84 protein-coding genes and 1 pseudogene (1 of these 85 running past the window's edge) are annotated in these 49,853 nt (G+C 68.6%); 26 read left to right on the forward strand and 59 right to left on the reverse strand.

The annotated features are described in order from the left end of the window. Positions 1-54 precede the first annotated feature (54 nt). Genes ACFVV1_RS34900 through ACFVV1_RS34920 form a run of 5 tightly spaced genes read right to left on the reverse strand, consistent with a single transcriptional unit; the run spans position 55 to position 1,405 of the window. Positions 55-360 carry a hypothetical protein gene (locus ACFVV1_RS34900; protein WP_389997890.1) on the reverse strand — a complete coding sequence of 102 codons (306 nt, stop codon included), beginning with the start codon at positions 358-360 and terminating at the stop codon, positions 55-57. A 17-nt stretch (positions 361-377) separates the two neighbouring features. Next, positions 378-773 (reverse strand): hypothetical protein, encoded by a 396-nt coding sequence (locus ACFVV1_RS34905; RefSeq protein ID WP_389997893.1) that lies wholly within the window; start codon positions 771-773, stop codon positions 378-380. Continuing rightward, entirely contained in the window at positions 770-907 is a 138-nt protein-coding gene (locus ACFVV1_RS34910; protein ID WP_389997895.1) for a hypothetical protein, read from the reverse strand. The genes ACFVV1_RS34905 and ACFVV1_RS34910 overlap by 4 nt, the downstream gene beginning before the upstream one ends. After that, positions 904-1,101, reverse strand: a complete 198-nt coding sequence (locus ACFVV1_RS34915; RefSeq protein WP_389997897.1) for a hypothetical protein — start codon at positions 1,099-1,101, stop codon at positions 904-906. Before ACFVV1_RS34915 ends, ACFVV1_RS34910 begins: the two co-directional genes overlap by 4 nt. Before the next feature lies 1 nt (position 1,102). Next, positions 1,103-1,405, reverse strand: coding sequence for a hypothetical protein (locus ACFVV1_RS34920; RefSeq protein WP_389997900.1), 303 nt, complete (start codon positions 1,403-1,405; stop codon positions 1,103-1,105). Between the two features lie 208 nt (positions 1,406-1,613). On the opposite strand from ACFVV1_RS34920, the gene ACFVV1_RS34925 reads away from it, so the two are divergent. The 8 genes from ACFVV1_RS34925 to ACFVV1_RS34960 all read left to right on the forward strand — a co-directional run bounded on the left by ACFVV1_RS34925 (position 1,614) and on the right by ACFVV1_RS34960 (position 8,573). Beyond that, on the forward strand, positions 1,614-2,414 hold the full coding sequence (locus ACFVV1_RS34925; protein WP_389997903.1) for a GntR family transcriptional regulator: 801 nt from the start codon (positions 1,614-1,616) through the stop codon (positions 2,412-2,414). Between the two features lie 313 nt (positions 2,415-2,727). Further along, complete coding sequence (locus ACFVV1_RS34930; RefSeq protein WP_389997906.1) at positions 2,728-2,925, forward strand: hypothetical protein; 198 nt, start codon at positions 2,728-2,730, stop codon at positions 2,923-2,925. A gap of 226 nt (positions 2,926-3,151) precedes the next feature. After that, the gene (locus tag ACFVV1_RS34935; protein ID WP_389997908.1) at positions 3,152-4,213 is read left to right on the forward strand and encodes a hypothetical protein; all 1,062 of its coding nucleotides are present in this window, start codon (positions 3,152-3,154) and stop codon (positions 4,211-4,213) included. A gap of 76 nt (positions 4,214-4,289) precedes the next feature. Beyond that, positions 4,290-5,678, forward strand: coding sequence for a replicative DNA helicase (locus ACFVV1_RS34940; protein WP_389997911.1), 1,389 nt, complete (start codon positions 4,290-4,292; stop codon positions 5,676-5,678). Positions 5,679-6,147: 469 nt separating this feature from the next. Further along, positions 6,148-6,738, forward strand: coding sequence for a hypothetical protein (locus ACFVV1_RS34945; protein ID WP_389997914.1), 591 nt, complete (start codon positions 6,148-6,150; stop codon positions 6,736-6,738). A 200-nt stretch (positions 6,739-6,938) separates the two neighbouring features. Beyond that, positions 6,939-7,358: a hypothetical protein gene (locus tag ACFVV1_RS34950; protein ID WP_389997917.1), complete on the forward strand. Its 420-nt coding sequence runs from the start codon at positions 6,939-6,941 to the stop codon at positions 7,356-7,358. A 154-nt stretch (positions 7,359-7,512) separates the two neighbouring features. Further along, a complete protein-coding gene (locus ACFVV1_RS34955; RefSeq protein ID WP_389997919.1) occupies positions 7,513-7,941 on the forward strand; it encodes a DUF6083 domain-containing protein in 429 nt (142 codons plus the stop codon). Positions 7,942-7,991: 50 nt separating this feature from the next. Continuing rightward, positions 7,992-8,573 (forward strand): hypothetical protein, encoded by a 582-nt coding sequence (locus ACFVV1_RS34960; protein ID WP_389997922.1) that lies wholly within the window; start codon positions 7,992-7,994, stop codon positions 8,571-8,573. Positions 8,574-8,682: 109 nt separating this feature from the next. Here ACFVV1_RS34960 and ACFVV1_RS34965 read toward each other — a convergent pair whose 3' ends face one another. Then, on the reverse strand, positions 8,683-9,144 hold the full coding sequence (locus tag ACFVV1_RS34965) for a hypothetical protein (RefSeq protein WP_389997925.1): 462 nt from the start codon (positions 9,142-9,144) through the stop codon (positions 8,683-8,685). Positions 9,145-9,223: 79 nt separating this feature from the next. Here ACFVV1_RS34965 and ACFVV1_RS34970 point away from each other — a divergent pair, with 79 nt between their 5' ends. Next, positions 9,224-9,496: a DUF6225 family protein gene (locus ACFVV1_RS34970; protein ID WP_389997928.1), complete on the forward strand. Its 273-nt coding sequence runs from the start codon at positions 9,224-9,226 to the stop codon at positions 9,494-9,496. A gap of 15 nt (positions 9,497-9,511) precedes the next feature. Here ACFVV1_RS34970 and ACFVV1_RS34975 read toward each other — a convergent pair whose 3' ends face one another. Beyond that, a complete protein-coding gene (locus ACFVV1_RS34975) occupies positions 9,512-9,817 on the reverse strand; it encodes a hypothetical protein (protein ID WP_389997930.1) in 306 nt (101 codons plus the stop codon). 33 nt (positions 9,818-9,850) lie between these two features. Continuing rightward, positions 9,851-10,381: a hypothetical protein gene (locus tag ACFVV1_RS34980; RefSeq protein ID WP_389997933.1), complete on the reverse strand. Its 531-nt coding sequence runs from the start codon at positions 10,379-10,381 to the stop codon at positions 9,851-9,853. Positions 10,382-10,641: 260 nt separating this feature from the next. On the opposite strand from ACFVV1_RS34980, the gene ACFVV1_RS34985 reads away from it, so the two are divergent. The 12 genes from ACFVV1_RS34985 (at position 10,642) to ACFVV1_RS35040 (ending at position 16,684) form a co-directional block, all read left to right on the forward strand. Further along, positions 10,642-11,028 carry a hypothetical protein gene (locus tag ACFVV1_RS34985; protein WP_389997935.1) on the forward strand — a complete coding sequence of 129 codons (387 nt, stop codon included), beginning with the start codon at positions 10,642-10,644 and terminating at the stop codon, positions 11,026-11,028. A gap of 45 nt (positions 11,029-11,073) precedes the next feature. After that, the gene (locus tag ACFVV1_RS34990; RefSeq protein WP_389997937.1) at positions 11,074-11,478 is read left to right on the forward strand and encodes a hypothetical protein; all 405 of its coding nucleotides are present in this window, start codon (positions 11,074-11,076) and stop codon (positions 11,476-11,478) included. Next, on the forward strand, positions 11,475-11,672 hold the full coding sequence (locus ACFVV1_RS34995; protein WP_389997940.1) for a hypothetical protein: 198 nt from the start codon (positions 11,475-11,477) through the stop codon (positions 11,670-11,672). Before ACFVV1_RS34990 ends, ACFVV1_RS34995 begins: the two co-directional genes overlap by 4 nt. Then, positions 11,669-11,965 (forward strand): hypothetical protein, encoded by a 297-nt coding sequence (locus ACFVV1_RS35000; protein WP_389997942.1) that lies wholly within the window; start codon positions 11,669-11,671, stop codon positions 11,963-11,965. The genes ACFVV1_RS34995 and ACFVV1_RS35000 overlap by 4 nt, the downstream gene beginning before the upstream one ends. After that, entirely contained in the window at positions 11,962-12,186 is a 225-nt protein-coding gene (locus ACFVV1_RS35005) for a hypothetical protein (RefSeq protein ID WP_389997945.1), read from the forward strand. Before ACFVV1_RS35000 ends, ACFVV1_RS35005 begins: the two co-directional genes overlap by 4 nt. Beyond that, entirely contained in the window at positions 12,183-12,347 is a 165-nt protein-coding gene (locus ACFVV1_RS35010; protein ID WP_389997948.1) for a hypothetical protein, read from the forward strand. The genes ACFVV1_RS35005 and ACFVV1_RS35010 overlap by 4 nt, the downstream gene beginning before the upstream one ends. Beyond that, positions 12,344-13,174, forward strand: coding sequence for a hypothetical protein (locus ACFVV1_RS35015; protein WP_389997951.1), 831 nt, complete (start codon positions 12,344-12,346; stop codon positions 13,172-13,174). The genes ACFVV1_RS35010 and ACFVV1_RS35015 overlap by 4 nt, the downstream gene beginning before the upstream one ends. After that, on the forward strand, positions 13,171-13,506 hold the full coding sequence (locus ACFVV1_RS35020) for a hypothetical protein (RefSeq protein WP_389997954.1): 336 nt from the start codon (positions 13,171-13,173) through the stop codon (positions 13,504-13,506). The genes ACFVV1_RS35015 and ACFVV1_RS35020 overlap by 4 nt, the downstream gene beginning before the upstream one ends. Positions 13,507-13,929: 423 nt before the next feature. Continuing rightward, on the forward strand, positions 13,930-14,751 hold the full coding sequence (locus ACFVV1_RS35025) for an XRE family transcriptional regulator (RefSeq protein ID WP_389997956.1): 822 nt from the start codon (positions 13,930-13,932) through the stop codon (positions 14,749-14,751). A gap of 183 nt (positions 14,752-14,934) precedes the next feature. After that, positions 14,935-15,984, forward strand: a complete 1,050-nt coding sequence (locus ACFVV1_RS35030; RefSeq protein ID WP_389997959.1) for a PhlD — start codon at positions 14,935-14,937, stop codon at positions 15,982-15,984. An 86-nt stretch (positions 15,985-16,070) separates the two neighbouring features. Further along, on the forward strand, positions 16,071-16,385 hold the full coding sequence (locus tag ACFVV1_RS35035; protein WP_389997962.1) for a hypothetical protein: 315 nt from the start codon (positions 16,071-16,073) through the stop codon (positions 16,383-16,385). A gap of 5 nt (positions 16,386-16,390) precedes the next feature. Further along, positions 16,391-16,684: a hypothetical protein gene (locus tag ACFVV1_RS35040; protein WP_389997965.1), complete on the forward strand. Its 294-nt coding sequence runs from the start codon at positions 16,391-16,393 to the stop codon at positions 16,682-16,684. 95 nt (positions 16,685-16,779) lie between these two features. Here ACFVV1_RS35040 and ACFVV1_RS35045 read toward each other — a convergent pair whose 3' ends face one another. Then, positions 16,780-17,160 (reverse strand): DUF6233 domain-containing protein, encoded by a 381-nt coding sequence (locus ACFVV1_RS35045; RefSeq protein ID WP_389997968.1) that lies wholly within the window; start codon positions 17,158-17,160, stop codon positions 16,780-16,782. Positions 17,161-17,162: 2 nt separating this feature from the next. Further along, positions 17,163-17,525: a hypothetical protein gene (locus ACFVV1_RS35050; RefSeq protein ID WP_389997971.1), complete on the reverse strand. Its 363-nt coding sequence runs from the start codon at positions 17,523-17,525 to the stop codon at positions 17,163-17,165. Between the two features lie 170 nt (positions 17,526-17,695). Here ACFVV1_RS35050 and ACFVV1_RS35055 point away from each other — a divergent pair, with 170 nt between their 5' ends. Beyond that, positions 17,696-17,968 (forward strand): hypothetical protein, encoded by a 273-nt coding sequence (locus ACFVV1_RS35055; protein ID WP_389997974.1) that lies wholly within the window; start codon positions 17,696-17,698, stop codon positions 17,966-17,968. Positions 17,969-18,038: 70 nt separating this feature from the next. Here ACFVV1_RS35055 and ACFVV1_RS35060 read toward each other — a convergent pair whose 3' ends face one another. The 48 genes and pseudogenes from ACFVV1_RS35060 to ACFVV1_RS35295 all read right to left on the reverse strand — a co-directional run bounded on the left by ACFVV1_RS35060 (position 18,039) and on the right by ACFVV1_RS35295 (position 47,320). Next, a complete protein-coding gene (locus tag ACFVV1_RS35060) occupies positions 18,039-18,779 on the reverse strand; it encodes a nuclease-related domain-containing protein (protein WP_389997976.1) in 741 nt (246 codons plus the stop codon). After that, positions 18,692-19,180: a hypothetical protein gene (locus tag ACFVV1_RS35065; protein ID WP_389997979.1), complete on the reverse strand. Its 489-nt coding sequence runs from the start codon at positions 19,178-19,180 to the stop codon at positions 18,692-18,694. Before ACFVV1_RS35065 ends, ACFVV1_RS35060 begins: the two co-directional genes overlap by 88 nt. Positions 19,181-19,245: 65 nt before the next feature. Continuing rightward, a complete protein-coding gene (locus tag ACFVV1_RS35070) occupies positions 19,246-19,797 on the reverse strand; it encodes a helix-turn-helix domain-containing protein (RefSeq protein ID WP_389997982.1) in 552 nt (183 codons plus the stop codon). Continuing rightward, positions 19,794-20,249 carry an NUDIX domain-containing protein gene (locus ACFVV1_RS35075; protein WP_389997985.1) on the reverse strand — a complete coding sequence of 152 codons (456 nt, stop codon included), beginning with the start codon at positions 20,247-20,249 and terminating at the stop codon, positions 19,794-19,796. Before ACFVV1_RS35075 ends, ACFVV1_RS35070 begins: the two co-directional genes overlap by 4 nt. 15 nt (positions 20,250-20,264) lie before the next feature. After that, a complete protein-coding gene (locus ACFVV1_RS35080; protein WP_389997988.1) occupies positions 20,265-20,795 on the reverse strand; it encodes a hypothetical protein in 531 nt (176 codons plus the stop codon). Positions 20,796-20,797: 2 nt separating this feature from the next. Beyond that, positions 20,798-21,208, reverse strand: a complete 411-nt coding sequence (locus tag ACFVV1_RS35085) for a hypothetical protein (protein WP_389997990.1) — start codon at positions 21,206-21,208, stop codon at positions 20,798-20,800. Beyond that, positions 21,205-21,558 carry a hypothetical protein gene (locus ACFVV1_RS35090; protein ID WP_389997992.1) on the reverse strand — a complete coding sequence of 118 codons (354 nt, stop codon included), beginning with the start codon at positions 21,556-21,558 and terminating at the stop codon, positions 21,205-21,207. Before ACFVV1_RS35090 ends, ACFVV1_RS35085 begins: the two co-directional genes overlap by 4 nt. 79 nt (positions 21,559-21,637) lie before the next feature. Beyond that, positions 21,638-22,588 carry a hypothetical protein gene (locus tag ACFVV1_RS35095; RefSeq protein ID WP_389997995.1) on the reverse strand — a complete coding sequence of 317 codons (951 nt, stop codon included), beginning with the start codon at positions 22,586-22,588 and terminating at the stop codon, positions 21,638-21,640. An 88-nt stretch (positions 22,589-22,676) separates the two neighbouring features. Further along, the gene (locus ACFVV1_RS35100) at positions 22,677-22,973 is read right to left on the reverse strand and encodes a helix-turn-helix domain-containing protein (protein ID WP_389997998.1); all 297 of its coding nucleotides are present in this window, start codon (positions 22,971-22,973) and stop codon (positions 22,677-22,679) included. Next, on the reverse strand, positions 22,973-23,113 hold the full coding sequence (locus ACFVV1_RS35105; RefSeq protein ID WP_389998000.1) for a hypothetical protein: 141 nt from the start codon (positions 23,111-23,113) through the stop codon (positions 22,973-22,975). The genes ACFVV1_RS35100 and ACFVV1_RS35105 overlap by 1 nt, the downstream gene beginning before the upstream one ends. 146 nt (positions 23,114-23,259) lie before the next feature. Then, the gene (locus tag ACFVV1_RS35110; protein WP_389998003.1) at positions 23,260-23,433 is read right to left on the reverse strand and encodes a hypothetical protein; all 174 of its coding nucleotides are present in this window, start codon (positions 23,431-23,433) and stop codon (positions 23,260-23,262) included. Between the two features lie 77 nt (positions 23,434-23,510). Next, positions 23,511-24,053, reverse strand: a complete 543-nt coding sequence (locus ACFVV1_RS35115) for a hypothetical protein (protein WP_389998006.1) — start codon at positions 24,051-24,053, stop codon at positions 23,511-23,513. Between the two features lie 159 nt (positions 24,054-24,212). Continuing rightward, entirely contained in the window at positions 24,213-24,749 is a 537-nt protein-coding gene (gene ssb, locus ACFVV1_RS35120) for a single-stranded DNA-binding protein (protein ID WP_389998008.1), read from the reverse strand. Beyond that, entirely contained in the window at positions 24,746-25,612 is an 867-nt protein-coding gene (locus ACFVV1_RS35125; RefSeq protein ID WP_389998011.1) for a hypothetical protein, read from the reverse strand. Before ACFVV1_RS35125 ends, ssb begins: the two co-directional genes overlap by 4 nt. Positions 25,613-25,872: 260 nt before the next feature. Beyond that, a pseudogene (locus ACFVV1_RS35130) lies at positions 25,873-26,115 on the reverse strand (WhiB family transcriptional regulator); the annotation flags it as partial. A gap of 59 nt (positions 26,116-26,174) precedes the next feature. Then, the gene (locus ACFVV1_RS35135; protein WP_389998014.1) at positions 26,175-26,678 is read right to left on the reverse strand and encodes a RusA family crossover junction endodeoxyribonuclease; all 504 of its coding nucleotides are present in this window, start codon (positions 26,676-26,678) and stop codon (positions 26,175-26,177) included. Then, positions 26,675-26,905 (reverse strand): hypothetical protein, encoded by a 231-nt coding sequence (locus ACFVV1_RS35140; RefSeq protein ID WP_389998016.1) that lies wholly within the window; start codon positions 26,903-26,905, stop codon positions 26,675-26,677. Before ACFVV1_RS35140 ends, ACFVV1_RS35135 begins: the two co-directional genes overlap by 4 nt. A gap of 214 nt (positions 26,906-27,119) precedes the next feature. Next, entirely contained in the window at positions 27,120-27,965 is an 846-nt protein-coding gene (locus tag ACFVV1_RS35145; protein ID WP_389998018.1) for a DUF5131 family protein, read from the reverse strand. Further along, on the reverse strand, positions 27,958-28,335 hold the full coding sequence (locus ACFVV1_RS35150) for a hypothetical protein (RefSeq protein ID WP_389998020.1): 378 nt from the start codon (positions 28,333-28,335) through the stop codon (positions 27,958-27,960). Before ACFVV1_RS35150 ends, ACFVV1_RS35145 begins: the two co-directional genes overlap by 8 nt. Then, on the reverse strand, positions 28,328-28,711 hold the full coding sequence (locus ACFVV1_RS35155; RefSeq protein ID WP_389998023.1) for a hypothetical protein: 384 nt from the start codon (positions 28,709-28,711) through the stop codon (positions 28,328-28,330). Before ACFVV1_RS35155 ends, ACFVV1_RS35150 begins: the two co-directional genes overlap by 8 nt. After that, positions 28,708-29,277, reverse strand: a complete 570-nt coding sequence (locus ACFVV1_RS35160; protein ID WP_389998024.1) for a hypothetical protein — start codon at positions 29,275-29,277, stop codon at positions 28,708-28,710. Before ACFVV1_RS35160 ends, ACFVV1_RS35155 begins: the two co-directional genes overlap by 4 nt. Positions 29,278-29,338: 61 nt before the next feature. Further along, a complete protein-coding gene (locus ACFVV1_RS35165; RefSeq protein WP_389998026.1) occupies positions 29,339-29,527 on the reverse strand; it encodes a hypothetical protein in 189 nt (62 codons plus the stop codon). An 11-nt stretch (positions 29,528-29,538) separates the two neighbouring features. Further along, complete coding sequence (locus ACFVV1_RS35170) at positions 29,539-30,942, reverse strand: hypothetical protein (protein WP_389998030.1); 1,404 nt, start codon at positions 30,940-30,942, stop codon at positions 29,539-29,541. Beyond that, complete coding sequence (locus ACFVV1_RS35175; protein WP_389998032.1) at positions 30,939-31,070, reverse strand: hypothetical protein; 132 nt, start codon at positions 31,068-31,070, stop codon at positions 30,939-30,941. Before ACFVV1_RS35175 ends, ACFVV1_RS35170 begins: the two co-directional genes overlap by 4 nt. After that, the gene (locus tag ACFVV1_RS35180) at positions 31,067-31,558 is read right to left on the reverse strand and encodes a hypothetical protein (RefSeq protein WP_389998034.1); all 492 of its coding nucleotides are present in this window, start codon (positions 31,556-31,558) and stop codon (positions 31,067-31,069) included. Before ACFVV1_RS35180 ends, ACFVV1_RS35175 begins: the two co-directional genes overlap by 4 nt. Further along, on the reverse strand, positions 31,555-31,818 hold the full coding sequence (locus ACFVV1_RS35185; RefSeq protein ID WP_389998036.1) for a hypothetical protein: 264 nt from the start codon (positions 31,816-31,818) through the stop codon (positions 31,555-31,557). The genes ACFVV1_RS35180 and ACFVV1_RS35185 overlap by 4 nt, the downstream gene beginning before the upstream one ends. Before the next feature lie 41 nt (positions 31,819-31,859). After that, on the reverse strand, positions 31,860-32,306 hold the full coding sequence (locus ACFVV1_RS35190) for a hypothetical protein (protein ID WP_389998039.1): 447 nt from the start codon (positions 32,304-32,306) through the stop codon (positions 31,860-31,862). Positions 32,307-32,413: 107 nt separating this feature from the next. After that, a complete protein-coding gene (locus ACFVV1_RS35195) occupies positions 32,414-32,758 on the reverse strand; it encodes a hypothetical protein (RefSeq protein ID WP_389998041.1) in 345 nt (114 codons plus the stop codon). A 182-nt stretch (positions 32,759-32,940) separates the two neighbouring features. Further along, complete coding sequence (locus tag ACFVV1_RS35200; RefSeq protein WP_389998044.1) at positions 32,941-33,165, reverse strand: hypothetical protein; 225 nt, start codon at positions 33,163-33,165, stop codon at positions 32,941-32,943. Positions 33,166-33,297: 132 nt separating this feature from the next. Continuing rightward, entirely contained in the window at positions 33,298-33,711 is a 414-nt protein-coding gene (locus ACFVV1_RS35205) for a hypothetical protein (protein ID WP_389998047.1), read from the reverse strand. Between the two features lie 345 nt (positions 33,712-34,056). Continuing rightward, complete coding sequence (locus ACFVV1_RS35210; protein ID WP_389998050.1) at positions 34,057-34,425, reverse strand: hypothetical protein; 369 nt, start codon at positions 34,423-34,425, stop codon at positions 34,057-34,059. A 632-nt stretch (positions 34,426-35,057) separates the two neighbouring features. Then, a complete protein-coding gene (locus ACFVV1_RS35215) occupies positions 35,058-36,119 on the reverse strand; it encodes a ParB/RepB/Spo0J family partition protein (protein WP_389998053.1) in 1,062 nt (353 codons plus the stop codon). Positions 36,120-36,217: 98 nt separating this feature from the next. Continuing rightward, positions 36,218-36,877, reverse strand: a complete 660-nt coding sequence (locus ACFVV1_RS35220; protein ID WP_389998056.1) for a ParA family protein — start codon at positions 36,875-36,877, stop codon at positions 36,218-36,220. Positions 36,878-37,127: 250 nt separating this feature from the next. Further along, positions 37,128-37,274 (reverse strand): hypothetical protein, encoded by a 147-nt coding sequence (locus ACFVV1_RS35225; RefSeq protein ID WP_389998059.1) that lies wholly within the window; start codon positions 37,272-37,274, stop codon positions 37,128-37,130. Positions 37,275-37,301: 27 nt separating this feature from the next. After that, positions 37,302-38,084, reverse strand: coding sequence for a DciA family protein (locus ACFVV1_RS35230; protein ID WP_389998062.1), 783 nt, complete (start codon positions 38,082-38,084; stop codon positions 37,302-37,304). Then, positions 38,081-38,455 carry a hypothetical protein gene (locus ACFVV1_RS35235; RefSeq protein WP_389998065.1) on the reverse strand — a complete coding sequence of 125 codons (375 nt, stop codon included), beginning with the start codon at positions 38,453-38,455 and terminating at the stop codon, positions 38,081-38,083. Before ACFVV1_RS35235 ends, ACFVV1_RS35230 begins: the two co-directional genes overlap by 4 nt. Positions 38,456-38,504: 49 nt before the next feature. After that, a complete protein-coding gene (locus ACFVV1_RS35240; RefSeq protein ID WP_389998068.1) occupies positions 38,505-39,173 on the reverse strand; it encodes an SLOG family protein in 669 nt (222 codons plus the stop codon). Next, entirely contained in the window at positions 39,170-40,426 is a 1,257-nt protein-coding gene (locus ACFVV1_RS35245; RefSeq protein WP_389998071.1) for a hypothetical protein, read from the reverse strand. Before ACFVV1_RS35245 ends, ACFVV1_RS35240 begins: the two co-directional genes overlap by 4 nt. A 382-nt stretch (positions 40,427-40,808) precedes the next feature. Beyond that, positions 40,809-41,468: a hypothetical protein gene (locus ACFVV1_RS35250; RefSeq protein WP_389998073.1), complete on the reverse strand. Its 660-nt coding sequence runs from the start codon at positions 41,466-41,468 to the stop codon at positions 40,809-40,811. A 429-nt stretch (positions 41,469-41,897) separates the two neighbouring features. After that, positions 41,898-42,311, reverse strand: a complete 414-nt coding sequence (locus ACFVV1_RS35255; RefSeq protein WP_389998076.1) for a hypothetical protein — start codon at positions 42,309-42,311, stop codon at positions 41,898-41,900. After that, positions 42,308-42,769: a hypothetical protein gene (locus ACFVV1_RS35260; protein WP_389998079.1), complete on the reverse strand. Its 462-nt coding sequence runs from the start codon at positions 42,767-42,769 to the stop codon at positions 42,308-42,310. The genes ACFVV1_RS35255 and ACFVV1_RS35260 overlap by 4 nt, the downstream gene beginning before the upstream one ends. Continuing rightward, positions 42,766-43,692, reverse strand: a complete 927-nt coding sequence (locus tag ACFVV1_RS35265) for a hypothetical protein (RefSeq protein ID WP_389998081.1) — start codon at positions 43,690-43,692, stop codon at positions 42,766-42,768. The genes ACFVV1_RS35260 and ACFVV1_RS35265 overlap by 4 nt, the downstream gene beginning before the upstream one ends. Beyond that, complete coding sequence (locus ACFVV1_RS35270) at positions 43,689-43,988, reverse strand: hypothetical protein (protein WP_389998084.1); 300 nt, start codon at positions 43,986-43,988, stop codon at positions 43,689-43,691. The genes ACFVV1_RS35265 and ACFVV1_RS35270 overlap by 4 nt, the downstream gene beginning before the upstream one ends. A 35-nt stretch (positions 43,989-44,023) precedes the next feature. After that, the gene (locus ACFVV1_RS35275) at positions 44,024-44,242 is read right to left on the reverse strand and encodes a hypothetical protein (RefSeq protein ID WP_389998086.1); all 219 of its coding nucleotides are present in this window, start codon (positions 44,240-44,242) and stop codon (positions 44,024-44,026) included. Positions 44,243-44,328: 86 nt separating this feature from the next. After that, positions 44,329-44,853, reverse strand: coding sequence for a hypothetical protein (locus tag ACFVV1_RS35280; RefSeq protein WP_389998089.1), 525 nt, complete (start codon positions 44,851-44,853; stop codon positions 44,329-44,331). Beyond that, positions 44,853-45,488, reverse strand: coding sequence for a WhiB family transcriptional regulator (locus ACFVV1_RS35285; protein WP_389998092.1), 636 nt, complete (start codon positions 45,486-45,488; stop codon positions 44,853-44,855). The genes ACFVV1_RS35280 and ACFVV1_RS35285 overlap by 1 nt, the downstream gene beginning before the upstream one ends. Further along, positions 45,488-46,459 carry an AAA family ATPase gene (locus tag ACFVV1_RS35290; RefSeq protein WP_389998094.1) on the reverse strand — a complete coding sequence of 324 codons (972 nt, stop codon included), beginning with the start codon at positions 46,457-46,459 and terminating at the stop codon, positions 45,488-45,490. The genes ACFVV1_RS35285 and ACFVV1_RS35290 overlap by 1 nt, the downstream gene beginning before the upstream one ends. 78 nt (positions 46,460-46,537) lie before the next feature. Beyond that, positions 46,538-47,320, reverse strand: coding sequence for a hypothetical protein (locus ACFVV1_RS35295; RefSeq protein ID WP_389998097.1), 783 nt, complete (start codon positions 47,318-47,320; stop codon positions 46,538-46,540). A 231-nt stretch (positions 47,321-47,551) separates the two neighbouring features. On the opposite strand from ACFVV1_RS35295, the gene ACFVV1_RS35300 reads away from it, so the two are divergent. From ACFVV1_RS35300 to ACFVV1_RS35315, 4 genes are all read left to right on the forward strand, one after another. After that, positions 47,552-47,908, forward strand: coding sequence for a hypothetical protein (locus ACFVV1_RS35300; protein ID WP_389998100.1), 357 nt, complete (start codon positions 47,552-47,554; stop codon positions 47,906-47,908). Positions 47,909-48,456: 548 nt separating this feature from the next. Next, on the forward strand, positions 48,457-48,642 hold the full coding sequence (locus ACFVV1_RS35305; protein ID WP_389998103.1) for a hypothetical protein: 186 nt from the start codon (positions 48,457-48,459) through the stop codon (positions 48,640-48,642). A 130-nt stretch (positions 48,643-48,772) separates the two neighbouring features. Next, positions 48,773-48,979 carry a DUF6011 domain-containing protein gene (locus ACFVV1_RS35310; protein ID WP_389998105.1) on the forward strand — a complete coding sequence of 69 codons (207 nt, stop codon included), beginning with the start codon at positions 48,773-48,775 and terminating at the stop codon, positions 48,977-48,979. Between the two features lie 68 nt (positions 48,980-49,047). Further along, a complete protein-coding gene (locus ACFVV1_RS35315) occupies positions 49,048-49,515 on the forward strand; it encodes a hypothetical protein (protein ID WP_389998108.1) in 468 nt (155 codons plus the stop codon). A 32-nt stretch (positions 49,516-49,547) separates the two neighbouring features. Here the strand turns inward: ACFVV1_RS35315 and ACFVV1_RS35320 are convergent, their stop codons facing one another. Continuing rightward, positions 49,548-49,853, reverse strand: partial view of a LacI family DNA-binding transcriptional regulator gene (locus ACFVV1_RS35320; RefSeq protein WP_389998111.1) — the end only. 777 nt of this gene lie beyond the right edge of the window; 306 of the gene's 1,083 nt are visible here — the last part of the coding sequence; its start codon lies beyond the right edge, outside the window — the gene reads right to left on this strand; it ends in the stop codon at positions 49,548-49,550.

The raw sequence follows: 49,853 nt of genomic DNA on the forward strand, positions 1-49,853 counted from the left end.
GGGGTGGGGTCCGGTCGTCTGTCGGCTCGGCGACCGGACCCCGGCGAGGGATGGTCAGACCATGTCGCGGTACTCGTCGGCAATGTCGCCGACGTAGGCGAGCAGGTCAGCGGCGCGGTTCAGGAGGACGGCCCGCTCGGTCTCGTCCGTGCTGCTGTCGAAGTCGGTGAGGTACGTGACGGCGCCCTCCAACTCGTCGGTGTCGAACCTGGCCATGCCGAAGTTCTCGGCGGCCGTGCTCAGCTGGTCGATGAAGTCCGAGACGGTGGTGGCGGGCTCTTCCTCGGCGACGAACGCGATGCCGGCGGCGTAGCGGCTGATGAGGTTGGCGGGGGTCAGGGGCTGGGTGCTGGTGGCCATGGGGCGGGTCCTTTCGGTCAGTGGCTGCTGATGGCGGCGGATGCTTCGGATGCGTGCTGGTGGAGGTTGGGGTCGGTGAGGGCGTACAGGGCTTGCTCGCTGTGGTGCTGGGCGAGCTTTTGGCGGTCGAGGGGGAGGTTGCGGAGGGCGGGGTTGGTGTCGGCGGTGGCGAGTCGGGCCACAAGGTGGGCGAGGGCGGTGAGGATGTCGGTGCCGTCGGATGATCCGGCGAGCGTCGCGAGGAGCGTCTGGGTCTTGTCGGCGCTGTGGCGGTCGAGCGCGAGGAGTCGGATCCCGTCACGCAGGAGGTCGATCCCGGCGTGGATTCCGGCGAGGTCGTCGAGGACACCGGCCAGGTCGTCATCCAGGGGCGGGACCTGATTGCCCTCGGTGTGGACGGGGTTGGTGGTCACTGCTGGCCTCCGAGGAGCTTGGCGAGGGCTTCGGAGGCCTCCGCGGCGGCCTTGAGGGCTTCGGCGTTCCGTTCCAGGGCTGCCTGCAGTTCCGCGGCGGCGTTGGCGTGGGCCTGCTGCTCTTCGGCGGTCACAGCTCCCCGTCCCATTCGCCGGTGACGAGCTGCTCGTACGCGGTCAGGGAGGCGTCGGCGTCCGGTGAGTTGAAGACGTCGTCAAGGAGGGACTGGGGGTCCAGGTCGTCGAACAGGTCCTGGACGGCGGCGTAGATCTGGGAATGGTTGTGGGCGACCGCGGCGGCGGACCACTCGCTGGGCTCGGCGTACATCTCAGGCCACCGCCTTGAGGACGCGGTCGGAGCCGGTCCATGCGGTGCCGATCGCACCGACGGTGTTGGCGGAACGGTCGTGGACGACGATCGCGAACTGGGCGGCGCGGCGCTTGAGGATGCGGCGTGCTTCGGTCCGGTTGGTGGTGACCTGGAGGACCTCGTAGGTGCCGTCGGCGTTGTCGTAGACGACACCGGGCTTCCGCGGTCCGATCTGGCCGGCGACGACGCGGGCCAGGGCTTCGTTGATGTCGGGGTCGGGGGTGAGTGCGGTGGGTCCGCTTGTGCGGCTAGGCTGCTTCATGCGGATCGACCTCCTGTTATGGCAGGTGGGACACGGTTCGCCGGATCCTTCGGGGTCCCAGACGGCTCCGGTGCTGAAGACACCGGGGCCGTTCTGCGTTTCGGGCCGCCGCCGTTTCCGACGTGACCTACTGAACACCACTTCGCAATGCGAGTCAACCGCTCGCATTGCGTTGCTCCGTAACAGTGTTGCGGGTAAGGTCGTGCCCATGACTAGCAACCGTCCGGCATATCGCCATGTCGCAGATCTGTTGCGTACCGCCATCACTGACGGCACCTTCGCGCCCGGCACTTCACTGCCTGGGGACGCGACGCTGGCCACGCGGTACGAAACGAACCGAGGAACCGTTGGTCAGGCAGTTCGCCTGCTTTTGGCCGAGGGTTACCTGATCAAGAAGGGACGCAATTACGCCGTGAGTCCACTGCTCAACAAGATCCACCGGGATGCCAACGTCCGGTACACGAAGTCCTTCAGGGAGGCCACCGCCGACGGTGCGCCATCGAGGGGCGCCTTCGCGTCCGAGGTGAAGGCGCTCGGGATGCGGGCCGTGTCGGAGGTCAGCATCGACCGGGTCGCTCCGCCGGCCCGTGTCGCCGAACTGCTCGAGGTGTCACCAGACGAGGCATCGACCCTGTCGCGGTCGCGCCGGATGCTGGCCGACGAGACGCCTGTGCAGCTCGCCACGTCGTACGTGCCGGGCGACATCGGGTTCGGAAGTGCCCTCGAGGACATCGACACCGGGGCCGGCGGAATGATCAGCCGTCTCGCCGAAATGGGCCAGGCGCAGTCCGACATCACCGAGGAGATCAACGTTCGGCCCCCGTCGCAGGAGGAGGTCGAATCTCTGGAGTTGGCCGAGGACGCCCGCGTCTACGAACTGCTCCACATCGCCCGGACCGCTGAGGGTCGCGTGGTGGAGGTAACCGTCCACATCATGCCCACGCACCAGTGGACGCTGCGGTATGGATGGTCCATCGACGCTGACGGATCCGAGGGGGCCAGCAACTGATTCCTAGAGCGTCCGGGCATCCAGCCCGTGACGCACGAACGGCCGGAGGGGCTACCGACCCCGCCGACCGTCCTATGCACTACCGGCTTGCGAATAGCCGACAGCACGTGACGCACCAACCCTCATCACTAAGGAAGGCCGTCGCCTTGAGACTACTTGTTGGCGTGACTCTCGCATTCATTCGGGGCGCAAAAACCGCAGACCGGGGGCTCCGATGAAGGAGCGAGACCCGCGCACGGTCACTGGGACCCCACCCGTAGTCACGTTTGCTACCGGAGCCGAGCTCCTCATGCGCCTCGGCCTATGCCTGCACATGACCCGCGAAGGTGTCCGACGCATCGCGTACAAGCATCCCGACTGGCCCTTCGGGCTCGACCGGCCCTACCCGTACTGGGAGATCGCCAGGGCGGACGTCATGGAGACGAAGCCCTTCCTGGAGTTCTTTCAGTCGCACCCCATTGTCGGCCGCGGACCGGACAAGGCGCCACGGACAACACGGAGCGTCTCGTGACCCGGTTACGCGGTGACATAGCCGCGGTTCGCGGTAGTCCTGGACGCGCGAAAGACCGGTGGTTCGCAGCTCCACCGGTCTCTCAAGCACAACAGCGGGTTCCCGCCCGCTGCAACAAGAACGCCGCCATCAGAAAGCCGAGGTTCTCGTCGATGAGAGTACCTGTAGCAACCCGTGCCACCGCAAGCCCACACAGCGTGATCCTCCGTACGGCCGGGGTGACGGTGTGAGTGAGCAGCCCGGAAGCAATGAGCTGGAAGTCCGAGAGACGTTCAAGCTCGCCTCGGAGTTCGCCCCACATATCACCGTCACTGAGGAGACGTTCTTCGGTCATGGATGGCAGCCGCTCACCACATCCATGTTGATGAGCCTCTGGTTCCTGCCAGCCGACGCCAGCTTCGACATTCCCTTCCTCGTCGACTGGTACCAGCGTCTCGGCTGGAAGGGCGCCAACGGCAAGCCGCTGGGTGCGCCCGTCATCCGCCGGGAGATTGGCCTCATCCGTGAGGCGGGGTACGTCACGGTTACCCGGTTGCGCGGCGAGAGCGGCCAGGCTGTCGGGATTCAGTACAGCGTTTCGCAGCGCAGGAGCGACCAGCCGGAGAGCGGCGCGTGGATTCCGGTGCTTCCAGGCACAGAAGGAATCCGCAGGTCAGACCACGTGCAGCCATTGCCCACACGTGGCGAATCACCACACGTGGGCAATGGAGATAGCAGCAGGTCGGACCACATGCGGCCAATGCCCACAGGTGGGCAACCGCCACATGTGGCCGATGGCGCAAAACTGCAGGCCGCACCACGTGTGGGCAATGACGGATCCCCCCCACACCCCCCGGAGGAGGTAACTACCTCCTCCCCCTACCCCCTCACGGACACCACCGGCAGCAGCCCTGTGCGGTTGCAGACGGAGGGGGAGGAGGCTGGCTACGCCGAAGAAGACCTCAAGACAGCTGTCGACGTCTTGCAGCTGCTGCCAGACCCGTGGACGCAGGGCAAGCTGAACGCGGGCAGGCTCGCACCGAAGCTGCTTGCCGTCATGGCCGAGCAGGGATGGCCCGACATCCAGACCGTCAACCGCCAAACCCTGGCAAAGCAACTGACGAAGAACCCACACAAGGTGACGAACCCGTACCGCCTGCTGGCAAGTGACCGGATCCCGAACCTGCCTCGGTACGAGGTCGTTGCTGCTGCGCTCCAGTCGGCCCGCGCCGCCTCGGCGATGGAGATGTGCCCCGAGCACCCGAAGTACCGCGCGGGAAGCCGCTGCATTCCTTGCCGCACGGCCTGACATACAAGCGCTGGCCGGACCGTTACCGCGGTCCGGCCAGCTTCCCCTGCCCGATGCACCGAACAGGAGACCACCAGTGTCCAACACCCGCGAGCTTCCCTCGCAGCGCCATGACGCCGGCGCCGACGATTCCGACTGGGGCACCGCTACGGCGCTCGACATCATGCGCAGGCCGCCGCAGAGCCTCGATGCCGAACAGGCGGTTCTCGGGGCGCTCATGAGCAGCACCGGGGCAGCGAATAGGTTCTTCGCGGAGACGCTCGAGACGGGCCTTGTCGCGGACGAGTACTACCGGCCCGCGCACAGCATGATTCACCGCGCCATCTGCACCCTCTACGAAGCCCGCGAGCCTGTGGAGCCCCTCGCCGTCGTAGAGGAGCTCACCCGGCTGGGAGAGCTCGCCAAGGCCGGCGGCGCCTCGTACCTGCACACCTGCATCCAGGCCGTGCCCACGGCGGCGAACGGGGCGTACTACGCGGAGATCGTCCGAGCGAAGGCGTACCGGCGGGCTGCGATCGAGTCGGCGATGAAGATCCTGCAGTACGCCTACAGCGAGGAAGGCGACGAGGCAGACGTACGCAGTCTCGTCGAGCAAGAACTCACCAGCATTGCCGCGGGCATGCCTGGCCTCAGCGCCGCTCCTCCCGTTGTTGGCGATCTGTACCTCGACTTCGTTTCCGAGCTCGAGGACATTCAGAACGGCCGAGAGGTGGGGCTCCCGTACGGTCTGGCCGATCTCGACATGGTGACCGCGGGCATGAAGCCGGGGAACGTCACGGTCATTGCCGCACAGTCCGGCGTCGGCAAGTCGACCCTGGCTTTGAACGCCGCCGTGTCCACGGCGAAGACTGGGGCGAAGGTCATGTTCTCGTCGCTCGAGATGAGCGGCACCGAGCTCATGCAGAAGATCGCCGCAGCCGAAGGAAAGATCCCCATGCATCACCTCACCCGCGAGGGAGGCTTGACCGCTGACGGGTGGAAGACGATCGAGCGTCTGGGGCGAGACCTGTTCAATACGCTACCGTTGCGTGTCTACCGGCCTGACGGTGCCGCCCTCCGTGACATCGAGTCAGCGGCCCGGGCGTGCGTCCGTGATGGCGGCCTGGACGTCCTCGTCGTCGACTACTTGCAGCTCGTCGAGGTTGAGCAGAGCCGCAGCATCAGCCGTGAGCAGGCCGTTGCGGCAGTGTCCCGCGGCCTGAAGAATCTGTCAGTGCAGCTCGAATGCCACGTCATCGCCCTGTCTCAGCTCAACGACGACGGCATGATGCGCGAGTCGAGGGCCATCAAGAATGACGCGTCCGTTGTGATCAAGGTTGAGCGACCCGACATGGACGAACCCGAGTCACCGCGTGCTGGCGAGGTCGACCTCGTCATCGAGAAGAACAGGTTCGGGCCGACTGCGACGGTCACGGTGGCCGGACAGCTGCACTACAGCCGTTTCGTCGACATGGCGCAGACGTGAGCCCACCGTTTTGACCGCGCATCACCCCGCAGCGCAGCGCCCCCAGCCCGGGTTCGGGTTGGGGGGCGCTGCCACGTCTCAGCGCCTACGCGATTCCCATTGTGTGAACCATAGGAATTCAGGTAGTCTCAGTGCTGCACGGGGACGCCGCCATCCTTGCCAGACAACCGGCGTCCCCTACAGCACAGCCGGAGCTGGGCACGCCCATCATGTCGCCCTCACGCCCAGAAAGGTAGTTGGCCCATCGTGCCCAGCTCCGGCCCCAACTTCTACGCCCTCGCCGCCATCCCCGCGCTGACGGTCTTACAGCTCGCCTCCCCTACCGCGGCCGGCGCCCTGATCCTGAGTATCGGCGCCGCGCATACCCTCCGCGAACTTCTTGCCCGGCGAAAGCCGTAGGCAGGGGGAACGGGGTGGCGGGTGAGGGTGAACCTGGAACAGCCCCGCCGCGCCTACCCCGAGGACCCCTGTGAGCACTGAGACGTTGACCCGGTTCCGATGCGACGCCCCGCAGTGTCAGACGAACGGCATCGGAGCCAACAACATCACCCCGCCCGACGGGTGGTCGGTCCTCAGGTCGACCGCCCATATTCCCGTCACGAAGGACCACCCGTTTCCTTCCCGCGGCCGCCGGAAGGCGCTGTCGTACAGCGAGCGTTGCTACGGCAGGTTCTCCGTTCACCTCTGCCCCGAGCACCCGGACGCGTTCAACGCCCACCGGCCGATCACTGACGGGCGCGGCTACAAGTCGAACGTGGCAGTTTCCTGCACCTGCGGGGCAATCCTCGGCACGGCGCCGGCCGCCACAATGGTCGGCCAGTACCCGTCCCACGCGCCCGAGAGCGCCTGGTTCCGTCACCTGCCCGTCGAGCTCCGCTGGTACCTGTGGCGCGGCGAACGCCAGTGGGCCACGAAGACCGTGAACCACGGGATCGCCAACATCACGAAGCACCCGACCGAGGAACGGGCCCGCGACTACGCGAACACCACGTCGGGGCTCTATACCATCCCGACGCTCGTCTACCGGGACGCCGAAAGCGACGAGTGGACAAAGGCGTAAGGGAACGCCACGTTCGATCCTGATCGGCACCATCGACCCGGCCTGACCCTCCCACCCTGCGCCCCGGACCGACGTACTGGTTCGGGGCGCAGCCGTGTCCTCTCGCGTCCGTGAGAATGAGAGTGCGGCGTGTACGCCCGGGCACCAGACCAGCGTCCCTCACAGTGGTCTGAGACCACCGGCGTAGGACGGAAATCGGCATGACGGCAATCGACACGGACAGCGGACCGGCCCTCGCCGAGAGCCTGCTGCATGGCGTCGGGAACGAGAACTGGCAGGCAGCTACCCGGCTCCTCGGGGCGCACCGTGACGGCTACTGGCTGCGCCGGTTCCTCGACATGGCCACCATCCCTATCTGGGACACCCCACCGATCATCGACCGTTCCGGCACCCACCCGTGCATCGCATGGAACTCCCTCGGCGGTCGTCTCAACATGAGCGGGGGGGATTGGCCGAAGGCGTCATCCAGCGAGATCGCGGTGCTGCAGGTCGCTGCGTCGCTGATGGGTGAGTGGCAGGTGGACCTTCGCCGCGTCATTTACGCCCTGGACGACGACGAGCTTCGGCTTGTCCTGCGTGCGATCGCTGAAGTGGGCAACGTCAGCATCAGCACGGCCTGAGACTGGGCCCTCGTTCCGGCCCGGGCGGCCGCGAACTCTGCGCCCACACAAGCCCCGTGTGGTGCCCTGCGGCACACGGGGCAGGTTCTCCCCCGCCCGGCACGGCCGGATCGCGCCCTACCCGCCCTGACGGCCCGCCCGGACCCTGTGAACCATGGGGGACACCGAGAACACCACAGACTGCCCGGACCGCCCTGACGACGCGCTGCAGGCCGCCCTCGAAGGTGCGACCGCCCCGCCACCACCCGCACCGCCCAACTGCCCGCACTGCGGCCTCCCACAAGACCGCTACCCCACCCTGGACGGGCACTGGGTGCTCCTCGAGCCCGGCATCAACGTAGCCGCCCACACCATTCCCCCACGCCGGCGCTGGATCCTCACCACGGACCGGAAAGCCATGAACCTCTGGGATGCCGAGCCCACGCAGGGCGCCCAGTGCCACATCGCACACCGCGCGGTCTGCCCCTACCTTCCGCCCGAGGACGACCCCCTATGGGTCACCGCGCTCCGTCAGGAGAACGAACACCGGGCGCAGCGCCTGTTCAACCTCCCCGACGGCTGGGACCTCCCCGATACGGGCTGAGCGGCGTCAGCAATACTGCGTGACGGTGAACTAACGAACAGACTCAGCGGATGAACGACACGCGCCTCGCGCCCCAGACCGTCCTCCCGTACCCGCCCGGCACCATGTGGACGTTCCGCGCCAAGGGCACCAGCCACGAGAAGACCGCGGAACTCGCTCTCCTGCCCGAGGCCAACGGCAGCAGCATCACCGACGAATACACCGCCGCCGACATCACCGCCCAGGAACTGTGGACGATGTGGGTCGACAAGTACGCCGACTACCAGCACGAACAAGCACCGTCTGAGTACCAGCCAGGCGAGATCCGGATCTACTGGACCGTCACCACGCCCCAGGTAACAGACGTGTTCGAACTGGCCCCGCACTCACTTGACTCCCGCGCTCGTCGAAGCGGCGCGTACGTACCGCCGGAGACGTTCGAAACGCTCTACACCCACCCCACGCACGCTGACACTGGGGAGCCGCTCAACTGGCTGCGACTGCCCGTCCTTGACCGCGGATGGAACTCCTCAACGTCGGACAAGGGTGGTTTCATCCAGGAAGTCACCGGGTGGAAGCCGTCCCCGCTGCAGCCCACGATGGACGTCCGCCAGATCGGCGCCGCAGCCGGCCTGTACGTACCGCCGCTCTAGCCCGGTACCGTGTGCCGCGGCTGGGTTCGTCCACCCCCGGTGACACGTTCTTCACCCCAGCCCCCTGTACCCCGGATCAGCGCTCTGGCCCGGGGTACAGCCGTGTCCGCTACCGTGCGATCGCCACCTGGGCGGCACGAATGAACGCCGCCCGCGCCTCAGCGAACGCATCAGAACCATCCTGAACAAGGCGGCTGCTCCAGCTTGCCGACTCAACCAAAGCCCTTCCGCAACGTACGACCTCTTCAGGTCCCTCGAGTTCGAGCAGCAGGTAGGCGCGCATGCCTGACACAGGTTCTGGCTGCCCAGTGATAGGCCCTCGGCTGGCCACGGACCCGACGGCGTCGAGGAACTGTACGTACACGTTTCGGCGGGCCTCCCAGCGTGACTGTGCGCGCTGCTCCTCCAGCGTTTCCTGCACCGTGGCAATCAGGGCGTCGGCCTGCCTGTCCCCCGCGTGCTTAGCCGCATCGGCTTGCCGGTGGCCAGCGCTCCGTGTGAACCATCCCGTCACGATGCCGCCGACTACCGCGGACCCGGCGCCTATTGCGGCGCTCACCCATTCGCTCATGCCGGGATTCTGCCGGACTGCAGGCCAGCACAGCCGTGTCCTCACCAAGTCCCCCAGCCCGGTCCTGCATCCTGTGCCCATGGCCGACACCTTTGATCACGCCCCGCAGGTATGGAACGCCGCGCAGCTCCGTGAGGCGCTCAAGGACCTGCCCGACGACACCCCCATTCACATCGGTGTCGCCGAAGACCCCGGTGACTTCGACGGGTGGCGGGACGGCGTCCTTGTCGACGCCCACCGCGTGGAGAACTGGTGGCCGGCCACCTTCGACGCCCCGGAGCGCACGGAAACGGAGAAGGCAATCACCTTGTTCGCCGACTGGCGGCCCGGGGAGTACGACCTGCTCGACTGAGCGAACCCCGATCGACTACCGGGCAGCGGTGGCCCAGCGGATCCATGCCATGAGGCCCTGCGTTGCTGCCTGCTGACGGGTCGGCCAGTGGTCCCGGTTGCCGGACGGGCCGAGGGCCGGTAGGTAGTACGTCCAGCCGTTGCGGCCGCTGCGAGAGGCGCCGCCGTACGACGGGGTGACGACTACGAGGGCCGTCCCGTCGTCGGCCGTCATGTTCCATTCGCTGGTCGTCGACCAGGACGCCGCCTTCACAAGCTGGGAGTTATCGGCAACGGCACACGCCTTCGCTTCGGTGAGGCGCTTCGGCCGGTTCGTCGTCATGATGCGCAGTCTGCCACCAGGCTTCGCCCGCGGTCAGAGTTCGATGACGGCCCACAGGCGGCGCCCGTCGGGCCCGGTGTCGGTCCCGCACCCGGTGACGGCCTGGTGCGCGGTGATCTGGTGCAGGACATCCCCGCCTCCGTCGTCGTGACCGGTGGTCAGGTTGGTGTGGTGGGAGAGGGCGAGGATGCACGCCTGCCCGTCCTGATCCGACAGGTGCACCGTCACTTTCGTTCCACCGTCGGCAACCGCGGCCTCGACGAGGAGCGTCGTCACCGCTTCCACCGCCGTGACCGTGTCCGGGGCTGGCCGGTACTTCCACTTCCCGAGCTGCTCCAGCACCGCAGTCCGGGCTTTCCGGGCCGCCCACGGCGCTGACTCCAACGACCAGTTCGCCCCGCGACGGTTCACCATGCCCACCCCGCGCCGCGCCGTCGGCACGACCGGGCCGGGCGTGTTCGGGCGGGGCGGGTTCGGCGGCTTCTTCGGCGGTGGCGGCGTCTTCGGCGGGTACGACGGCGGGTTCGGGTTCGGGTTCGGGCCGGCTTCCACGGGCTGTGACACGGGGCCTCCCAGGGGTGCGGGGCGGGGTGGTGCCGTCCGGTCAGCGTAGGCGCGGCAGAGGCGGTGGGGGCCGGTTCGGGCAGATGAGGCCCTGGTGGGGAGGGAGTTGGGGTGGATCCGGCTCACCCATTCCCCAATTCCCATGGTTAACGCAATAGGCTTTGAGGTAGGGTGAGACTCCACCCTCCAACAGACCGGGGGCAATCCCGCGCACATTCCACGCCACCCTGAAACCAGCCCCCTTCCCCGAGGAGCCCGCGATGACCACCCTCGCCCGACAGTCCACGGTCCAAGTCGCTACCGACGTCCTCCACCTGGCTCTTCGCGCACGCCGGTTCCTTGAGCAATGGGAGGCGCTGCGCCACCAGCACGCAGCCAGAGCCGACCAGCCTTGCCGCTACTACCTCGGTCAGCGCGTGCGCACCACCGTGGACGAACTCTCCCTCTGGGGAAGCGCCTCGGCACCTGCGGGAACGCTCGGCATCATCGCGATGCCCGAGGACGAGTGGGGCGACTACGCCGTAATCCTGGACAGCGACCCGTCCGGTCGACTCACGCATTTGGTGAGAACGAGCTCGAGCCCGTCGACGAACAGGGCGCCGGCCGATGACCTCACCCGTGACACAGCCTGGCGGCCCCGCCGGTAACGGGGCCGCCCGGGACCACCACACCACACACACCACGGAGGACCCATGTCATACCCGCAGTTGCTCACCCCGACCGAGAAGCTCGCCGACGCCAAAGCCCGCCTCAACATCCCGACGATCGTCGTGATCTGCGGCAGCACCCGGTTCATGGACGCCATAACCGACGCCGACCGTGAACTCACCGCGGCCGGCCACATCGTCGTGAAGCCCGGCTGCAACATGAAGCAACCCCACCCGCTTTGGGCGGACCCGGCCGACGCCGAAGCGCTCAAGGCCCGGCTCGACGACCTGCACCGGGCGAAGATCCGCCTCGCCGACGAGGTGCTCGTGGTCGGCGATTACGTCGGCGACTCCACCCGCGCCGAGATCTCCTACGCCCGCGACCTCGGCAAGCCGGTCCGGTTCACCCACCCCAAGGTCGACCCCGCCACCAAGGAGACGACCCGATGACCGACCGCCCGAAGATCGCCGCCCTGTACGCCGAGCACGCCAGCCCCGAAAGCATCCGCATCGAGATCAAGAAGGCTCGCGCCGCCCGTGACCGGTGGCAACGACACGTCGAGGGCCTCGCCCGCCTGCTCGACACCCGCCTTGGCCAGATCGACGCAGGAACCTGGCCACCCGCCACCGAGGAGCCGAAGTGACCCACCGGACCAGCCCCGACACCGAGACGCAGCCCGCCACTGTGCTGGCCGCCGTCGACTGCCTGCTGGCCGCCGCCGACTGCCCATACGGCGAAGGCCCGGGTGATGGCTCCGGCTGCATCAAGCCCGCCGGGCACGACGGCGACCACATCGTCACCTCCGGCGTGGCCGTGATGCCGTGCAACCGAGCGGTACTCCACCAGCCGCACATCCCGCACTCGTGGTGGCCCCAGCCCGGAATGGCCTACGTCCACTGCCCCGGGGGCGCCTCGGCCGAGGAGCCGGGCCGATGAGCGACCTCGTGGTCCGCGCCTTCCGTGGGCGCCGCGCCTACTACCTGAGGCAGAGCGACTACTCGAAGACCCTCCGAGATGAGCCTGGCCAGTCCCCAGTCCGTGACCGTGCAGAAGCCCTGCGCCGAGAGCTTGCTGAGCGGTCGCACCGTTCCCGTCTCGGCTGGACGCACATCACCATCACGCCCGCTCCTGCCGTGACCGAGGAGCCGCCGCGATGACCGGCCCGTCCAGCACCCCCCGCAGCGAGCACCCCGGCCGACCCGGGACCCGCTGGGGAACCGTGCTCCGCACCACCGGCGAGCACGTCATACCCGACGACGCGCCCACAGCCCAGGCCAACCGAGCCACCCGACGAGCAGCAGCACGGAGGAAGAAGTGACCGACCAGCCGACAACCGAGACCGGCAACTGCTGCGTGTGCGGTAACACCCCGGTCGTCTACCGGAACTACCAAGAGCAGCCGTTCTGCGCCCACTGCGCCGACTGCGCGTGCGGCAAGGTGCCCTGCGTCAAGCCCGCCCCGGAGTGCACCCGGGAGCAGCGCCTGGCCGAGCTGGAGCAGCTGCGGGCCCGCGTGGCTGAGCTGAAGAAGGATGCCGCCGCCACCGCCGAGATCATGGAGAAAGCTGACGCCGACCTCGACGGCATCATCGAAACCGGCCGCTACTTCAGGCACCTCGCTGAGCACCAGCGGCAGTGGGGCGACCAGCACCGCGACCGCGCCAACCGGTACCGCGCCCGCACCGACGCGGTGAAAGCCGAGCTCCACGCCCTCAACTCTGAGACCCGAGGCCTGAACCCTGTTGCTCTCGCCGGCCGCCGTGATGCTGTCGCCCGCATCCGGGCCGCGCTGGCCACCATCACCCACGAGACGCAGGTTCCGGACGACCCCCGTGTGGCCGAGCTGGAGCAGCAGCTGGCCGACGCTGACGCGGCAGCCGACCACACCGACCGCACCTGTGAGGCCGTCGCCGGACGCGACCGGGCCGAGGCCGCCATCGAACGCGTGAAGGCCGAGTGCACCGCCATCGTCGCCGAGGTCTACGGCCAGCACGACCAGGACGACGACGGCATGCGTGAAGCCGTCCGCCGCATCCGTACCGCTCTCGGCATCCCCACCGGCGAACCCCAGCCCGACCCACGCTGCGACGCCGCCCGCGCCGCCCTCGACCAGCCGCAGCAGCCGGCCCCGGAGACCGCCCAGTGAGCATCTACGCATCGATCGGCGGTGTGGACGACGACCAGCCGTGCGGCCCGCCCTGGGTGTACCAGGGATCCCACATCCCACCCCATCAGGACGGGCCCCGAGGCGGCAGTGTCAGCCTCGCCGTCATCCCGTCACACATCACCGCCGACGGCAGGGACGACCAGCCGGAGGACGGGCGCCCGTGGCCGTGGCTGCGGTTGTCCGTCGACGACTGCGCGACCGGGGCGGGTGCGGACGCGCTCCTCAACCCGGTGCTGGCCCGGCACCTCGCCGACCAGCTCACCACGTGGGCTGACCGGGCCGCCGAGCCGCAGCAGCCCGCCGGGTCGTGAGCAGTGGAGGGGGTGCGGTCGGTGCCGTGGCCGCTACCGGTTGGCGAGTGACGGCACTGACCGCAGTCGAGGGGCCGGAGAGCGAAACGGGGAAGAGTCGGGTACGGGCCGTGCCACGAAGCTCCACCCCGGCCGAACCGGCCGCGGCAAGCTGTTCCCGAACTCCTCCCCACAATGTTTCCGCGGGTTCACGGGATTCCCGCTGCGAGGCGCAACCACCAATTTGGTAGGCGGTCTGGCCAGGAATCCCGCGCATGTAGCACTGTGATAACGGTCCGGCAGGTCCGCAGGCCAGTGCCCCACGTCGAACAGCATGACGGGTCGACAGATGGTTATCTACGTCCGATTTTTATCGCTAAGCGCCATGGCTATAAATAGGCTTTACGGCGCACAACATGTCCTATACACGGGGGATTTCACCGCATGAACAAGGAAGCACTCCGCAACCTCCTCAAAGAGCGCCGCGCCCTGATCCAGCCCGAAGGCCATGGACTCGAGCGGCCGACCGGGCAGGGGCGGCGCGCCCCCGGACTGACCCAGTACAACGTCGACGAACTGCTGCACCGGAACCCCGGAACGTACCGGCGCCTCGAGTCCGGGGCCTGGCCCAGACCCGACATCGACTTCGTCCGCGACGTCGCGATGCTCTTCGCCTTGAACGAGCAGGAGTGGGTGTCGCTGTGCCGGTACGCCGGAATAGGTAACCCGCCGGCCCCGCTCACCCCCAGCTCCGGAAAAGAAGTCCCCGGGGTCTGGCAAGAGGCGGTCGACGGGATGACGCACATGGCATACGTGACCGACGCGTCGTGGGAACTCATAGCCCACAACGCCGCGTTCGCCCGCATGTTCCCCCATGGGCGCATCCCCACGAACACCATGCGGTGGATGCTCTTGGACCCGGACGGGCGGAACACGCTCACCGACTGGGCCACCGCGTGGGCACCGCTTGTTCTCCCCCAACTCCAAGCCGCGATCTCTCTACGTCCCGAGGACGAGATCCTGCGCCAGCTCGAGAAGGAAGTCGTTGCCGACCCGGACTGTGCCCCGATCTGGGACACCGGCGGTGCCCACATTCACCCCGACGGCGACGAACGCCCCCTCCTGCACGCCCTGGACGGGCCCGGCTGGGTCACCATGTGCGCAGCCCAGCCCATGACCGCCCCCGGCGCCCGCCTCATCGTCCTCGTCTTCCACCCCGGCACCCAGCGCGCGCACCTGCGTACCCCGATGCTCCGCGCCCACTGATCCGCCCGGCCGTCAACACCCCTGGCCAGAGCCCTCACCCCCTTCCCGACAGCGCGGGCGGTACCGGAACCAGACCGCCCGCGCTGTTCGTAATGCCCTGAGCAGGGGGAATGCCAGCCCCGGAGTGGCTTAGGTTGTGCTCACCCCCACACCGCCGCTGGACCCTTCCCGCCGGAGGATGACGTGCCCGCCTACATAGCCCGCCCCAGCACCGTGTTCCCCGCCCACAAGGTCACCACCGCCGAGATCAGCGACGACATCCGCACCCACCACCCCGACCACCAACGCCTGCCCGCAATCCTCCGCATCATCGGCAACACCGGCGTCCAGACCCGGTACTTCACCCGCCCCCTGACCGCCCCGACCGTGTCCGGAGCCGCGGGCATCGGGGAGCGGGCCACCGCGGCATTCGAGGACGCCCTCGACCTGGGCGAGGAGGCCGCACGCCGCACCCTCACCGCCCGCCAGGTACGCCCCACGGACGTCGACGCCATCATCACCACGCACTCCACTGGCTGGGCCGTCCCCAACCTCGACATCCACCTCGTCGACCGGCTCGGCCTCCGCCCCGACGTCCGCCGCATCGCCCTCACCACCATGGCGTGCGCCGGCGGCACCCAAGCCCTCATCCGGGCCATCGACATGGTCACGGCAAGACCCGGGGCCACCGTCCTCGTCGTCGCCGCCGAAGTCATCTCCGCCGTGTACAACCACGCCGACGACGCCGTCGAGCACATGATCTACAAGGCGCTCTTCGGGGACTCCGCCGCCGCAACCCTCGTCACCGACCAACCCCTCGGCCCCGGCCTGGTCGTCGACACCCCCGCAGACACGTACGAGCACGTCCTCCCGGACAGCCTCACCCGCTACCATGGCCGCGCCGACGCAGCCGGCTTCCACTTCGACTCCACGAAGGAAGCCCTGTCCGCGGCCGACGATGTCCTCCCCGATCTCCTGGACTGGCTCGGCCCGAACATCGTCGACTTCGCCGTCATCCACCCCGGCAGCCAGCGGATCATCACCGACACCGCCACCGCCCTCGGCCTCGACACCCACGACACCCGGCACTCCACCGACACCCTCACCGACGAAGGCAACCTCGGCGGCGTCAGCGTGCTCCGGATCCTCGAGCGCACCCACACCGAACCCCCGCCCACCGGCGCCACCGGTGTCGCCGTCGCATACGGGCCCGGCTTCGTCACCGCAGCCATCCGCGGCACCTGGCAGGGCTGACAGCCCCGCACCGCCCCACCTGCCCCTACGTCGGCCGCACCCGACCAGGGGCAAGGAACCGGCCTGCCGGGCACAGCATGGAAGACATGAGCCCTTCCCCGGAACCCGCCGACATCACCCCCCTCACCCTCCTCCAAGCCATCCACGACCACCAGAGAAACTACGACGCCTCCACCGGGTGGGATCGGATCAAGCTGCACACGCCCTGGCGGACCCTCTGCACCGTCTACCCGGAGAACGTCGTGGACGCCGCGTACACCCGCGAATCCAGCCGCGGCTACCTGGCACGCGCGGCCTGCGCCTGCCCCACCAAGTGCGACCTCTGCTTCCTCAACGGCGTGTCCGCCTGGCTCACCGACAAGGGCCACGCCAAGCTCACCGAACTGAAAGCACGCGCCTGATGTCTATGGCCACCAGCATCGTCAGCCTCGCCGTGTCCCTTACGACGTGCGCCGGGGCGGCCGCCTTCGCCGTCAAAGCCCGCGCCATGCGGATCGAAGCGGAGAAGAAGGCCGCTCGGGCGATACGGGTCACCCGGGAGCAGCTCATCACCGGGCACCTGAAGAACAACGGCGGCTCCGCAAGGCTCGTCGTGGGCGACCGCGACGTCGAGGTCCACGTCCGCTCCAGCGGCCCGCCCGCCCAGATAGGTGACCAGGTAGCCCGCGCTATCCGCCGGGGGCGCAGAGGCGACGCCTGAGCGTTGTCAGTGCCTCGTGCGACGCTGTACCGGCCCGGTGGTGGTCTCACCTCGAAGCCGATGCCACCACCGGGCATGACAGCCGCCTCACGGGTTCATGGCGTGCCGAGCACCCTGTCCGGCCGGCACACCTCACAGGCCCGGGCCGCGTCGGCGAGCTCGGCAATGGCCCGCTCCCGGCTGATTTCCTGCAGCCGCTTCCCAGCGGCCCAGCAGTCGCCACGGTGAACCTCGGCAGCCGGTGAGCCGATACCGGCCTCCATGAGGCCCCAGTCCGGGGTGCGCGTGCGGCGCTGCTCCTCGGCTTGGTGTTCCCGCTGCTCGGACGACTCCTCGCCCCGCGGTTCCTGCCGACCCTGCCGCTCCTGGGCCTCGACCTCCCGGATCCGGGAACGGGTCTGGTGCAGCTGCCAGTCCAGCCACGCCTCCAGGGCCCGGAGCTTGTCCAGGCGGGATACCGATCCGGGGTCGACCACGGCTACGCCGCCTGCTCCTCGGACTCCTCGTGCACGTGCTTGAGGACCATCCGCGCCTCGACCAGATCGGGACCGCTCAGCGACTCCCAGAACGGGTGCGTGGACACGGCGACGCTCAGTCGGCGCAGCTCATCCTGGAACCGGCGCACTTCCGCGGCCTGCTCCTCCGTGTACCCGGGGCTGTCCGGCTTCGCGGACACATAGTTGCTGTGGAGCTGCTTGTCGCTCTCCCATCCGGGCATGGGCTCCGCCGACCACGGGAGCGTTTTCGCGTACTCCTCGTACGCGGCACGGGTCTGATGCAGGGCGAGCTGGGCGTCGCGCAGATCCTGCGGGAAACCGAAGGCGGGGCTGTTCCTAGGCACATTTCGATGCTACGCCTGTTCGAATACCGGATGCGAACGGGACGCACCGACACACCCGCCAGGGTCACCCACCCGCCGAAACCCTCCCTCTCCCCCACCCGCCGCTGCCACACTGGCCAAGGCCCGCCGTGTCACCCCCGTCGCGGCGGGCCACCCCCGGGAGGCCACCCATGACGTGCGGAAACTGCGGCGCAGCAGCCACCCAGGGCCCCGACGGGTCCTGGACCTGCAACAACCAGTGCGGCTGGTCCTCAACCACCCCGGCCACCGCCGTAACCCCCGAGATCACCACCACGCGCTGCCGCGGCTGCGACGCCCAGGTCTATGGCCTCGACGGCCGGTACGCGTGCGGGCTGTGCTCCTGGTCCAACCACTGGGACGAAGGCCACCGGCCTCTCCCCACCGCGGACACCGACGCCCGGGACGCGAACGTGCTGCGCTGATGCAAGAAAGCGGCCCACCATCCCCCCAGGAATGATGAGCCGCTGCTGATCAGCACCGCTACCGTACGGCTTACCCGGGCTCCGTGTACGGCAGAAGCACGGAATCCACCCGAGCCGCCACCGCGGCCGCGCGCCGCGGGTCCCGAACCTTCGGCGCACCCGCCAGCCGCGGCACCAGCAGATCCGGGCCCAGCACGTACACCGGACCATCCCAGCCCTGAACCCGGGCCTCCAGCTGCCCGCCGGCCACCGGCGACCCATGCACGACGAGGAGCGGCCACACCGCCACCCCCGGTAGCCCCAGGGCCGCCTCGACCAGCCTCGCGTACTTGACCACCTTCTCCACCTCCCCGTGCCGGTCCTCCGCCCCGCAGCACACCCGGCCCCGGACCAGCGCCGTGGTGCGGCCGCGGTGCCACGCCTTCGTATCCAGCACCACAACCGCGGTACCGCACGGAGAGACGAGGACGTGATCCACGTTGAACTGGCGGCCGCGTAACCGACGGTCGTGCCGTATCGCCCAGCCGCGGACCTCGAGGGCGGTCAGCATCCCGGCCGTGACCTCCTCCCCAGCGGCGCCATGCTGCCACCGGGCCGCCTGAGACTCCGCCCGCCGGACACCGGCCGTACGAACACCCAGGAGGGCCAGGAGACGCCGCCACAGACCACGCCGGGCATCCGCACGAAGAGCAGCAGCATGCGCAGCCGCCGAGTTCCGGGGCGTCACCGTGCGGCCTCCAGGACCTCGAGGGCGTGGGCCTGCCACAGGGCGGTGCCGTGCCCGCGGAACCGAGTCTTGCCCGCATCCCACCTGCAGGAGCAGCGCAGAAGGGCCTCGGGCTGCGCCGCGTCCGCGTCGGCGTACCCCCAGCGTGGGACGTGTGGTCCATCCGGGCCGGCCCACAGAATCGGAGCGTGGTCGGGGCACATGTAGCCGACCGCGGACGACTGCAGCCAACCCGGTTCGCCCTGGGCGATGTTCAGGGACTGGAAGCAGCCGGGGATGACGCACAGCCGCACTAGGGTGCCTTCCTGCTCCCACCGGTGCAGGGCGTTCACCGCAGCATCCGCGTGGGCCAGCCACTCGGACCGGGCGTGATCCCACGCCGTGCCGGGCTCCATGAACGCCTTCGACCCCGCCTCCTTCGCCATGGCCTCGGCAAGGTGTCGGCGCAGCCCTTCGGCGGGCTGCGGGGTGGTCTTCTCGGTCATGCTGCTCCTTTAACGGGTGATGTCACGATGGGTAGTTGTCCGCCCAGGGCGGGGAGAGACTTTCGTTACGCTGCGTCGACTTCACAGCGGGCGTCGAACAGTCCACGGGCCTCAGCGACCCGCACCGCGGCCGCCCGTCGCTCATCACGGGGCAGATCCGCCACGCCCAGAACCCGGTACGCCTCCGACAGTCGGGACGACACCACCGGTCGAGGCATCCCGAGCTGCTTCGCGACCTGCGTCAACGGAATCCCCGACGCCGCTACGCGCAGAACGGCAGCCATCCGCGGCGACAGCGCGCCCGGTACCCCACGCCGTCTCGGCGGCAAGGTGGGCATCTGCCACCGCTCGGACAGCAGATCGCTTATCGACATGCCCAGCGCCTTGCACACGTCCGCCAGGTGCAGCAGCGGAAGGGTGCCCTTGCCGAGTTCGATGGTGGCGACGACTTTGTAGGTCATGCCGGCGCGTTCCCCGAGGACGGTTTGGCTCCATCCGCGGGCGCGACGTTCGGCTCGGATGCGGTCCCCGACGTCGGCGAGGAGTTCGTCGCGGTCCTGGAAGACCGCGGGCCCGCCACCGACTGGCGACGGGCCCACCTGTGCGGGGGCGGTCACGGTGCCGGAACCTCCTTCACTGCGGTCCGGTAGGCGGCAAGCTGGTCCTTCACTACCGCGTCGCGGACGATCTCGTCGTGATCGAACGCAAGCGGTCCGGGCTCGGCTAACGGGACCCACTGCACGGCAACGGCGTCGTCTTTAGCCTGGGCGGTGGTGTCCGCAGGAACGGTGACGGCGTAGGCGACACTGACGTACCGGCCGCGCGGGTCACGACCGGGGCGGTCGTAGACGCCAACGAGGACCAAGTCGTCCGGGGAGACCTCGACGCCGGTTTCCTCCAGCAGCTCCCGGGCAGCAGCGCAAAAGGCCGTTTCGCCCACGTCCACATGCCCGCCGGGGAGGGCCAGCCGGCCCTTGTAGGGCGGCCAGCCCCGCTCAATCAGCAGGACATGACCATCTCGGATGCACACCACATCGGCGGCGTACCGGATCGTCTCAATGTCAGGCATGGTCAGTTCTCCTTCTCAGGCGGGCAGGTAGTGGATCTGGATGGCCATGTCGTCGCCCTCCTGGGCGAAGTCCATGAGCCAGGGGCATTCGGCGTCCTCGGGCTGCCACTCGAAGACCACCCAGGCGAGTTCCAGCCGGTCCGGGTCGTGGCGGTTGTGGTCGGGGTTCATGTTCTGGGCCTTGAAGTAGGCGGCCAGTGCGGCCCGGGCGGCGGCAGGGTTGGCGGTGGCGAGGATGATGTCCTCGTCCTCGAACTGGCACACGGCGACACCGGCGTAGGTGTTGTCGTCGAAGTGGCCGGCGGCGGGGTGGAAGCGGCCCATCGGCAGGGCGGGCACGGGCGCGATCTCGTCGAGGTAGCGCAGGCCCTCGTAGTCGGGGCGCACAGCGAGGTTCGACCGGGCGCCATCGAGGCGGATCCGGAGACTGGCCGGGTCCTCGGTGATCGCGGTGATGATGCCGGGGAGGTAGGTGTCCTGGTCGCGGTAGTAGGCGAACTCGACGCGGCGGCCAACCACCGCCTTGGTCTCAAGGGTGCTGATCATGGTCAGTTCTCCTTATTGGTGTACTGGCGGCGGATGTTGGTGAGGCGTTGGCTGAGCGGGAGCCGGCCGGACGGGAAAGGGGGAACAATGACGGCGTTGTCCGGGAGCCGGTCCCGGAAGTGGGCGGGGATCTCGCCCTGGCACCAGACGTCGTTCGACGTGACCCGCCGGCCGTCGGTGAACCGAAACGTGAACACCTGGCCCCGGTGGCCGAGCCACTGGGACTGCCTGGTCGTGTTGAACGGCTGAAGGACGTAGTGCTGGCCGTCAACGCGGGCAATGAGACCTGCGGGTTCCGACCCGCTGGCGGGCATCATGCCGTCGCTCTCCGCCCACCGGACTCGCTCCTCCCAGTACCGGCAGGCGAAGCAGGCCCCAGTCGTGCAGCACTGGTTGGTCTCGGGCGCGCTCATGAGCTTGCCTCGAACTTCGCGCAGTCGCAGATCCGGACCGGGCCCCAAACCCTGTTCGGCCCGATGGTGCGGGGCAGGTTGGCCCAGCACTTCGTGTCGCCGTGGTGGTGGTCCAGGCCGGTGTGACCGCAGGAGCAGCGGGCATTGCGGGGCGGGAGGGCGCGGGACGGGTATGCCGGGGCGCTGCCATCGGCAGGATGCGCGTTCAGTTCGGCCACCTGCGCACGAAGGGCGGCGGTCTCGGCGTCGATGACGGCCTGGACGCGCTGCTCGAACTCGGTCTCGTCGGCGTCTGAACCGAAGGTGAACATGGCGGCCAGGCGGGCGCGGGCGGCGGACTGGTTGGACATGGAATGCCTTTCAGGTGGTGGTCGGGGTGTGTCCGCCGGTGATGGCGGTGAAGCAGTGCCAGGGGCTGGCCCGTGACGGTCAGAGGGGATTGCCGTCGCAGTCGTCGTGATCCGCTTTGTCATCGGTGTCCGGCCGCTGCTCCTCAGCCAGGGCGACCAGCCAGTCCGGCGGAAGAATCGACATGCTCTCGGTGTGTGTGGCGTACTCGATCGCATAGGTGATCGGGTGCGGAAAGTCTCCGGGCGCCCAGTACATGAAGTGGTAGGAGACGGGGCGGCCACCACCGAAGGGGTTCGGGTCATCGGGTCGGGCAGCGACCCGGCTCCGGTACATGGGGCGTGGCCACCGGTCCACGAACCTGTCACGGGTACGGGCTTCGGGTGCCGCCCAGCCGGTTATGTGGAGCCACCAGGCGATTTTCGACTGCTCGTCGGGCCGGCCGAAGATTTCCATGTCTGTGCGGGACCGGACAACAAACCCGGCGTCGTGCAGGGAGTGCAGCCACCGCAAAAGCATCGTTCCGCGAACCCCGGACTGGGTGAGACCCATCGTGCCGACCTGCCACACCACGACCGCGGTGTTGTCTGCCAGGCGCCCGCATTCCCAGTCCCCTGCCGGGGTGCTGGCGAAGTTCTTCACCATGTGCTCGTCGACGTGCAGGGCGAACTCTTTGGTCAGAGGCCCATCGGTGGCGGCGGGATGAACTTTCGATACCCGTGGGTGCTCGGGTACCGGGGCAGGCTCCGGGTTGGGCGCAGGCGGCGGGTAGTCGGCCGGGTTGTAGGCGGCGACCTGGACCCGTTCGGCGTCCTCCCGAGTACGAAACCCCATCTGCAGGCCGGCCGGGCCCCACGACGCCCACCGCTCCTTGACCGGGATGCTGGGGTCGGTGCAGTAGTACGTGCCTCCGACGTCCTGGCCGGCGATGACGATGAAGAAGTCGTCACCCTCCTTGCCAACTTTCCCGAGGTTGGCGTACCGGTCGTTCTCGGGGCGGCGAGTGACTGTCGGGGCGGTGGCCGTCGTCATGGCGAATTCCTTTCTGGGGTAGGCGCCTGTGGGGTGGGTCAGACGGTGGTTTGGGTGTGGTCGCTGGTGAGGGCGGTGAGGAGCACGGTCACGCTGCTTCCCCGCGCAGCGCGGCAAGGAGCGTTGCCCGGTTTGCGGCCTGCTGCGTCGGTGACAGCGGCATACGGCCGTCCGGCGGCTGGTAGTCGTACACCCGGCCGGTAGGCACAGCCTCCGCGTACAGGCGTTCCAGGGCGGTGGCGTGACGCCGTTCCGGGGCGTTGGCGCGCTGGAGTCGGCGGCGCACCCCGGCAACGTGCTGCCCGGAGACCCCGCAGTGCTGCTTGATGTACTCGTTGTTGAAGCCTTGGTGGATCAGCTCGGCAACGTCGGCACGAATGTTCATCACTGCCCCTGGTCCTGGCTGCGGGCCATGCGGAGGGCGCTGCGGCGGACCGACTTCTCGAAGGCCGTCCATCCGGCGTTGCGGGCGTTGCGGCGGGCGAGGAGGCGCTTCATCTCGACGGTGGCGGTGTGGTCGGCCATGGGGTTCTCCCGTCAGGTCTCTGGGGTGGGGCCACCGGCCCGCGCCCGCCGGGGGTGTGGGCGTCGGGCCGGTGGTTCATCGGCCGGTGGGCTGCTGGCCGGGTTTGCCGCACCCTCCAGGGGGTGATGGGCGGCGGCTTATGGGGTCAGACGTTGTCGTTGCGGAGATCGCGGCGCAGCTGGTTCCGCTCCGTGCGGCGAACCTCGCGGTGGAGCTTGGCTTTCCCGCCGTCGAAGCCGATTTCGTCGTCGTAGCGGTGGAGGCCAGCGGCCCGGTTGCGGAGCATCACGCCGGGGCTGCGGGGTTTGCGTCGGGCCATGGGGTGCTCCCTCGTACGGTGCGGCGGTGTCTGTGTGGTGGGCCGCTCCCTCGGGGGGAGGAGCGGCGGTCTGTGGGTCAGGCGGCGGTGCGGAGCTGTGCGGCGCGCACCATGTACGCGTCGGCAAGCAGACGCCCCGCAGCCTTGGTTCCGACCTGGGCGGCAAGCCGGGCGTGCACGTCCAGGCCGGTGTCCTCGCCGAGGTGGTCGGCGAGGTGGTCGGCGAGGTGGTCGGCGAGGAGCTGCGGGTCGGTGGGGAGGGGCGCCAGGTGCGGGAGGTCCTCGTCGTGGGGTTCGACCGCGATGAGCGTCCCGGGGTCTCCGAGGTAGGCGGTCAGGTTCCATGCGGTCAGCTCGGCAAACTCGGGGCTGTAGTACGGGCCGAGGGCCACGGTGGGGAGGCCGGGGCGGGCGACGGTCACGGAGTAGCGGGAAACGGGGAGGGTGTTCACCGTGTACCGGCGGGCGTCGTAGCCGAAGCCGGCCCACTGGGCGGCGTGTACGGGGGCGACCTCGGTGAGGAGGTGCTGCCGGATCTCGTCGACGGTGCCGTCGGACACGGTGCGGATGGTGTCGGGGACGGTGTAGCCATCGGGGTCGATGAGTCGGAGTTCCTGCATGAGTCCCCCATGTGCCTTGGGTGGGTTGTTGTCCGGCTACGCCAGACTACCCGCATTCCCATGGTTGACACAATAGGAATGACGGAGCTGAACCCGCCCACGACAAAGGGCCCGGCCCCCCGAACCGGGAACCGGACCCTCAATCACACGCCGCGACCTCTAGAAAGGAGGTTCGTCCGAGTAGCCGCCACCAGAACCGCCGGCGCCGCTCCCCCACCCGCCACCGCCACCCGCGGGCCGGCCCGTACCCGGCGTGCTCTGCGCCCACGGATCCTCCGCCGACGCCTGACTCTGCTGCTGACGGGCCTGCTGGTACGCCGGCTGCCCCTGCCCCGAACCAGCCTTCGTCACCACCGCGGTCGCACGGCCCAGACTCGGCCCTATCGCATCGATACGGACCGCCATCTTCGACCGCTTCTGCCCGGTCTGCTTGTCCTCCCACGACTCCTGCACCACACGCCCCGTAGCCACCACCTCCATCCCCTTGTCCAGGGAGTCCGCGATGTTCTGGGCAAGCTGCTTGAACGCCTTGCAGTCCCAGTACGTGACATCCGCGTCCGACCACTCGTTGGTCTGCTGGTCCTTCACCCGCCGCGACGTGACGATCGTGAACGCGGCTACCGCCACGCCCTGCGCACTAAAGCGCAATTCGGGCACCGCGGTCATCCGGCCTGTCAACGTGATGCTGCTACTCATGCCGCACTCCTCATGTCATCTCGTGTCAGATCCGTGTCGCGCAGCGGTACGTACACCCGCCGCCACGGTGCTTTGCGGCCCTCATCACGGGCCTTGCGCTTGATGCGCTCCCACGCCCTGGACACCGTGTCCCCCGTCATGTCCAGGCGGGCCCCGATCTCTGCCGGGGTGTCCTGCGTCCACTCCATGAGGTGGGCGATCACCTCACGCCGGCCTGCGTTGTCGATGATCACGGATTCGCCCATCAGGAACCGGGCGACGACGTTCTCGCCCTCGGTGTAACCGGCCGGCGCAGCATCGGTCTGCGGGACCGCGGACGGGTCGTCGATCGTGTCGTCGTCCCACGCCAGCGCCGAACGGAACCCCGACCTTGCAGCATCAGCCCGCACCCGGGACACCGAGCCCAGCGGCACACCGTGCTCCAGCGGATCCTGGTCCCACCAGGCGTCGTACAACGCCGTCACCCCGCGAGCCAGCCGTGCGGTGACCCGCTCCCGACCGGACGCCTTACGGAAGTGCGTCTCCGTCATGCCGACCTGCTTCGCCATCAGGTGCCGCGGCCAGCCACGTACCGCCAGCGCCTCTATGCGTCGGCGTGTCCCCGTGGCGTCGATCCGTGCACCGTCCGGGAAGTCCCCCAGCGACGGCCAGTACGACAGCACCAGCTCCGCTGTTTCCCGCCGGACCTGCTGGCCGGGCCCGTACTCTCCGCGCCCCCACATCAGGTGTTGCAGAGACGAGTCCTGCGCGAAGCCGAGGCGCTCGCAGATCGCCCGGTACGACATCCCCGCCGCATTCACCTGCCGCAGATGCTCACGTACCGGCTCCGCGTCGACGAACGGCTCCCACTGACCAGCATTCATCAACTGTCGGCGGCGAACCTGCCACCGGGCGGATGCCAGCCTGACGGCAGACGTAGAGGCTTCCTGCTTCATGCCGCCACGTCCTCGACGGCTGCGTCGAGCTGCGCCCGGTCGGCCAGGATGGCGAGGACGTTGTTCACGGTCTGCACGTTCGTCCCCAGCTCCCGGGCTATCTGACCCGGCTGCAGGCCCTTCGCCCGCGCCGCCTCGAACAAGTCCAGGCGCTCCGTCAGGATCTGCTCCAGTGCAGAAACTTCGCCACGCCCGTACGACCGCGCCTTCCGACGGTGTACGGCGCGCCGCTCCCGTTCCGTCATGCCGCCCCACACGCCGAAGTCCTGCCCGGTGTCCACCGCCCACTCCAGGCACTGGGCCCGGACCGGGCACTTCGCGCACACAGCCTTGGCCTCCTCGGCCTGCTTACGGGCGGGAGCACTCTCCCCCTGCGGCCAGAACAGGTCGGGGTCGATCCAGCGGCACGCGGATTCGTGGCGCCACGACAGGTCGGTGGTGGTGTTTCGCGGCCGGTCTCGTAGGGCGGCGGATTCGATGGCGGTGGCGGTCATGACGGGTCTCCGGTGAGGGTGTAGAGGCGGATGATGGCGCCGGGCTGGGCGAGGGCGTCGGGGTGCTCGCCGGGGTAGGCCTTGGTGGCGGTAACGCGGATGATGCGGGAGTCGTCGACTACGGCCTGGGCGTCCGCGATCCCGTCAAAAGTCGAGCGGATCAGCTTGTCCACGTCGCCGCTGTGGCGGGTGATGGGCCAGGTGCGCTTCCGCTTGGGGGCGCTGGCGGGCTTGAGGACGGTGAACACGATCTCGGCTTCAAGGGGCCCGTCGAGGGGGTAGCTGAGGCGGTGGTCGAGCATGGCTTCCATGGCGGCGCGGGTAACGACGGCTCGCCAGGGCTTGACGCGCTTGGACTGTTCGACGAGGACGGCACTGACACGGCCGGAGGCGGCGTTAAGGCGGTGCCCGGCATAGCGCTTACTGCCCTGAGGAGCGGGCCGGCCGTGGACGACGATGGTGAGCCGGTGCTCGCTGATGAGCGTGGGGGCGGTGGTCACTGGTCCTCCCCGTGCGCGGGCCGGTTGTAGGTGTTTTCGAGCTGGCGCCTCTCCGTGATGCGGGCAATGTGTACGGCGGTGAGGGTCATGGCGGGGACGACGACCAGTGAGAAGAGGGCAAGGAGGGGGAGGTTGACGCGGCCTTCGGTGGCGATGAGGGGGATGGCGCCGAGCATCAGGCCGAGGGCGAAGTGCGGGGCTGCTTTGTGGTGGAGGAGGTTCTTCATGCGGCGTACTCCTGGATGGGTGTGGGGCCGTGTGGGGTGTCGCGGAGGTAGGTTGCGTGTCCTAGCTGGTGGGCCAGGTGAACGCCGCGGCAGAACGGGCAGCGGTAGGTGTGGAAGTGGGGTCCGCCTTCGCCGCGTATCTGTCGGGCTCGGCGTCGTGCGGTGCTTCGGCTGGGGAAGCACGTTTTGCCGAGGCAGGCGATCTCGTACTCGGTCACGGGGTGCCCGGGTACTCGCGGACGCGGAGGTGTTCGGGCCAGTCGGCGGGCTTGCCGCCCTTGGCGTCGGACGCCCCGTTGTCGCGTGCCCAGACGGATCCGAGCTGCTTCACGAACGGGGCTGCGCCGTCTGCGTGGGCGTCGGCAATGAGGTCGGCGGCCCATTGCGGATCGAAGGGGCGTGCGCCACGACCTGATTCGCCGCCAATGATGACCCAGTCGGGCAGTTGGCCTTGTCCTGGGTGCAGCCGTACAGGGCCGAGGAGGGGCTCGCATGACAGGAAGCGGACGGCAGCTGGGGTCTGCATGAGGGCAGGGATGCGGATGTCCGCCCACTTCTGGTCTTCGACGCTGACACCGAGCCATACGTTCGGGAGAGGCCAGGTCCGGGCGGCGGTGTCAGGGCGGCCGTACATCTTGGCCCGATGGAAGGCCATGTGGGCGAACTGGGGGTCGTTGAGGAGGCTGCGCATCCGGCCGTGTCGCTTGGTGAGTACCTGATAGGTGTGCTGGGGCGTTGCCGCCATGACGCCGAAGATCAGATGTAGGTCGGCGGTGTGAATGCCGGGGTGGAAGAGGTCACTCATGGAGTTCACGAAGACCTTGCGGGGCTTCTTCCAGCGGAGGGGTTCGGTGATGGCGCTGGCGTGGGTGGCGACACCGAAGCCGGGGCCGGAGGTCTTGGGGTTGCCGTCGGTCTGGTACTTCGCGGCGCCCATGCCCTTGAGGCGCTTGGCCATGGTCAGGGCATAGCAGTTGTCGCAGCCGGGGCTGAGGCGGTCGCAGCCGGTGGTGGGGTTCCAGGTCTGCTCGGTCCATTCGATGCCGGTCTTGTCAGCCACGGTCGTTCTCCTTGTCGTCCTGGTGGTGGATTCGGGCGAGGGCGACGGTGACTGGTACGGCTCCGTCGGCGTCTGCGGGGCAGCGGGTCCAGGTGCCTTCGTCGTCGAGTCGGGCGTGCCGGTGGTCGGCGATGTCGACGGTCAGGTGGGCGGGGAGGATGGCGTCGGCTTCGAGGGCGAAGGTGGTCTTGTCGCGGTGGCCGACGGTGGTGAGGTTGCCGTTCCAGATGCGGTATCCGGTGTGTCCGGGGTAGGGGCGGCCGAGTTGGTTGTCGCCGTTCTCGGCGAGTACGAGGGCGTTGGCGTCGGTACGGACGACGAGGTCGGTGACGAGACCTTCGAGGTACGTCTGGTCGTGGGTGTCAGCCATGGCGGGCCTCGCGCGGGATGGGGTTGCACTCCTGGGCTCCGGCGAGGCGTGCGGTGGGGCACGGGTAGGGAACGAGTCCGTCTCCGCCGGCTGCGTGGTCGTCGCCGTCGAAGCAGACGGGGCAGGGGCCCATGGGCGAGTCCTTGTGGAGGTGCCGGATCTGCTTGAGCGTCTCTTCGAGTTCGCGGACGCGGCTGACCGCGAACTTGAGGTGCACAAGGGCGGCCTCGTAGCTCGGGTTGATTACCTGCTCGCCGAACTTTGCGAGCACTTCGGCATGCACCATGCGCTCGTCGACCGGCAGGTTCGCGAGCCACTCGGTGCTGCCAATCTTCTGGATCTCAGCGGGGCTGTCGATCTGGTCCGTGTGGGTCATGACTGGGGGTGTCCCTTCGGCTTTTCGGTGTCGGCGGCGCGGTTGGTGAGGCCGGTGTCGATGTCGTTGCGGGTGAGTGCTTGCGTGTCGGCGGTGGTGGTGGCGGCTTGGGCGAGGGTGAGGGTGCGGGGCCGGCCGTGGAGCTGGGTGCAGTGGGCGGCAGCCGCGGCGGCTTCACGGAGCTGGGCGCCGTTGGTGATGTGGTTGTGGTGCGTGGCGCCTTGGGGGCACGGGGTGAGGGCGTCGAAACCGGGGGTGCCGGCGGTGTGGGTGAGGGTGGCGCCGGAGGGGAAGAGGGCGGTGACGCTGCCGATGGCGCCGGGCTTCCAGGCGGTGATGGGTATGAGGGGGAGGTCGGCGAGCCGGGCCTGGTAGGCGGCAGCGATCTGGTCTTCGCTGATGAACTCGCTGTAGAGGGTGGGCGGGGTGTCGGTGTGGGGCCGGACGGAGGGCCGGACGGAGGGCCGGACGGGGAGTACCGCGCGTACCGCGGGGAGCTGGGGCTTCTTCGCTGCGGATCGTGCGGAGCGTGTGGGGCGCTGCTTGGTGCTGGTCTTCCTGGTCACGAGGTGTTCTCCGTCCGGTGCAGCTGGGGGTCGGTGGTTGTGGTGCCGGGCCGAGGTCAGGTCACGGTTGGGGGCGGTTGAAGGTGTGGTCGGCGGCGCGGAGGATTTCCATCAGCCGGCGGGTTGCCTCGTACTGGAATCCGTCTTCTTCCGGCTCGAGGTCGGCGAGGAGGTCGGGGAGGTCCCGCTTGGGGATCTCGATGTGGATGCGCTCGTCGCCGGGGGTGCGGTTCATGTAGATGCGGTCCATGGCGGGTCTCCTTATGCGGCGTTGCCGGAGCGGCAGGCGTAGGGGGAGCAGCCGTCGGGGTCGCCTTCGTCGGCGAGCTTGAGGCGGGCGGCGTACACCTGGTCGGGGACGGTGCTGGCCTTCCACTCGCGGGCCTGCTTGACGTCGATGGGCGCTTCGTCGAGGGGGAGGCAGGAGGCGTGGAGGAACCGCTGGTGGTTCATGCCGGGCCCGTTCCGGTACGCCTTGTCGAAGGCGACGGTTTCTGCCCACGCCTTGGGGTCGGTGTCGCGCATCCGTCGCCATTCGGCGTTCGACTTGAAGGGGCATCCCTTGCAGGCCGACTTGACGACGTCGCCCCACCCACGGGCGATGAGGTACTCGATGCACTGCTCGCGGGACATGTCGAGCTCAAGCAGCGGGTACCGGGACTTGCTGTAGCGGGTGTCGCCACGGTTGGAAACACGGGTGATCTCGTCGGTGGAGAACCCGATCCACTGCTCAGCCCACACGCCGGCCGGGGGCTGTCCGACGCGGCTTATGACGCCGGTGCCTTCGCAGACGGAGCATTCGGCGACTTCGGTCTCGCCGCGCTTGGCCCGCCAGGGTGCGACACGCTCGCGCTCGCCGTTGCAGTACCGGCAGAGCTTCTCTTCGCCGACGACACAGCCGAGGAGGAGGCGGACCTGCTCCAGAATCGGCTGCAGCTTGTACGTCTGGGTGCACTTGCGGTTGAGCATCCCGTAGTCGCGGCGGATCTCGGTGTGCGAAGCGGTAGCAATGACGCCCATGGAACGGCAGGCGTCGTGCTTCTCGGGGAGTCGGTCCAGGCCTGCACGGCGCAACGCCGTGGCGACCTGGTCCGAGTAGATGATGTCGTCATCGCCGTCGTCGTCTTCCCGCTGCTCCGCAATGCGGGTGAGTTCGTCGAGGTCGTCGAGCGTTGCACGTTCCGGCACCATGACGACGGAGTCGAAGAGGCCTGCCATGTCGGTTAGGTCTGCCGATACCACGGTGAAGAGGCTCATCTCGCTTGAGTCCTCAACGCTGTCGATCTTGACCTGCCGGAGCTTCCGCCACCCGCACGTCTCGTCGGGGCAGATCGCCCACCGGTCGACGACCTCGACCTCATACGGCTTGCTGGCGGTGAACCCGGGGATGCCGCGCATCTTGTTCGGGTTGAGGACGTCGTCCTGGATGATGCCGTTGTTGACGCGGTACAGGGGGATGCCGAGGGGATGGAAGATCTCCCGCTCGACGCGGTCGAGCATGTCGTAGACGCCCTGCGGCTCCCATCCGGTGTCGGAGAAGATCGCTGCGTCCGGCTTCTCGAGCTTGCCTTCCTTGATGAGGAGGGCCTGGGTGATGGACTGGACGCCGGCGCCGAAGCTCATGAAGCGGGCGGCCGGTTCTCCGGCGTACTTGGTGCTGCTCACGGTTTGTCTCCGTCCGGCGGGTCTTGCGGGTTGGTGGTGCCTATGCCGTGCTGGGAGGCGCAGATCATGGCGATGGCTACGGCTCCCAGCACGAGCGCGATGAGTTCGGGTGCGGTCGGCCAGGTCACGGGGTGGGCGTACCTGCCTCGGTCTGCCGCGTGGCGAACTCGTCGGACCAGTAGTGGTTCTTCTCGGCGTTCCGGTGGTCCCCCCGATGGCGGACCGGCAGCGCACACTCCGAGGTGCCCAGCGATGTCGTGATCTCGGACGAGCAATTCGCTGCGCCCTCCAGCTCGGCAACCCGGGCACGCAGCTTCGTCTCGTCTTCCAAACGCAGGGTCCGCTCAGCACGCCAGTTGGCCTCCCACCGCTCCCGCTCGGCGCGCAGCCGGTCCAGCCCGGCAAGGACCAGCGGCACCGCACGGGCCAGCTGGGCCCCTGTGTCCGCCGTGCTCGCCACCACGTCGTCCGGGTCGGCGGCTCGGTCGCCCCATGAGGAGACGATCGACTCCGCTACGGCCAGCAGTTCGGCCGGGCTCGGGGCCACGTCCAGGCCAGCCGCGCGGGCCGCTTCCTGCGAGCACACCGGCGTGTCCGGCGTCAGGTCGGCGCTCACAGGGCACCGCCGAGGGTGTGGGCGAGCTCGGTCTCGGCGGCGGTGACGGCAGCCGTCTCGGCGCGGATCTCCAGGACGCGGTCGGCGTACCCGGTGACGTACGCAAGGTCCGGGTGGGCGTTCATGAGGTAGCCGAGGCGGACGATGAGGGTGTCGAGGTCGGTTCCGGCGCGGTGGTCGTCGTAGGCGTCGGCGCGGCCGGCGTAGTAGGCGGGGTCCTGGCCGTCCGTGTCGGCGAGGGCGATGGTCATGGTGGTCATGGCGTGGGTCCGTTCTGGGCGGTGGTGCGGAGGACGGGTGGTCAGGCGGCGATGCGCTGGGCGGGGACGGCGGCGAGGTTCTCGACGGCCTGCTTGGCGTGCTGGAGGACTCGAAGGACCTCGAACGCCTCCGGTACGACTCCGGTGAAGAAGTCCGGGGTGCTGGCCCAGGTGCGGACGTGCTCGAGGTGGTCATCGATGCCGGTGTCCGGGTCGTGCGGGGCGTCGGTGGGAAGCACTGCGGAGATCCAGGCGAGTGCTTCCTGTGTGGGCTCGTTCGTCTCGATCAGGAGCTCCGCGGTGTGCGGGTCGCGGGTGAAGGCGTTCGGGATGCGTCCGGTGACGGCGCGGAACACGGCGGCCTCGATGCTGAGCGCTTCCCGCCCGGTGTTGATGAGGTCGGTCCGCTCGAGGCCGAAGTAGCTGAGGAGCTGACCGGCGACGTTGAGGATGGTGCCGGTGCTGGTGCGGGTCAGGGTGCTGGTCATGGCGATCTCCCGTTCCGGGCGTGGCGTGGAGGGCGGGCACCCGGCCCCGGGAGCTACTGCGCACCCCTTCGGGTGTGGTGCTCGACTCGGGGCCGGGGAGCTGGGGGTTACTCGTTGCCGGTGAGGCGGTGTTCGTCGGCGCAGGTCTCGCACTGGACGAACTCGATGGGGCCGTCCATGTAGGTGCGGGCCTTCGCGGCGTCGAAGATGGCGCCGCAGTAGCAGTTCTGGCAGCTGCACCGGGCGAGTTCACCGGAGGCCGGCGGACGGATCCCGATGAGCTGGATGGCCTGGCGGTGGAGGAGGGCACTGGCGGCGAGTTCGAGGTGGTCGGCGTGCCAGTCGGCCTTGTTGAGGAGTTCGTTGACCTGGTCCGCGATGGGTGCTGCGAGGTGGTGCGGGTGGATCTCGCGGGGCTGTGTCGGGGCGTGCGTCATCACGGCGTTGGCCATCGTGGGCCTCCTGGGATGGGGTACTCCGGGACGCTGTGTGCGTCTCCGTTGTCGGCTACGCCAGACTACCCGAATTCACATGGTCAGCACAATAGGAATGTGAATGTGTGAGGGCATGAGAAAACCCCCCACCGCCGGGCTGGGGCCTAGAGGTGAGGGGCGATCAGGTGACGGCCGGCGAGTCAGTTCTGGCTGCCGACGTGCTCCTGGTGAGCCATCAGGATGTCGCTGTACGAGACGTAGACGTCGCGTCGGTACTTCTCGACGTACAGGTCCTGCTCGCGTATCCACCGCTCGATGTCGTCGGCGGTGACCGGGTGCCCGGTTGCTTTGAGCTGGTCCCTGATCTCTTTGATGGACAGCATGTCGCTGGCGACCGTGTACGGGACGACCGTCGGTATGGCCACAGGGTGCTCCCAGTCTCGACGGCCATCGTTCGCAGCTCCGGCGGCCGATACAGGGGGTGGATTCATAGAATCCGCTTGAGGGTTTCGTGTGATGAAGTTGTGGTGCTGTTAGGTAGACCGCCAAGGGGGCGGTCAGGTTGCACAGCGCGCTACGGCACTTTTTCGGGCGATGTGGTCGTGTGCGAGTCGCTTCAGCTCCCACATGTGGGAGACGCCGTCGTCGTCGACGCAGTAGTGGTTCACGCAGACCGCACGCTGCGCTGCCTCGCGCCAGTACAGGCCCCAGCAGCCGCACTGGGGGCAGGGGTGCTTCCGCACGACGGTGGTGTCGCCCGCAGCGATGGCGTGCTCGAGACCTTGCCGGTAGATGATCGCCTCGCGGGCGTTCTGCTGCTCGGTCTTGAGGTGGGCGGTGTGTTGGCGGGCCCAGTCGTAGACGCGGGATTCCTCGCCGGTGTATTGGCCGGCGTCGGGAGTGATGGTCCGGGTGTGGTGCTCAACCTCGTACACGGCGGCGCGGATGCGGTCGACGACGCCAAGGTTCACGGGGGCGGGTGCGTGGGTGGGGCGTGATGAGCGTCCGTCGCCGGGTCCGGATCGGACGGGCTGCACAAACTCCTGTTGCAGGAGGCGGAGTCGCTGTGCGGCAGTGTCGTCGGCTCCCAGACCCATGGTGTCCCCGTCCCGTAATCCGGCCTGGGGGCGCGATGCGTGACTGTTCGTGAGCCGGGCGCGCGCCGGAGGCCGGAGGCTGTTACTCCGGGTTATTCCGGACGCCCCAGTCTGGCACGACTTTGTCGCGAGTTGAACAGAACGTGGTAAGTGATCAACGGTGCGCAAGGGGCTGTTGGTGAGTTGTCCCAGATCAACCCGCATTGGTGTTCGGCATATTCACAGGGCTTCGGGTGCGCCGCGCATGCCGTGGAGCATCCCGGCAAGGTGCCGGTACGCCTCCTCCCCCACCAGGTGCTCCTCCCGGGATCCGTTGAGCATGAGGAGGACGGCGTCGAGCGTGACCTGGAACGCCTCCGCGGTGGGGGCGTCGGTCAGGGTCCTGTCGTTGTGCAGGAACATGGCCTCAAGGGTGATGGCCAGCTCCTGCTGCGGTGTGCGAGCCGCCGCAGGTTCGGGCGGGCCCGGCTGCGATCCCACCCGCCGGCCGCGGCCACCGCGCGCGGCGCGGCGGTCGAACCGGATGACCGTACCCGGGGGGCCTGGGGGCCCGTCGCTGGGATGTGCGGGCTTGGCGGATGGGGGCATGGGGCGTCTCCGCTCCTCCGGCTCTTGGGAAGGGGAACCCGTGGTCGCAGTCCGCGGATCTCCCCCTGGTTCGGCTGCCGGTGGCCTACCAGGGAGTGCCCACTGTGACAGCAATGTCGCCATGTCGGTAAGCCGTGCCTGAGTTTTGATCCGGTCGTGACTGCGGCGGGGGTATTCTCCCGGCCATTCCCGTTTTGGGTACTGGGTCGGGGCATGAGGGAGCCCCCGACGGATTTGGGGGGCTGGAGTTTTGCCGACAACGACCCACCAAGCCGCGGGGGCTTGAGACCTCACGGGACATGCCCGCCAGATGACGGTGATTGTAGTCCGCGGGCTCACCGCTCCGGGAGGGGTTGCGGAAACCCGGTGATGGGTGGGGGTGCGGGGGCGGAGGCGCTGCGATCCCGTGAGGGGAGACCTCCGCCCCCTGCGGCCGGCCACCTCGTGGGGCGGCGGCCCCTCCAACCAAGTCGATGGCGTGTGCATGGGGAAGGGGCGTGACGTCCTATCACTCGGTCGGGTGACTGAAAAACCCCGGCACAGCGAGACTTTTCGACCGGATCTGACCGCGCATGACAACGGCCCCGCCGGTCTCCCCTGAGCTGGAGTGGAAGGGCCGTTGCCTGATGGTGCTACGCGTCGCTGCGCAGGTGCTCGAGGAGTGCCTGCCGGTACGTGGGTGACGCTGCGGCCTTCAGATCAGCGGCTGCCGCCTCAGGGCCACCGACCATCTCGAGGTACTGGCCGATCGCGTGTCGCCGCTGCTCCTCGTCAAGCTTCCAGAACACGATCTTCATCGCCTCCGCCCCGTCGTGCCACGGCATCTTCACCGGCGGCCGAACCAAGGGATCGACGTGCTCCTTGCCCACCTCGGTCTCGTCGGCTCCGTCGGGCTGCGGACGCGGCTCAGGCAACGGCGTCTCCGGCACGCCCACGGTTTGAACCACGTCGGGCCGAGGTGCTGGAGGTGCCGGGGGCGAGCCTGCGGGCGCAGTCGGCGCCGGCAAGGCGGTCGGTGCCGCACTCTGGTTTACCGCGGTAAACCGACCCGGCTCGGGCGGAGGCGCTGGAACCAGCTTGCGCTCAGTCTTGCGTTGGCGCGCCCGCGGCAGCGCCTTGGTCTCCTGCCTGCGAACTGTTTCGTCCGCCCACGCGGCCGCCTGCTCCCCTCCGGGAAGGCCAGCGATCTCGCGTCCGACCCGGATGGGGAGTTCGCCTGAGCTGACCAGGGCCTGCAGCTCTGGGGTGAGCTTGAGGAGCTTGCGCTGCTGGCTCACCCATCCCTTGGACTTTCTGTAGTGCTCGGCAACCTTGTCCGCTCCGCCGAGCTCGCTCACCATCGTCTCGATGCCGAGGGCGCGTTCGATGGGGTCGAGGTCTTCGCGGTCGTTGTTCTCGGAGAGGACTGCGTCGAGGAAGTCGGCCCGGGTCTTGGCGACGTCCTCCTTGTGTACGACCTCGAGGGTGGTCAGTCCGATCGCTCGGGACGCGCGGAAGCGGCGTTCCCCGTTGCCGATGACGTACTGCGCCGACCCGACTGCCTCGCTTTCGTCCGGCCAGAGGTTGAGGTACGCGCTGCGCGAGACGACGACAGCGGGCTGAAGCTGTCGACGCTTCAGGACGAGACCGAACTCCTTGAGGTCCTCTTCCGTACCGAAGTTCCGCCGCGGGTTGAACCGGGTGGGGACGAGCACGGAGAGGGGCAGGGTCAGGAGGAGGGGGTCGCTGCGCCCAGGTACGTCGTCGACCTTCTGGGCGGCGAGGGACGCAAGGCTGGTACGGCGGCCTGCCATCAGGCACCACCGCCGTAGCCGAGTTCAATGGCGAGGCGGTAGAAGTCCTCACGGGCCTTGAAGGAGGGCTTGTTCTCCTCGTACTGGGTGACAACGCGGCCCTCGACGGAGGCGCGGGTGTGGACCTTGTAGCGCCTTATGACGCTCTTGAGGCTGGTCCACCCCTGGGCCTCGATGTACGCGCGGGTGTCGACGAGGTCGAGCTGGCCGTCCCGGGGGTCCCAGTTGTTGATCAGGACGTTGTACGGGAGTCCGGTGGGCTCGATAACTTGCTTGATGGTGCGGGCCGTCGGGTCGAACGCGAGGCCTTCCGGCGGGATCGGGATGATCACGTCGTGGGCGTACTTCAAGGCTTCGAGGAGAAGGTTCTCGTCCTGGAGGCTGCCGGGGGTGTCGATGAAGACGTGCTGAAGGGTTTCGGTGCCCTTGAGAACGTCGGCGACGACGGCGGCCAGGTTGAGGGTGACGGTGGTCTTGCCGACACCGCCCTTCTGGTTGGCGATGACGTGGACCTTGGCTCCTGAGTCCTTCAGGATCGCCAGGTTCTCAGGGGTCTCGTGCTCCTGAGAGAAGTCGAACGGCAGGTCGGTGATCCTGTTCGCCCACCAGACCGTTGAGGCTTGGGGGTCGATGGACACGACGTGTACAGCTGCTGGCATGGGTGCTCCGTATGCTTTCCCGCGGGTTCCGGTACTTCGGGCAGAGAGCATCATTCCAGATCGGTGCGTCCGGTTTGTTCACCATCCCTGTGATGGGCGGGCGGGCGTGGGGCGATCTGGTTTACCGCGGTAAACCATCCGTCACGCTCACGCCGTTCTGCCCCGGCGGCGGCCCTGGTTTACCGCGGTAAACCGCTCAGGCGTCCATAGGGTCGGGCCGGGCGTGTATACCGCGGTATACGTCTCAGCCTCAGTCCTGCCCCTCGAGGTCGTCTTCTATCAGGTGCTCCGGGAAGCGCGGTTCGAGGAACAGCCCGCAGTACGCCGGCGTCGGCGGGGTGCCTGCGTCCCGGGCGGAGGCGGCCTCTCTGGCTGTGCGGTGGGGGAGTTCGGCCATGGTGTGGCTCCGTTTAGGTTGCGGTGGTCATGCGACGTCGAAGGCGCGGCGGACAGGCTTGTCTGCGCCGCGGTGCTTGTAGGCCGTGGCGGCCTGGATGCTCGCAAGCATCGGGTCGGGGTTCTCGGTGGCGGCTGCTTCCTCAAGTTCCTGGCGGGCGGCCACAGCGTCGGTGAACGCGTCCTCGGGTTCGCGGACCATGGCACGGGCTTGTCGCTGCATGGCCTTCACGACGCGGGCGTCGACGGTGCTGGGGGTCTTCGGCCGGATCGCGGAGAGCGCAGCACAGTAGCCGGGGGATGCGGTGTCGCGGGTCTTCACCGGGGCTGCGGCAGGAACTGCTGGTGCCGAGCCGGGCGGGGGAGGGCTCGAGAACTCGGCGGCTACGGCACCGACGGACAGGGGTCGGATTGCGCGGACGACTTCGCTGCCGATCTTGTCGTTGATCTGCTTGGCGAGCTGCCCGCCGAGGAGCCGCAACTGGGCGGCGTAGGCGGGGGAGCAGGGTCGGAGGTCGAGGACGCGGCGTTCGGGGTCATAGTGGACGGGCTCGATACGGCCGACGTACTGCGGGCACAGTTCGGGCCACCGGTCGGTGATGCTGCCGGCGGTCAGGCTGGTCTCCCAGCCTTGCTCGGCACTGACCCGGCCGAGGAGGGCTCCGAGGCCGACGGGGTCACGGCCGCTGCCACGGTCGGCCCGGCGCACGCGGGTGCGGGGCTTGGGCTTGGTGCTGGGGCGGGCGGTGCTCTTGTACGCGGCAAGGGCCTGGCGGGCAAGGTCGGCGCCGGACGCGGGCTGCTCGGTCACGGCTGAACCTCCGGCGTGGCGAAGTAGTCCTTGGAGGTGACCCACACGCCGTCCGTACGCATGGCCATTTCGCCGGATGCCAGGTCGTCGGCGAGAAGGCGGGTCAGTTCCTCCGCACTCAGTGGCGGCTCGCCGTCAGTGGCGAACTCGGCGTTGAGGTGGTCGCGCATCCGGTCGTAGGTCAGTTGTCGTACCTGCCCGTCAGAGCAGAGCACGGAAAGGTGGCCGACTGCGAGGGCCTGCTTGAACGCTTCGAGGGCGACCGGGAGGCTTGCCGCTTTCGGCGAAGGCGTGCGGGTGCTGCGTTCCGCGCGGGCCTTGGCTTGGCGACGGATCTTCGCGGCCCTGGTGTTGTTCTTCTTGCTGCTCATGATGGTCTCCGGTCAGAAGGCGTTGGCGAGGGCGGGGTGGGCTGGTCGTTCATGCGGTGATCCTCCTGACGGGAATGCCGGCCTGGGATGCTCGGCGAATGCAGTCAGCGGTGCCGCGGCTGTTGTCGCGCTGGAACGCGACGAGGATGTCCGCCCCCAGCTGCACCATCGCTTCGTTCCTTCGTGGGCCCGCAGTGGGGCAAGCTGTCTGCCCGTTGGCACGGTTGAGCCGGTGACCGTCGGGGCATTCCGGGGCGCACGGCGCGGTCCAGTCCGCGGGATGCACCTCCTGGCGGATGTCGTTCGCGACGGCCCAGTGCCGGGCGAAGAAGTCGGCGCCTTTGCGGCAGTCGCCGTGAACGATGACCACGGGGTGTTCGGGTCCGAAGACCTGAGTGGCGTCGTGCCAGATGTCGCGAAGGGTGTCGTCGAGGACCTGGACGTCGTCCCAAGTGCGTGACCCGGTGACAAGGATCCGAATGTCGCGGAGCTTTGCTGCGACCGCACGGACAATGTCAGCGCCCAGTGCCGCGTTTGCCTTCTTCGCCAAAGACATGCCGGTGAGGCGGGTCTGGAATTGGTAGGCGTAGCTGACGCACTCAACGATCAGTAGGCCCTGCTCAGGGTCGTACGAGCGCGGCCTGACTTGGCCGTTGGGGTAGGTCGCCTGCCAGGTGGCAACGATCTGCTGCATCTGGGCGTCGGGCTGCTCGGTCATGCCCATGCCTCCTGCCGGTTGCGGGTCTTGCTGTCCATGCGGACGGCGTAGGTGCACAGGCGGACGCCGTACAGGTCGAGGGCGTCGTCGGGGTCGGTGGCGTAGTGGTGGGCGACGTCGGGCCAGGCGTTCCAGTCGAGTCGGGCACGGAGACGGTCTTCGTCGGTGCGCTCCGGCTCCGTCTCGGTCTCGGTCTCGGCGGCGGCAAACAGGGCGGCGAGCGATGCCCGGTCGGCGGCGGCCCGGCCCGCGGTGCTGTCCTCCCAGGCCACCGAGTGCACCGAGTCCAGGTCGGTGTGCACGTCGTCCTCGAGCTGGTTGTCGCTACCGGTACGGAGGGCGGCAGCGATGAGCCGGTGCGGGCGGTCCGGGTTCCAGGCATATCCGGCGGCGTGCTGGTGCCCGGCCTCGACGGCGAAGCGAATGGCCTGGTCTTCAGTCCACTGCTGCTCGCCCATGTCGGCGCACACCCACCGCAGCTGGTCGTGGGTGGCTTTGCGGGTCCAGGGAACTGCGCGGCGGACGGCACGGGCGAGCTTGTCGCCGAGCTGCATTCCGGCGGCGGTGATGGCCGAGCCGAGGATCGTGGCCCGCTTCTTGTTGCTGCCTGTCTGTGCCGTGGCCTTCGAGGAGGGGATGGGGGCGGTCTTGTTCGGCCGCGTCGCGGTAGTAGTTACACCCCCCACCATCTTCAACTGACCCTCATAGGTAGCTGAGGTAAGGGAAGGGGTCGCAAGAGATCGTTTAGCCGAGTTGTCCACAGGTTCCGAAGGGGCGTTATCCACAGGGGTTTCGGGGGTGGCCGAGGGGCGGGTGTCGGGCATCTGCCGGTAGTCGCGGACGATGCGCGCCCCGTACCCGTCACCGACGATGCGGTGGCCGAGGGCGTGGTCGTAGGCGGCAGGGATGACCGCGGCGTACACGGTGGCGGTGGCCGCGTATCCGGGGAGGCCTTGGGTGCGGCGGACGTTGCGGCGGGTACCGCGCTGAGCCCAGACGAGGGAGCCGAGCTGACGCAGGTACTTCACGTGCCGGGCGACGTTGGACCGGTGGATGCCGAGACGGTCGGCGGTGCCTTCGAGGTCGTAGCGGACATGCCCGGTCGAGTAGTCCATGCGCTTGGCGAGGTCGCGGGCGACGGCGAGCGTTGTCTGGTTGGCCTTGGGGTGGAGGCCGGCGGCGATGAGCCACTCGACTGAGCGGAGCCAGCTGCGGGGTCCGGTGTGCCGGGAGACGGTGGTGTTGACCTCCATGTCGGCGGCACTGACGGGCGCCCACGGGGTGGTCTGGGGGCACGGGGTGCCGAGCTTGGGGGTGGACTTTTGCCGCGAATCGCCATCGTTTGCGCGCTCAAGCTGACAAGCAGGTGTGCGGTACTGCACTATGTACCCGTCCAGTTCTTCGGAGTGGATGTGCTGAAGGCCCCGCTCGCGGGGTGAAGGGTTCGGAGAGAACCTGTTAGTCGCTCGACCTGCTCGGCCCCGGTCGCCAAACCGGATCTGAGAGTCGGGCCTTAGCTCGAAGCGTCAACTTCGAGCCGTAGGAAGTGGCCGCGCACGGTGCGTCAACACCAGCGGCCGGCGGTAGAGGAAGTGCCCCCGTCAAAGGGCACAGGACCTCCCGCTCAGAACGTCACTACGTCACCTGATCTCCCTTACTGGGTGAGGTCTGTGCACCCACGCGAATCACGCGCGGGGAGTCAATGGAGGCGCGGCGCTCAAGCTGCTGCGCCCACGCCTCATCGGTGGCCCGTCGTGCAATCTCTGCAGCAACGGCGGCCTCAACGACCGCATCGGCGGCCTCATCGTGCCGCCGACGAGCAGTAGCAGTCAGGGCACGCATCCGCAGGACTGCGTCACACAGGGCCTGGCCCATCGTGATCGCGGGACGGTAGTGGTCGAAGAGGCGACCGACCTCCCAGGCGATCTCGCCCCAGTTGCCGTTGCGTGCGGCGCGCTGAATGTTCCGGCGCATTTCCTCAAGGGCACCCAGGTTGCAGGCGTCGTCGTAGCGCTGCCCTTCGAGCTCGATGACCCAGAGGCTGCGGGCGCGGCCTGCTGCCGGGCGGTCAGGGAAGGCCTGACGGAGACGGGCGATCTCCTCAGTCAACAGTGGCCGTGCGGCCTTCGCTGCTTCGGTGGCCAACTCCTCGAACTCGACGTCCTCGGCGAGCGTGGACCAGACCGCGTCCGGGTTGACGTGAGCGAGCCGTTCGGTCGGCGTGCAGAAGGTGCGCACCGAGTACTCGGCGTTGGCCTGCCACTCCTCACGAGACGGCCAGGCGCGGGCGGTCACGCGGTGGGTGAAGTAGTGGTGACAGGGCCCCTGCGCTGCGTCGGCGGTGTGATGTTCACGCCGGATCGCGGGGTCCTACTGTCGTCAGGGGATAGTCCCCGGGTACTCTTAGCCATCGGTCGGCACCTTCGTAGTGGTTGGTGTGTCGGCTCGGCCCCGCTCCCTGGTGTGCAACCACCTGGGACTCCAGCGGGGCCTTTCCTTTGTCTTGGTGCGCCTTCCGAGCGAACCCATTTCTGAGTACTCGTCTGGTGCAAGGCCCAGCCTACCTTTTGAAGTCTCCACTTGTCTGCGTCCTCGCTGATCGTGTTGTGGGTGGGTCTGTTTGTCGGATCGTCAGGTCATCGCACGGCTGTGCGGGTGTCCGCTCGTGTCCTATAGAAATCCGTCGAAAGTAACGTGATCTTGCAAGCGTGGCCGGGTACCCCTTCAAGAAGCCCTGGCCAGCAAAAAGGAAGTAGAAGGACTCGGCCCGGTCCGGAGGTTGAGGACTTCCGCCGCCTCCCCCTGACCGTCCTCCGGCTGGTCGGTGGTGCGTCGCCCGGCGCGGGCGCGGGTGGCTGCTGTGGTGCATGTCTCGCACCGGCAGCCGTGGCAGTTGTACCGGTACTCGCCGTGCGGGATGTTCTCCTGCCGGTTCTTCTTCCCGATCGCTTTGGCGTCGGCGAGGGCGCGGCCGAAGTCGGGGTCGGTGCGGGCGTAGCGGGTGGGTATGTCGACGCTGATGCCCACTGCCTCGGCGGCGGGGCCGAGGCGCATGCCGCTGGTGATGGCGGCGAGGTATTGCTCGCGCATGCGGTCGTCGAAGGTGAGGGGGCGGTGTGCGGGGCGGCTGTTCGTCACGGGTGCCCTCCGTCTCGCACCAGGCCGGTCTCGGGGCCGAGGATGTCGTCATCGGCGGGGTGCCGGAGTGAGTGGATGGCGGCGGACCGTGCGGCCTTGCTGCCCATGGCCGCGTACCCGGCGTCATTGAGGGCGGTCCGGAGCCTGTCGAGCGCGTCGGGCGTCCAGCGGGGTTGGCCGGCGAGTTTCCCGGCCCGGTACCCAACAGCGAGGGCTGCCTCCCACACGGCGCGCACCATGGCCGGGTCGTGGTCGGGGAAGAGGAGCTCGGGGAGTTTGCGGGGGGTGCCCGCGGCTTCGAGGGTTCCGGCGGCGAGGAGTCCGGCGAGGTAGTCCCCGGACGTCTGGCACCGGTCGGCGAGGACCTGGTCGGCGAGGACCTGGTCGTCGGCGATGGCGTGCCCGGCCGTGAGGTCCGTGACGGGGGCGGCGGGGGCTGGGGTGCGGGGGGTGGTCATGAGGCGGGCTCCAGCACGGTGGTCGGGACGAAGGGGATGCGGGGCTGCAGGGCGGTCCGTACAGCGGCGAGGCGGCGCAGCCCGGCACGGCGGCGCGGGGAAGGGCCGGAACCGGGGCCGCGGCCCGCAGGCGGCCGGCCGGGGCGGACCGGGAGGCGGCGTCCGCGGGGCATGTCTTCCAGACCGGGGAGGATCAGCTGGACGGGGCGGCCGGGGGCGATGCGGCGCTGCCGTGCCCCGTCCGTCGTCGGCGCCGCCGCATACGCCCACGGGCCGTCGGGGCGGATCCGGGTCGAGCGGGGCAGCAGCCCCTGGTCGACGGCGGCGGTCAGGAGCTGGTCGCGGGTCGCGCGCCCTTTGTCGAGGCCGAGCATCGTGACGAGTGCGCTGCGGTGCCAGTTCGCGGTACGCAGGTCCATCCCCGCCCGGTACGCGACCAGTTCGGGGTCGGTCTCGCGGGCGAGGGCCTTGAGGAGGGCCTGCTTCTGCGGGGTGCGACCCTCGGACAGGTCCCGGACCACCGCGGCGGCCGGGGTCTCCGTGGCGGGGTCGGTGCTGACGGTGGCGGCGTGACGGCGGGCGATCAGGGCGCGGTGCCGGGACAGGGCCAACTCCCCGCCCATGACGCCCTCGGGCTCGGCCAGGTGCTCGACACCCTCCTCGTCGACCGTGGTCGTGTTGGCGTAGGTGCGGCACAGGGCCAGGACCGGGCAGCGGCCACAGATCTGCTTGGCGGCCTTCTCCCGGTCGATCCGGGTCTTCTGCGCCTCCGCGCCGTCCCCGGTGTACGGACCCCACGCGTCCAGGGGCACGTCCGGGTCTGCGGCCGACATGGTCGGGTTCTCTTCGTCGGGGGCGCACCCGCGGTATTTGTAGTGCCGGTCGTCGACGAGCTGCTGCCGGGCGGCTATCGGGTCCGTCATGGTGTCTCCCCTTCCTGCGGGTTGCGGTGTGTGGTGCGGGCGTACTCGGCGGTGATGATCTGCTCGGCCTCGGCAAGGACCTGGTCGCGGTCCTCGGCGGCCCGCTGCTCGGCGACCGCGGCCCGGATCCGGCGCTTGAACGCCTCCATGTCGCGGTGGTGGGCGGCATCCGTCAGACGGACCGTGGCCCGCTCCCGCCGGATCAGCCGTTGCAGGGCGCGCAGCCGCCACCACGCCAGGCCGGCGCCTACGGTCAGGGCGGCGAACACGGCCGCGGCTATCGGGTACACGGTCATCGCCTCCTCCTCATCGGGGCGCCAGTGGGTGGGTGTCATCGGGCGGGCGGCCCGAACAGGGTGGGGGTCTCGTACAGCGGGGCCAGGTCCCGGTAGGACTGCCGGACTTCGAGCTCGGCCCGGACGACGACGGGGTGCAGGTGGTCGCGGTATCGGGTGTACGGCTCGGGCAGCTTCCGCGGACGGGCTCGCAGCGCGCCGATGGCGACGACCACGGCACCGGGGACCAGGCAGAGCAGGACGGCGATGCCCACGGCGGGCCTCCTAACAGGGGTGGGGACGACTGCGGCCGGCCCCGAATGGGACCGGCCGGTGGATCAGGCGGCGGGCGGGCCCGCTACTACTTGAGCCGGGCTCTGCCGGCGTCGGTGATCTCGATGAGCGTGCTGAGATGCGGGCCGTGGATGATCCGCACGTAGCCGGCCTTCTCCATGGCGTAGACCAGAAGCTCGGTGGTGCCGTGACCGTCGTGGCTGCCGAAGGCCCACAAGCCTCGGCGGGCGCCGCCGTACGGGCGGACGGGCTGCGGCAGGGCGGCGATGACACGAAGGGCGCGGATCGCTGCCGGCGACTCGGGGTTCGGAGGCTTCTTCTCGCGCTTCGGCTTGGCCGCGGCGGCAGCGTCAAGCTCGGCGAGCAGCTGGCGACCGGCGTCGGTGATGCGTACCGGTGCCTCGTCGTTGCCGCCATCGTCCACGAGCCCGTGCTTGTACAGGGGGCGGAACGTGCCCTGGTTGTACGCGGCAAGGGTGTTCGGGTGCGAGTACCGGCCGCGGCCGGCATAGCGGAATCGGACGCCGGCGCCCTTGTCGCAGCGGGCGATCTCGCGAAGCAGCTTTTCGGCTGTGGGGGTCAATGCGTCCATCAGGCGGCGCTCCTTTCGCGGACGTACCAGTCGACGGCCAGGCCGGCCGTCGTGCATGCGGTGCAGGGATTCTCGTGGTGCTCGGTGTGCCACTCGTAGCCGCTGCGCGTACCGCAGGCGGGCCGCATCTCCGGCACCGGCACCAGCAGCGGACGGAAGTTCCTCTTCTTTGCCGCGGCGCACACCGGGTCGACTTCCTGGCCGTGGCGCACGTGCCGCCGATGCGCGGCCTTGGTCCCGCATGACGCCAGTACGCGGGGAGGGCGCGGTTCCTTGCTGGTCTCGGCCGCGCAGCACGCGAAGCACTTGCAGCCCTTGCGGTACGTGCGGCGTACCCCGTGCTCCTGCCCGTCGTCGGGTATCGGCTGGGGCCTGCGCGGGGGGCGGTGACCACGCTGCAACGCGTACCGCTCCCGACCGTCCAGACCACCGCGGATCCCCTCACGGTCCGCGGCGCTGACACCCTTCTCCGTACGCAGCGCGTCATCGAGGCACAGGCGCTGGACCGGGCAGCGGGCGCACACCGCCCGGGCCCGTCCGGCCTGGGCGATGGACGCGTTACTGACGGGGCCCGGCTCGAACAGGCGGGGGTTCAGGCCACGGCAGGCTGCTCGCGTCTCCCAACCCCCCGCCATCAGGCGGCGCTCCTCTCCGCGTCGCCGCCCTGGGAAGCCCTGCGCAGGATCTTGCCGCGCTCCTGGATGTGCGCGCCCAGCGTCGTCGGGTTGCCCTCCGGGTCCATCATCGGAGCACCCTCAAGGCGCCTTGCGCGCACCTTCTTCATGAGCGCCCCCAGATCCTCGAACGCAGCGTCCGGGCGTAGCGCCTCGGTGATCAGATCTTCGACCGGCTCGACCGCGGTCCCGTCCTCCAGCCACTCCTTGATTTGCTGCCCGAACTCGATGCCGGGCTCCTTCACGAACGCCCCGGTCAGCGAGCGGGCGCGGGACTTCGTGACGTGGAGGTTGTTTTCCCAGTCCATCGAGCCGACGATGTCGAACTCGTACTCCAGGCCCTCGCGCTGCTCCGGCTTCATGCCAACCTTGCGCGGAACCTGACGGCCGCGGTCGTTGGTCTCCAGCACGTAGTCCGTCTTGGACCGCATCGTGACGACGACGTGCCCCGGGTAAGCGACCAGGGCGTCGACCATGCGGCGCTCCATCGGGCGGGCTTCCTTCCACCCACCGAAGCTGTTCCCGCCGAACGCCTTCTTCGCCGCGGTGTCGACCTGCTCCAGCATGCCGCCGGAACCAGACCAGAAGTGCGACAGGGAGTCGACGATGACGGCGTCGTACCCGGCAGACCCGGCGGCGGCCAGCGCCTCGACCAAGTCGTCCGGGGAGAAGTACGACAGTTCCAGCACGTCGAACGCGAACTCGTTGGCGTACTTCCGGGCCGAGCCGCGCTCGGTGTCGATCAGCGCGATACGCGAACCGAGGGCGGAAGCGATGGTCAGGGCCGTGTACGTCTTGCCCGAACCGCTGGGCCCGTCCAGGGCGACGCGCGCCTTGGACTGCTCCTTGGTGGCCTGGGTGAACTGAAAACGGGTGTGCGAGGTCCGGCCCGCCGCCATGTTGCTGGCGGGGGCCCCGTTGGCCGTAGCCATGAGGTCTCTCCTATGGGGTTGTTGCTGTGCGGGGGTGGGCCCGGTTGTCGGCGTCCAGACCCACCCCCGCAGGGATGTCTACTGGCCCGTGCCCGGGTCGATGGCGTACTTGTGCAGCAGGTACGCGATGGCGACCTGCATCGGGCGCAGCCCCTTGGCGGACGCCACCTGAAGGTGCAGGTCGTCGTTCGGGTTCATCCGCAGATTTACCATGTCCGACGTGTCCGACCACGCGAGGGTGAGCGGAGTGAACTCGCCGTCCAGGTACTTCCGGAAGCCCTCGTTGACGTCGTCGGTGACCATGCGGTCGGCGGCCTTGGCCCGGGCACGGATCTCGTCCCGCACGGCACGCGGAACCTGCGGGTTACGTACCGCGCCAGGAGCAAGCGGGGCGCCTGCACTGTCCGCCGCGTACGGGCCTGCCCCGTACTTGTGCATCAGGTAGTCCGCCGCCACGTTCGCCGCGGACATGCCCGTTGCTTCCTCGACCCGCTGCATCAGCGAAAGGGCCGGGGTGACGTTCAGGTTGGCCTTCTCGGCGGCGCCGCCGTACCGGGCTCGGACCGGCTTGCGCGGGGTGTACTCGCCAGCCAGGACGCTGAGGTACCCCTCGTTGACGTCGGCGGTGACCGACGTACGGGCGGCCTTCGCGGCGGCCACGATCTGATCCCGCGCCGCCTTGTCCATCGAGACCGTCAGGTTGCCAACGGCAGGCCCGGCAGGGTCCGTGGTGCGCAGAGCGACCCAGCCCCTGGGGGCGAGCGCCTTGTCGATCCATGCGGCCAGGTCGGGTGAGTTGACTTCCCGAAGGCGGTCGGATGCGGCGACGAGGCCGGTGCGCAGTTCGCGGTTGGTGGTCACGGGGCTGGGTCCTCTCGGCGAGCGCCGGTCGGGCCGTTGGGTCGGCGGGCGCTTCTTGGGGGCGTTGGCCACGCCAGTTTCCTCCTTTTCTAGTGCGGGCGCCATGTGTGTTGGGGTAGCGCCTGCCGCCGGGGCTGTCCCGACAACAGGAACTCTACCCTGATCCCCATTGTGTTCACAAGGGAAATATGGAATGGTGGTCACACACCAACCACACAGCGGGGGCACCGAATGAAGAACACCAAGAACAAGCAGCGCGCACTCCGCCAGCGGATTCGCGAGCAGCGCGCCACCCGCCGCGCCATCAAGGCCGTTGCCACCAGCACCCCCCAGACCGCCCGCACCCACCTGGTCGCCGCCGGCATCGACGACGCCACCGCCAATCGCTTCGCCCCCGCCTTCTCCCGCAACGTCACTCCCACCGCAACCCGCAGGACCACCATCAAGCTGCGCGGCCGCCACACCCGCCTCGTCGACGTCAAGCTCTACGACCAGGCCACCTTCGCCGCACGCCTCATCACCTACCGCCCGACCAACGCCGCTGCTGCCGCCCGCTTCGGGCGCGCAGCCCACCAGCTCGCCGCCTGATAGGACCTCCTTCAATGATTTGTGCTGACTGCGCAAGAGTCTCTCGGTGGCCTCTCGCCCGAGGGCGCTGCCGCACCTGCTACCCCAAGCACATCCGGAAGCTGAAGCAAGCAGGCACCTACCAGAAGCTCATCAACCGGCCCGCCATAGACCGAGTTCTGGAGCGGGTAACGCCCGGCTGGGGCGGCTGCGTCATATGGACAGGCTCAACCGCAGCCGGGTACGGGCAAGTCAATGAGGATGGCACGCACCGCGTGGCGCATCGCATTGTCTACGAAGTGCTCGTCGGCAAGATTCCTACTGGCCTCGAACTGGACCACCTCTGCCACACCCAGTCGGCCACATGCCCGGGTGGAGAGTGCATCCACCGGCGGTGCGTCAACCCGCGGCACCTGGAGCCGGTCACCCCGCATGAGAACAAGAGGCGTAGCCGCAGCCCGATTCAGCTGAACGGACTCAAGACGCACTGTCCGCATGGGCACGAGTACACCCCCGAGAACACGTACGTACCGCCGAGCGGGCAGCGAGTGTGTAGGCAGTGTCGCCGTATGCGCGTCAAGATCTACAAGAAGAAGCGCCAGGTCAAGGTGGAGAGAACTCACTGCAGGAACGGGCACCCGCGAAATGCGGACAATGCCTACGTGGATTCCAAAGGCAGTCAGGACTGCCGTGAATGCCGCCGGGAAGCCGATCGCCGGTACAAGGAGCGCAAGCGCCAAACTGGCACCTCCTGACCCCAGGAAGACCGAAAGCCACCGCCCCGAACCGGGTGGTGGCCTCAACTCTGCGGGCGTACCCGTCAGATGACGGTGATTGTAGTCCGCGACCTAACCGCCCCGCTACCGCTTCCAGGACACTGGCCCTATGGACCGAGACGATCGGAACCAGCAGCAGCTCCTCATCGACGACCAGGCCACCGGGTACCGGCACCGGTACTGCCGCAAGTGTGGACGCCCGCTTACTAGGGACTCCTCGCGCTTCAAGGGGTTCGGTGAGCACTGCGACCCCAACCGGCTACCCCAGGCCGCCGCCGTCCACCAGGTTGAGCAGGAACCGCTTCCTGGCACGTGAATCTGGCTACGCCCGCTAGCCTGCGCCTGGGATGATCCCGACAAGCACCCAGAGCCGAGAGAGGCCACATGGACACCCCGAGACCCACCCCACCCAGCGGCATACGAAGCGCCGGCCGCGCACTCGGCAAAGGGATCGCCTACGTCGTCGGAACGCTCGTCGGTGCGTGGCTGCTCATCATCATCCTTGGCAACATCATCTGGTGGGACGTCAGCGACGACAAACCCGAGGGCAAGTCCATTCCGCCGTTGATACCCTCACCCACCGCAAACCCCTTCCAATGGGTGTTCGCAGGCCAGGCGTGTCAAGACGGCTGGCACTCGCCATCCATCGGCCAACAGGGAGCCTGCAGCCACCACGGCGGCGTCGTCACCTGGTACCAGTCCAACGTTGGGAATCTGACCACGAGCTGCGATTTCCTTCACCAAGCCGCGACGCTGGAACGCGCTCGCCAACTGGCCGACGGCAACGGCAACGTGGCATGCGACTTTGAGAATCCCCGCTTCGAGGAGCAGCTCCCACAGGAGCGTCCGTAACCAGGGAAACCCGCCCTGACTGCCCGTCGGCATCAGACGGCCGGAGGCTTCTCCAACGGAACCGCCTCGACGGAGCGCCGGATCTGCTCCATCGTCGTCGGCAACGGCTCCCACCCGTACTGCCCGGCCATCACCCAGTTCAGGGCGGTGATCCCCCGCGCGTACGCCTGCCGCAACCCCTGCGGCCGAAGCGGAACCCCCGGCGGGCCCGCCTTCGACGGCACCAAAGACACCCACAGCGCCGTCTTCGCACCCTCCAGTGGCAGCGAGTCCACCAGCTGCTGCCGCACCTTCAACCAGCGGCGCACCGCCACCCGCGAACCCTCCCGCAGCGGATA

It is taken from the genome of Streptomyces sp. NPDC058092 (assembly GCF_042884935.1).
In the GTDB taxonomy this organism is placed as follows: Bacteria; Actinomycetota; Actinomycetes; order Streptomycetales; family Streptomycetaceae; genus Streptomyces.

Bases quoted from the DNA above. Each gene is read 5' to 3' on its own strand.
- ACFVV1_RS35260 (WP_389998079.1), bottom strand. From the start codon at position 42,769: ATGACCACCCCCCGCACCCCAGCCCCCGCCGCCCCCGTCACGGACCTC.
- ACFVV1_RS35245 (WP_389998071.1), bottom strand. From the start codon at position 40,426: ATGGAGGTCAACACCACCGTCTCCCGGCACACCGGACCCCGCAGCTGG.
- ACFVV1_RS35195 (WP_389998041.1), bottom strand. From the start codon at position 32,758: ATGGCCAACGCCGTGATGACGCACGCCCCGACACAGCCCCGCGAGATC.
- ACFVV1_RS35095 (WP_389997995.1), bottom strand. From the start codon at position 22,588: ATGACGACGGCCACCGCCCCGACAGTCACTCGCCGCCCCGAGAACGAC.
- ACFVV1_RS35305 (WP_389998103.1), top strand. From the start codon at position 48,457: ATGCGCGTCAAGATCTACAAGAAGAAGCGCCAGGTCAAGGTGGAGAGA.
- ACFVV1_RS35025 (WP_389997956.1), top strand. From the start codon at position 13,930: ATGAACAAGGAAGCACTCCGCAACCTCCTCAAAGAGCGCCGCGCCCTG.
- ACFVV1_RS35285 (WP_389998092.1), bottom strand. From the start codon at position 45,488: ATGGCGGGGGGTTGGGAGACGCGAGCAGCCTGCCGTGGCCTGAACCCC.
- ACFVV1_RS35085 (WP_389997990.1), bottom strand. From the start codon at position 21,208: ATGAGCGCGCCCGAGACCAACCAGTGCTGCACGACTGGGGCCTGCTTC.
- ACFVV1_RS34950 (WP_389997917.1), top strand. From the start codon at position 6,939: ATGACGGCAATCGACACGGACAGCGGACCGGCCCTCGCCGAGAGCCTG.
- ACFVV1_RS34900 (WP_389997890.1), bottom strand. From the start codon at position 360: ATGGCCACCAGCACCCAGCCCCTGACCCCCGCCAACCTCATCAGCCGC.
- ACFVV1_RS34970 (WP_389997928.1), top strand. From the start codon at position 9,224: ATGGCCGACACCTTTGATCACGCCCCGCAGGTATGGAACGCCGCGCAG.
- ACFVV1_RS35235 (WP_389998065.1), bottom strand. From the start codon at position 38,455: ATGAGCAGCAAGAAGAACAACACCAGGGCCGCGAAGATCCGTCGCCAA.
- ACFVV1_RS34960 (WP_389997922.1), top strand. From the start codon at position 7,992: ATGAACGACACGCGCCTCGCGCCCCAGACCGTCCTCCCGTACCCGCCC.
- ACFVV1_RS35080 (WP_389997988.1), bottom strand. From the start codon at position 20,795: ATGATCAGCACCCTTGAGACCAAGGCGGTGGTTGGCCGCCGCGTCGAG.
- ACFVV1_RS34975 (WP_389997930.1), bottom strand. From the start codon at position 9,817: ATGACGACGAACCGGCCGAAGCGCCTCACCGAAGCGAAGGCGTGTGCC.
- ACFVV1_RS35185 (WP_389998036.1), bottom strand. From the start codon at position 31,818: ATGACCACCATGACCATCGCCCTCGCCGACACGGACGGCCAGGACCCC.
- ACFVV1_RS35210 (WP_389998050.1), bottom strand. From the start codon at position 34,425: ATGCCCCCATCCGCCAAGCCCGCACATCCCAGCGACGGGCCCCCAGGC.
- ACFVV1_RS35040 (WP_389997965.1), top strand. From the start codon at position 16,391: ATGGCCACCAGCATCGTCAGCCTCGCCGTGTCCCTTACGACGTGCGCC.
- ACFVV1_RS35100 (WP_389997998.1), bottom strand. From the start codon at position 22,973: ATGAACATTCGTGCCGACGTTGCCGAGCTGATCCACCAAGGCTTCAAC.
- ACFVV1_RS35315 (WP_389998108.1), top strand. From the start codon at position 49,048: ATGGACACCCCGAGACCCACCCCACCCAGCGGCATACGAAGCGCCGGC.
- ACFVV1_RS35005 (WP_389997945.1), top strand. From the start codon at position 11,962: ATGAGCGACCTCGTGGTCCGCGCCTTCCGTGGGCGCCGCGCCTACTAC.
- ACFVV1_RS35280 (WP_389998089.1), bottom strand. From the start codon at position 44,853: ATGGACGCATTGACCCCCACAGCCGAAAAGCTGCTTCGCGAGATCGCC.
- ACFVV1_RS35125 (WP_389998011.1), bottom strand. From the start codon at position 25,612: ATGAATGCTGGTCAGTGGGAGCCGTTCGTCGACGCGGAGCCGGTACGT.
- ACFVV1_RS35155 (WP_389998023.1), bottom strand. From the start codon at position 28,711: ATGACCCACACGGACCAGATCGACAGCCCCGCTGAGATCCAGAAGATT.
- ACFVV1_RS35150 (WP_389998020.1), bottom strand. From the start codon at position 28,335: ATGGCTGACACCCACGACCAGACGTACCTCGAAGGTCTCGTCACCGAC.
- ACFVV1_RS35140 (WP_389998016.1), bottom strand. From the start codon at position 26,905: ATGAAGAACCTCCTCCACCACAAAGCAGCCCCGCACTTCGCCCTCGGC.
- ACFVV1_RS35265 (WP_389998081.1), bottom strand. From the start codon at position 43,692: ATGACGGACCCGATAGCCGCCCGGCAGCAGCTCGTCGACGACCGGCAC.
- ACFVV1_RS35110 (WP_389998003.1), bottom strand. From the start codon at position 23,433: ATGGCCCGACGCAAACCCCGCAGCCCCGGCGTGATGCTCCGCAACCGG.
- ACFVV1_RS34930 (WP_389997906.1), top strand. From the start codon at position 2,728: ATGACCCGCGAAGGTGTCCGACGCATCGCGTACAAGCATCCCGACTGG.
- ACFVV1_RS35225 (WP_389998059.1), bottom strand. From the start codon at position 37,274: ATGGCCGAACTCCCCCACCGCACAGCCAGAGAGGCCGCCTCCGCCCGG.
- ACFVV1_RS35075 (WP_389997985.1), bottom strand. From the start codon at position 20,249: ATGCCTGACATTGAGACGATCCGGTACGCCGCCGATGTGGTGTGCATC.
- ACFVV1_RS34985 (WP_389997935.1), top strand. From the start codon at position 10,642: ATGACCACCCTCGCCCGACAGTCCACGGTCCAAGTCGCTACCGACGTC.
- ACFVV1_RS35105 (WP_389998000.1), bottom strand. From the start codon at position 23,113: ATGGCCGACCACACCGCCACCGTCGAGATGAAGCGCCTCCTCGCCCGC.
- ACFVV1_RS35065 (WP_389997979.1), bottom strand. From the start codon at position 19,180: ATGACCGAGAAGACCACCCCGCAGCCCGCCGAAGGGCTGCGCCGACAC.
- ACFVV1_RS34925 (WP_389997903.1), top strand. From the start codon at position 1,614: ATGACTAGCAACCGTCCGGCATATCGCCATGTCGCAGATCTGTTGCGT.
- ACFVV1_RS34995 (WP_389997940.1), top strand. From the start codon at position 11,475: ATGACCGACCGCCCGAAGATCGCCGCCCTGTACGCCGAGCACGCCAGC.
- ACFVV1_RS34990 (WP_389997937.1), top strand. From the start codon at position 11,074: ATGTCATACCCGCAGTTGCTCACCCCGACCGAGAAGCTCGCCGACGCC.
- ACFVV1_RS35190 (WP_389998039.1), bottom strand. From the start codon at position 32,306: ATGACCAGCACCCTGACCCGCACCAGCACCGGCACCATCCTCAACGTC.
- ACFVV1_RS35055 (WP_389997974.1), top strand. From the start codon at position 17,696: ATGACGTGCGGAAACTGCGGCGCAGCAGCCACCCAGGGCCCCGACGGG.
- ACFVV1_RS34965 (WP_389997925.1), bottom strand. From the start codon at position 9,144: ATGAGCGAATGGGTGAGCGCCGCAATAGGCGCCGGGTCCGCGGTAGTC.
- ssb (WP_389998008.1), bottom strand. From the start codon at position 24,749: ATGAGTAGCAGCATCACGTTGACAGGCCGGATGACCGCGGTGCCCGAA.
- ACFVV1_RS34915 (WP_389997897.1), bottom strand. From the start codon at position 1,101: ATGTACGCCGAGCCCAGCGAGTGGTCCGCCGCCGCGGTCGCCCACAAC.
- ACFVV1_RS35310 (WP_389998105.1), top strand. From the start codon at position 48,773: ATGGACCGAGACGATCGGAACCAGCAGCAGCTCCTCATCGACGACCAG.
- ACFVV1_RS35220 (WP_389998056.1), bottom strand. From the start codon at position 36,877: ATGCCAGCAGCTGTACACGTCGTGTCCATCGACCCCCAAGCCTCAACG.
- ACFVV1_RS35090 (WP_389997992.1), bottom strand. From the start codon at position 21,558: ATGTCCAACCAGTCCGCCGCCCGCGCCCGCCTGGCCGCCATGTTCACC.
- ACFVV1_RS35115 (WP_389998006.1), bottom strand. From the start codon at position 24,053: ATGCAGGAACTCCGACTCATCGACCCCGATGGCTACACCGTCCCCGAC.
- ACFVV1_RS35290 (WP_389998094.1), bottom strand. From the start codon at position 46,459: ATGGCTACGGCCAACGGGGCCCCCGCCAGCAACATGGCGGCGGGCCGG.
- ACFVV1_RS35300 (WP_389998100.1), top strand. From the start codon at position 47,552: ATGAAGAACACCAAGAACAAGCAGCGCGCACTCCGCCAGCGGATTCGC.
- ACFVV1_RS34955 (WP_389997919.1), top strand. From the start codon at position 7,513: ATGGGGGACACCGAGAACACCACAGACTGCCCGGACCGCCCTGACGAC.
- ACFVV1_RS35035 (WP_389997962.1), top strand. From the start codon at position 16,071: ATGAGCCCTTCCCCGGAACCCGCCGACATCACCCCCCTCACCCTCCTC.
- ACFVV1_RS35010 (WP_389997948.1), top strand. From the start codon at position 12,183: ATGACCGGCCCGTCCAGCACCCCCCGCAGCGAGCACCCCGGCCGACCC.
- ACFVV1_RS34920 (WP_389997900.1), bottom strand. From the start codon at position 1,405: ATGAAGCAGCCTAGCCGCACAAGCGGACCCACCGCACTCACCCCCGAC.
- ACFVV1_RS35240 (WP_389998068.1), bottom strand. From the start codon at position 39,173: ATGACCGAGCAGCCCGACGCCCAGATGCAGCAGATCGTTGCCACCTGG.
- ACFVV1_RS35165 (WP_389998026.1), bottom strand. From the start codon at position 29,527: ATGGACCGCATCTACATGAACCGCACCCCCGGCGACGAGCGCATCCAC.
- ACFVV1_RS35270 (WP_389998084.1), bottom strand. From the start codon at position 43,988: ATGACCGTGTACCCGATAGCCGCGGCCGTGTTCGCCGCCCTGACCGTA.